Annotated in this window: 50 protein-coding genes, 1 tRNA gene and 3 pseudogenes (1 of these 54 only partly in view); 36 read left to right on the top strand and 18 right to left on the bottom strand. The window is 65.4% G+C overall.

Translation table 11 applies throughout. The features are described from left to right. Window positions 1-449, top strand: the 3' portion of a protein-coding gene (locus tag ACODRZ_RS18295; protein WP_488971905.1) for a hypothetical protein. Its footprint begins 235 nt before the window's first position; the window shows 449 of its 684 coding nt (coding positions 236-684); its start codon lies off the left edge, out of view; it ends in the stop codon at window positions 447-449. A 6-nt stretch (window positions 450-455) separates the two neighbouring features. Here ACODRZ_RS18295 and fabI read toward each other — a convergent pair whose 3' ends face one another. The 4 genes from fabI to ACODRZ_RS18275 are packed head-to-tail and all read right to left on the bottom strand — an operon-like array spanning window position 456 to window position 4,390. Continuing rightward, window positions 456-1,202 carry an enoyl-ACP reductase FabI gene (fabI, locus tag ACODRZ_RS18290; RefSeq protein ID WP_488971906.1) on the bottom strand — a complete coding sequence of 249 codons (747 nt, stop codon included), beginning with the start codon at window positions 1,200-1,202 and terminating at the stop codon, window positions 456-458. After that, window positions 1,199-2,338: an acetate/propionate family kinase gene (locus ACODRZ_RS18285; protein WP_488971907.1), complete on the bottom strand. Its 1,140-nt coding sequence runs from the start codon at window positions 2,336-2,338 to the stop codon at window positions 1,199-1,201. Before ACODRZ_RS18285 ends, fabI begins: the two co-directional genes overlap by 4 nt. After that, on the bottom strand, window positions 2,335-3,279 hold the full coding sequence (locus ACODRZ_RS18280; RefSeq protein WP_488971908.1) for a bifunctional enoyl-CoA hydratase/phosphate acetyltransferase: 945 nt from the start codon (window positions 3,277-3,279) through the stop codon (window positions 2,335-2,337). Before ACODRZ_RS18280 ends, ACODRZ_RS18285 begins: the two co-directional genes overlap by 4 nt. After that, window positions 3,272-4,390: an alpha/beta fold hydrolase gene (locus ACODRZ_RS18275; protein ID WP_488971909.1), complete on the bottom strand. Its 1,119-nt coding sequence runs from the start codon at window positions 4,388-4,390 to the stop codon at window positions 3,272-3,274. Before ACODRZ_RS18275 ends, ACODRZ_RS18280 begins: the two co-directional genes overlap by 8 nt. 246 nt (window positions 4,391-4,636) lie before the next feature. On the opposite strand from ACODRZ_RS18275, the gene ACODRZ_RS18270 reads away from it, so the two are divergent. The 3 genes from ACODRZ_RS18270 (at window position 4,637) to ACODRZ_RS18260 (ending at window position 9,371) form a co-directional block, all read left to right on the top strand. Next, window positions 4,637-5,233 (top strand): EAL domain-containing protein, encoded by a 597-nt coding sequence (locus tag ACODRZ_RS18270; protein ID WP_488971910.1) that lies wholly within the window; start codon window positions 4,637-4,639, stop codon window positions 5,231-5,233. Between the two features lie 342 nt (window positions 5,234-5,575). Beyond that, the gene (locus ACODRZ_RS18265) at window positions 5,576-7,909 is read left to right on the top strand and encodes a TonB-dependent receptor (protein WP_488971911.1); all 2,334 of its coding nucleotides are present in this window, start codon (window positions 5,576-5,578) and stop codon (window positions 7,907-7,909) included. Next, window positions 7,899-9,371 carry an esterase-like activity of phytase family protein gene (locus tag ACODRZ_RS18260; RefSeq protein WP_488986224.1) on the top strand — a complete coding sequence of 491 codons (1,473 nt, stop codon included), beginning with the start codon at window positions 7,899-7,901 and terminating at the stop codon, window positions 9,369-9,371. The genes ACODRZ_RS18265 and ACODRZ_RS18260 overlap by 11 nt, the downstream gene beginning before the upstream one ends. Before the next feature lie 39 nt (window positions 9,372-9,410). Here ACODRZ_RS18260 and ACODRZ_RS18255 read toward each other — a convergent pair. Beyond that, window positions 9,411-9,891: pseudogene (locus ACODRZ_RS18255) on the bottom strand (IS5 family transposase); the annotation flags it as partial. Window positions 9,892-10,013: 122 nt separating this feature from the next. Between ACODRZ_RS18255 and ACODRZ_RS18250 the strand changes: the two are divergent. From ACODRZ_RS18250 to ACODRZ_RS18230, 5 genes and pseudogenes are all read left to right on the top strand, one after another. Next, window positions 10,014-10,586, top strand: coding sequence for an RNA polymerase sigma factor (locus ACODRZ_RS18250; protein ID WP_488971913.1), 573 nt, complete (start codon window positions 10,014-10,016; stop codon window positions 10,584-10,586). Window positions 10,587-10,654: 68 nt separating this feature from the next. Next, window positions 10,655-11,593 (top strand): FecR family protein, encoded by a 939-nt coding sequence (locus ACODRZ_RS18245; protein WP_488971914.1) that lies wholly within the window; start codon window positions 10,655-10,657, stop codon window positions 11,591-11,593. 91 nt (window positions 11,594-11,684) lie between these two features. Continuing rightward, complete coding sequence (locus tag ACODRZ_RS18240) at window positions 11,685-14,858, top strand: TonB-dependent receptor (RefSeq protein WP_488971915.1); 3,174 nt, start codon at window positions 11,685-11,687, stop codon at window positions 14,856-14,858. A 65-nt stretch (window positions 14,859-14,923) separates the two neighbouring features. Continuing rightward, window positions 14,924-15,910: a phospholipase C/P1 nuclease family protein gene (locus ACODRZ_RS18235; RefSeq protein ID WP_488971916.1), complete on the top strand. Its 987-nt coding sequence runs from the start codon at window positions 14,924-14,926 to the stop codon at window positions 15,908-15,910. Between the two features lie 110 nt (window positions 15,911-16,020). Beyond that, window positions 16,021-16,344 (top strand): annotated as a pseudogene (locus ACODRZ_RS18230) (PhoD-like phosphatase N-terminal domain-containing protein); the annotation flags it as partial. Here ACODRZ_RS18230 and ACODRZ_RS18225 read toward each other — a convergent pair. Next, on the bottom strand, window positions 16,297-16,596 hold the full coding sequence (locus ACODRZ_RS18225; protein WP_488986226.1) for a phage integrase central domain-containing protein: 300 nt from the start codon (window positions 16,594-16,596) through the stop codon (window positions 16,297-16,299). The pseudogene ACODRZ_RS18230 and the gene ACODRZ_RS18225 sit on opposite strands and share 48 nt — an antisense overlap. A gap of 257 nt (window positions 16,597-16,853) precedes the next feature. Then, window positions 16,854-16,945, bottom strand: a tRNA-Ser gene (locus ACODRZ_RS18220). 260 nt (window positions 16,946-17,205) lie between these two features. Between ACODRZ_RS18220 and ACODRZ_RS18215 the strand changes: the two genes are divergently transcribed. From ACODRZ_RS18215 to ACODRZ_RS18200, 4 genes are all read left to right on the top strand, one after another. Next, complete coding sequence (locus tag ACODRZ_RS18215; RefSeq protein WP_488971918.1) at window positions 17,206-18,024, top strand: DUF1134 domain-containing protein; 819 nt, start codon at window positions 17,206-17,208, stop codon at window positions 18,022-18,024. Window positions 18,025-18,104: 80 nt separating this feature from the next. Beyond that, window positions 18,105-19,280, top strand: coding sequence for an amino acid aminotransferase (locus ACODRZ_RS18210; protein WP_488971919.1), 1,176 nt, complete (start codon window positions 18,105-18,107; stop codon window positions 19,278-19,280). Window positions 19,281-19,282: 2 nt separating this feature from the next. Next, window positions 19,283-19,825, top strand: coding sequence for a GNAT family N-acetyltransferase (locus tag ACODRZ_RS18205; RefSeq protein WP_488971920.1), 543 nt, complete (start codon window positions 19,283-19,285; stop codon window positions 19,823-19,825). A gap of 105 nt (window positions 19,826-19,930) precedes the next feature. Beyond that, window positions 19,931-20,932: a Gfo/Idh/MocA family protein gene (locus ACODRZ_RS18200; RefSeq protein ID WP_488971921.1), complete on the top strand. Its 1,002-nt coding sequence runs from the start codon at window positions 19,931-19,933 to the stop codon at window positions 20,930-20,932. Here the strand turns inward: ACODRZ_RS18200 and ACODRZ_RS18195 are convergent. The 7 genes from ACODRZ_RS18195 to ACODRZ_RS18165 form a co-directional block, all read right to left on the bottom strand. Further along, window positions 20,929-22,281, bottom strand: a complete 1,353-nt coding sequence (locus ACODRZ_RS18195; RefSeq protein ID WP_488971922.1) for an MFS transporter — start codon at window positions 22,279-22,281, stop codon at window positions 20,929-20,931. The genes ACODRZ_RS18200 and ACODRZ_RS18195 overlap by 4 nt on opposite strands. A gap of 116 nt (window positions 22,282-22,397) precedes the next feature. After that, on the bottom strand, window positions 22,398-23,015 hold the full coding sequence (locus ACODRZ_RS18190) for a riboflavin synthase (protein ID WP_488971923.1): 618 nt from the start codon (window positions 23,013-23,015) through the stop codon (window positions 22,398-22,400). 3 nt (window positions 23,016-23,018) lie between these two features. After that, window positions 23,019-23,993, bottom strand: a complete 975-nt coding sequence (gene ribD, locus ACODRZ_RS18185; protein WP_488971924.1) for a bifunctional diaminohydroxyphosphoribosylaminopyrimidine deaminase/5-amino-6-(5-phosphoribosylamino)uracil reductase RibD — start codon at window positions 23,991-23,993, stop codon at window positions 23,019-23,021. Then, window positions 23,990-24,484: a hypothetical protein gene (locus ACODRZ_RS18180; RefSeq protein ID WP_488986223.1), complete on the bottom strand. Its 495-nt coding sequence runs from the start codon at window positions 24,482-24,484 to the stop codon at window positions 23,990-23,992. Before ACODRZ_RS18180 ends, ribD begins: the two co-directional genes overlap by 4 nt. Before the next feature lie 23 nt (window positions 24,485-24,507). Then, entirely contained in the window at window positions 24,508-25,233 is a 726-nt protein-coding gene (locus ACODRZ_RS18175) for a M48 family metallopeptidase (protein ID WP_488971954.1), read from the bottom strand. 5 nt (window positions 25,234-25,238) lie between these two features. Then, the gene (locus tag ACODRZ_RS18170) at window positions 25,239-25,754 is read right to left on the bottom strand and encodes a YcgN family cysteine cluster protein (RefSeq protein ID WP_488971926.1); all 516 of its coding nucleotides are present in this window, start codon (window positions 25,752-25,754) and stop codon (window positions 25,239-25,241) included. After that, a complete protein-coding gene (locus ACODRZ_RS18165; protein WP_488971927.1) occupies window positions 25,742-26,359 on the bottom strand; it encodes an SCO family protein in 618 nt (205 codons plus the stop codon). Before ACODRZ_RS18165 ends, ACODRZ_RS18170 begins: the two co-directional genes overlap by 13 nt. Window positions 26,360-26,434: 75 nt before the next feature. On the opposite strand from ACODRZ_RS18165, the gene ACODRZ_RS18160 reads away from it, so the two are divergent. The 9 genes from ACODRZ_RS18160 to ACODRZ_RS18120 all read left to right on the top strand — a co-directional run bounded on the left by ACODRZ_RS18160 (window position 26,435) and on the right by ACODRZ_RS18120 (window position 35,108). Beyond that, entirely contained in the window at window positions 26,435-27,076 is a 642-nt protein-coding gene (locus tag ACODRZ_RS18160) for an ankyrin repeat domain-containing protein (protein WP_488971928.1), read from the top strand. Between the two features lie 11 nt (window positions 27,077-27,087). Further along, window positions 27,088-27,744 carry a COQ9 family protein gene (locus tag ACODRZ_RS18155; protein WP_488971929.1) on the top strand — a complete coding sequence of 219 codons (657 nt, stop codon included), beginning with the start codon at window positions 27,088-27,090 and terminating at the stop codon, window positions 27,742-27,744. A 238-nt stretch (window positions 27,745-27,982) separates the two neighbouring features. Continuing rightward, window positions 27,983-28,222, top strand: coding sequence for a FeoA family protein (locus ACODRZ_RS18150; protein WP_008829840.1), 240 nt, complete (start codon window positions 27,983-27,985; stop codon window positions 28,220-28,222). Next, on the top strand, window positions 28,219-30,063 hold the full coding sequence (feoB, locus tag ACODRZ_RS18145) for a ferrous iron transporter B (protein ID WP_488971930.1): 1,845 nt from the start codon (window positions 28,219-28,221) through the stop codon (window positions 30,061-30,063). Before ACODRZ_RS18150 ends, feoB begins: the two co-directional genes overlap by 4 nt. Before the next feature lie 87 nt (window positions 30,064-30,150). Further along, window positions 30,151-30,756 carry a single-stranded DNA-binding protein gene (gene ssb, locus ACODRZ_RS18140; protein ID WP_488971931.1) on the top strand — a complete coding sequence of 202 codons (606 nt, stop codon included), beginning with the start codon at window positions 30,151-30,153 and terminating at the stop codon, window positions 30,754-30,756. Window positions 30,757-30,966: 210 nt separating this feature from the next. Then, window positions 30,967-32,964 (top strand): TonB-dependent receptor plug domain-containing protein, encoded by a 1,998-nt coding sequence (locus tag ACODRZ_RS18135; RefSeq protein ID WP_488971932.1) that lies wholly within the window; start codon window positions 30,967-30,969, stop codon window positions 32,962-32,964. A 16-nt stretch (window positions 32,965-32,980) separates the two neighbouring features. Beyond that, on the top strand, window positions 32,981-33,793 hold the full coding sequence (locus ACODRZ_RS18130; protein WP_488971933.1) for an energy transducer TonB family protein: 813 nt from the start codon (window positions 32,981-32,983) through the stop codon (window positions 33,791-33,793). Window positions 33,794-33,810: 17 nt separating this feature from the next. After that, a complete protein-coding gene (locus ACODRZ_RS18125; RefSeq protein ID WP_488971934.1) occupies window positions 33,811-34,614 on the top strand; it encodes a DUF4198 domain-containing protein in 804 nt (267 codons plus the stop codon). 29 nt (window positions 34,615-34,643) lie between these two features. After that, a complete protein-coding gene (locus ACODRZ_RS18120) occupies window positions 34,644-35,108 on the top strand; it encodes an EF-hand domain-containing protein (RefSeq protein ID WP_488971935.1) in 465 nt (154 codons plus the stop codon). Between the two features lie 69 nt (window positions 35,109-35,177). On the opposite strand, the gene ACODRZ_RS18115 is transcribed toward ACODRZ_RS18120, so the two are convergent. Further along, complete coding sequence (locus ACODRZ_RS18115) at window positions 35,178-35,825, bottom strand: 5'-methylthioadenosine/S-adenosylhomocysteine nucleosidase (protein WP_488971936.1); 648 nt, start codon at window positions 35,823-35,825, stop codon at window positions 35,178-35,180. 76 nt (window positions 35,826-35,901) lie between these two features. On the opposite strand from ACODRZ_RS18115, the gene ACODRZ_RS18110 reads away from it, so the two are divergent. Then, window positions 35,902-36,300, top strand: a complete 399-nt coding sequence (locus ACODRZ_RS18110; protein WP_488971937.1) for a hypothetical protein — start codon at window positions 35,902-35,904, stop codon at window positions 36,298-36,300. Here the strand turns inward: ACODRZ_RS18110 and ACODRZ_RS18105 are convergent. Continuing rightward, window positions 36,297-36,521, bottom strand: a complete 225-nt coding sequence (locus ACODRZ_RS18105) for a hypothetical protein (RefSeq protein ID WP_488971938.1) — start codon at window positions 36,519-36,521, stop codon at window positions 36,297-36,299. The genes ACODRZ_RS18110 and ACODRZ_RS18105 overlap by 4 nt on opposite strands. Before the next feature lie 300 nt (window positions 36,522-36,821). Here ACODRZ_RS18105 and ACODRZ_RS18100 point away from each other — a divergent pair, with 300 nt between their 5' ends. The 6 genes from ACODRZ_RS18100 (at window position 36,822) to ACODRZ_RS18075 (ending at window position 44,805) form a co-directional block, all read left to right on the top strand. Beyond that, entirely contained in the window at window positions 36,822-36,911 is a 90-nt protein-coding gene (locus ACODRZ_RS18100; protein WP_488971939.1) for a potassium-transporting ATPase subunit F, read from the top strand. 12 nt (window positions 36,912-36,923) lie between these two features. Then, window positions 36,924-38,639: a potassium-transporting ATPase subunit KdpA gene (gene kdpA / locus ACODRZ_RS18095; protein WP_488971940.1), complete on the top strand. Its 1,716-nt coding sequence runs from the start codon at window positions 36,924-36,926 to the stop codon at window positions 38,637-38,639. A 10-nt stretch (window positions 38,640-38,649) separates the two neighbouring features. After that, window positions 38,650-40,686 carry a potassium-transporting ATPase subunit KdpB gene (gene kdpB, locus ACODRZ_RS18090; protein WP_488971941.1) on the top strand — a complete coding sequence of 679 codons (2,037 nt, stop codon included), beginning with the start codon at window positions 38,650-38,652 and terminating at the stop codon, window positions 40,684-40,686. Window positions 40,687-40,814: 128 nt separating this feature from the next. Then, complete coding sequence (gene kdpC / locus ACODRZ_RS18085) at window positions 40,815-41,405, top strand: potassium-transporting ATPase subunit KdpC (protein ID WP_488971942.1); 591 nt, start codon at window positions 40,815-40,817, stop codon at window positions 41,403-41,405. Beyond that, the gene (locus tag ACODRZ_RS18080; RefSeq protein ID WP_488971943.1) at window positions 41,402-44,113 is read left to right on the top strand and encodes a DUF4118 domain-containing protein; all 2,712 of its coding nucleotides are present in this window, start codon (window positions 41,402-41,404) and stop codon (window positions 44,111-44,113) included. The genes kdpC and ACODRZ_RS18080 overlap by 4 nt, the downstream gene beginning before the upstream one ends. Next, entirely contained in the window at window positions 44,110-44,805 is a 696-nt protein-coding gene (locus ACODRZ_RS18075; RefSeq protein WP_488971944.1) for a response regulator, read from the top strand. Before ACODRZ_RS18080 ends, ACODRZ_RS18075 begins: the two co-directional genes overlap by 4 nt. Before the next feature lie 47 nt (window positions 44,806-44,852). Here ACODRZ_RS18075 and ACODRZ_RS18070 read toward each other — a convergent pair whose 3' ends face one another. Then, window positions 44,853-46,781, bottom strand: coding sequence for a potassium transporter Kup (locus tag ACODRZ_RS18070; protein ID WP_488971945.1), 1,929 nt, complete (start codon window positions 46,779-46,781; stop codon window positions 44,853-44,855). Window positions 46,782-46,980: 199 nt separating this feature from the next. Between ACODRZ_RS18070 and ACODRZ_RS18065 the strand changes: the two genes are divergently transcribed. Together ACODRZ_RS18065 and ACODRZ_RS18060 are read left to right on the top strand one after the other, a co-directional pair. Further along, on the top strand, window positions 46,981-47,358 hold the full coding sequence (locus ACODRZ_RS18065; protein WP_488971946.1) for a hypothetical protein: 378 nt from the start codon (window positions 46,981-46,983) through the stop codon (window positions 47,356-47,358). A gap of 115 nt (window positions 47,359-47,473) precedes the next feature. Beyond that, window positions 47,474-48,310: a TorF family putative porin gene (locus ACODRZ_RS18060; protein WP_488971947.1), complete on the top strand. Its 837-nt coding sequence runs from the start codon at window positions 47,474-47,476 to the stop codon at window positions 48,308-48,310. 99 nt (window positions 48,311-48,409) lie between these two features. On the opposite strand, the gene ACODRZ_RS18055 is transcribed toward ACODRZ_RS18060, so the two are convergent. Continuing rightward, window positions 48,410-50,689: a putative bifunctional diguanylate cyclase/phosphodiesterase gene (locus ACODRZ_RS18055; RefSeq protein WP_488971948.1), complete on the bottom strand. Its 2,280-nt coding sequence runs from the start codon at window positions 50,687-50,689 to the stop codon at window positions 48,410-48,412. Window positions 50,690-51,160: 471 nt separating this feature from the next. Here ACODRZ_RS18055 and ACODRZ_RS18050 point away from each other — a divergent pair, with 471 nt between their 5' ends. The 5 genes and pseudogenes from ACODRZ_RS18050 to ACODRZ_RS18030 all read left to right on the top strand — a co-directional run bounded on the left by ACODRZ_RS18050 (window position 51,161) and on the right by ACODRZ_RS18030 (window position 56,149). Further along, on the top strand, window positions 51,161-52,867 hold the full coding sequence (locus ACODRZ_RS18050) for a ShlB/FhaC/HecB family hemolysin secretion/activation protein (protein WP_488971949.1): 1,707 nt from the start codon (window positions 51,161-51,163) through the stop codon (window positions 52,865-52,867). Window positions 52,868-53,040: 173 nt separating this feature from the next. After that, window positions 53,041-53,226 (top strand): hypothetical protein, encoded by a 186-nt coding sequence (locus ACODRZ_RS18045; protein ID WP_488986222.1) that lies wholly within the window; start codon window positions 53,041-53,043, stop codon window positions 53,224-53,226. A gap of 12 nt (window positions 53,227-53,238) precedes the next feature. Continuing rightward, window positions 53,239-53,484: pseudogene (locus ACODRZ_RS18040) on the top strand (2OG-Fe(II) oxygenase); the annotation flags it as partial. A gap of 281 nt (window positions 53,485-53,765) precedes the next feature. Then, a complete protein-coding gene (locus ACODRZ_RS18035; protein ID WP_488971951.1) occupies window positions 53,766-55,001 on the top strand; it encodes an autotransporter outer membrane beta-barrel domain-containing protein in 1,236 nt (411 codons plus the stop codon). 152 nt (window positions 55,002-55,153) lie between these two features. After that, the gene (locus ACODRZ_RS18030; RefSeq protein WP_488986221.1) at window positions 55,154-56,149 is read left to right on the top strand and encodes a ParB/RepB/Spo0J family partition protein; all 996 of its coding nucleotides are present in this window, start codon (window positions 55,154-55,156) and stop codon (window positions 56,147-56,149) included. Window positions 56,150-56,805: the final 656 nt, after the last annotated feature.

Genomic DNA, 56,805 nt, shown 5'->3' with positions numbered 1-56,805 from the left:
TGCTCCCGCCGGGGTCGCGCGATGTGGCGATCTTCACCGGATCGACAGGTGGCAATCGCTTCGTGGGTCGGCTGCCATCGACCGGCGACTATCGTCTGCGCGTCTATCTGATGCGGGGTGCGGCACGGCGCGGAGAGCGGGCGGACTTCGGCCTGTCCGTGGCGGTGACCACGCGGCCGGGGCCGGGAGCGCCGGGGCCGGGTGTCGGCGCCGGGCAGCCCGTCGCTCCGGGCAACATGGCGGCGTACTGTCGCGGCGAGGCTTCGGCGCAGTACGGTGTCAGGCCCGCCTACATCACCACCGCCCGCCTGATCCGGGGGCGCGACGGCGGCAGCACGATCGACGGCACTGCGGATCAGGGGCGCAATGGTATCAAGCGTTTCCGGTGCCGCTTCGATGCACGCGGTCGTTTCATCGACGTCATGGCGCTCACCCGCGACGGCGAATAAGGCCCGTCACCCCGTGACGTTGTATCCGGCATCGACGTAGATCGTCTGTCCGGTGATCGTCGGCGCGCGGGATGACAGCAGGAATGCGGCCATCTCGCCAACCTGCTCGATGGTGACGAGCTGGTGCATCGGTGCGGTTTCGGCGGCTTTGGCCATGAGATCGTCGAAGTGTGACAGGCCCGAGGCGGCGCGGGTGCGGACCGGGCCGGTGGAGAGCGCATTCACACGCACGCCGGAAGGGCCGAGTTCGGCGGCGAGGTAGCGCACGCTCGCCTCCAGCGCGGCCTTGACCGGCCCCATGATGCCGTAGCCGGGGATGACTTTCTCCGATCCGTAGAAGCTCATCGTCAGGATCGAGCCGCCGTTCGTCATCAGCGGTGCGGCGCGCGCGGCGAGGCGAATGAGCGAATGGCACGAGACGTCCATGGCGGTCGAGAAACCGGCGCCTGAGGAGTCCAGCACGCGGCCCTGAAGATCTTCCTTCGGCGCGAAGGCGATCGAATGGAGCAGGAAATCGAGGTTGCCCCATTCCCGCGAAACGGCGTCGAACAGGGCGTCGACCTCCTCGGGCCGTGTAACATCGAGCGGCAGGAAGATCGGCGCCTCCACTGCCTGCGCCAGCGGCTCGACATGCGGGCGCGCCTTGTCGTTGAGATAAGTGAGGGCAAGCGTCGCGCCCTGATTGTGCAGAGCCGAGGCGCAGCCCCAGGCGAGCGACTGGTCGTTGGCGAGACCGACGATGAGGCCCTTCATGGCATTAACTCCAACCGGGTTTCCAGCAATTCGCGGGCATGGATCGCCATCATGCGCTCCTCGTTGGCGGGAATGACGAGGCTCTCCACCGTGCCGAGAAAGCCGATGCGGTCGAGGATGGCGCTGCGGATCGTCGGTGCGTTCTCTCCGATGCCGCCGGTGAAGACCACCGCATCGATGCCGCCCATCGCCACTCCCATCGCGCCGACATACTGCGCAATACGGTACGTGAAGCAGTCGAGCGCGAAGGCGGCGCGCGGATCGTCGCTGGCGACGAGCGTGGCGACGTCGTTGGTCAGGCCCGACAGGCCCTTGAGGCCGGAGTCCTCGTAGAGCATGTGGTCGAGCGCGTCGGGGTCGAAGCCGAAGCGGCGCATCATGTATGTCACCGCGCCTGCATCCAGCGCGCCGCTGCGGCTGCCCATCGGCAGTCCGTCGAGCGCGCTCATGCCCATCGTGGTATCGAGGCTGCGCCCGCCGCGAAGCGCGCAGAGGCTGGCGCCGTTGCCGAGATGGGCGGCGACGACGCGGCCTGCGGCAAGGTCCGGCCGCTGCTCGGCCAGCATGCGCGCGATCCATTCGTAGGAGATGCCGTGGAAGCCGTAGCGCCGCACCCCCGCCTCGCGCATCGCTTGCGGAAGGGCGAAGCTGTGGACCACTTCGGAATGCCCGGCATGGAAGGCGGTGTCGAAGCAGGCGATGTCCTGCGCATCGGGCGCGAGGCGGCCGGAAGCGGCGATGCCGGCAAGGTTGTAGGGCTGGTGCAGCGGGGCCAGCGGGCAGAGGGTCTGCAGTTCGGCCATGACTTCGGGCGTGACGATGACGGGCGCGGTGAAGGTCGCGCCGCCGTGGACGATGCGATGGGCGAAGGCGTCGATGCGCCAGTCGTCGTCATGTGCATCGATGCAGGCGATCACGGCGGCGAGGGCGGCCTCCTGGTCGGCGCCGGGCAGTTCCTGTGTGATCTGCGGGCCGGTCCCGGTGACTTTCGCGTTCATGCGGCAGTCGGTGCCGATGCCTGTGACTTTGCCGGCCATCAGCAGGTCGAGACTGTCACGCGCGAAGATACGGAACTTGAGGCTCGACGATCCGGTGTTGAGGGTGGCGATTGCGGGAGTAACCGGCGCCGCGATCACAGGATCGCGCCCGAGGTCCGCGCCTGCGCCAGCAGCACGGCGATGGCGCAGGAGAGCAGGCGTGCCCGCTCGCTGTCGGCGCGGCTGGTCAGCATGACCGGCACCCGCGCGCCCAGCACGATCCCAGCCGCTTCCGCCCCGCCGAGGAAGCTGAGCTGCTTGGCCAGCATGTTGCCCGCCTCGATGTCCGGCACGACGAGGATGTCGGCCTCGCCCGCGACCGGGGAGACTATGCCCTTCTCCCGCGCGGCTTCGGGCGAAACGGCATTGTCGAAGGCGAGCGGCCCGTCGATCACGCAGTCGGCGATCTGCCCGCGGTCGGCCATCTTGCACAGCGCCGCGGCGTCCAGCGTCGCCTGCATGCGCGGGTTCACCGTCTCGACGGCGGCGAGCACCGCGACCCTGGGCTTCGCCTGTGCGTCGAACAGCACCCGCCACAAGTCCACCGCGCTCTGTACGATGTCGGCCTTGGCGGGAAGGTCGGGTGCGATGTTGACGGCGGCATCGGTGATGATGAACGGCTTGGGGTAACTCGCGATGCTCATGACATAGGCATGCGACAGCCGCCGTTCGGTGCGCAGGCCGGCTTCGGGTTTGAGGATCGCACCGAGCAGTTCGTCGGTGTGGAGGGAGCCTTTCATGATGGCAGCCACCTGGCCGGTTCCGGCAAGCATCGCGGCCTGTGTGGCGGCTTCGTGGCTGTGTTCGGTATCGATGATGGGCCATTGAGTGCCTTTGAGTGCCGCCTGGTGCACGGCTTCCTCGATGCGCGAACGCGGTCCGATCAGCACCGGAGCGATGAGCCCGCGCCGTGCCGCATCGGCCGCCGCCTCGATCGCGACGGCGGTGACGGGATGGACCACGGCGGTCGGAATCGGCGGAAATCCGCCACATTGGGCCAGCAACCGCTCGGTCGCCTGGGTGATGGCGGCCTCAGTCATGAGCGAGAATCCAGCGCGCGATCTCCGGCCAGGCATCGGCCAGCGTGCGGTGCCCCATGAACAGCCCGATATGCCCGCCGGGAACCAACCTGCTCTCGATCAGCCGAGGGTCGGTGCCGAACAGGTCGCGGGCGCGGAAAACCTGCTCGGAGGTGGTGATATCGTCCTCCTCGCCCGCCAAGAGGTAGGTGGGGATGGTTATGTCCTTCAGGTCCAGCATCCGCCCGAGCGCGGTAAAAGTGCCGTTCGCCAGCCGGTTTTCCTTGAACAGCTGGCTTATCGCCTGGAGGTAGTAGCGGCCCGGCAGGTCCAGCGGGTTCTCGTACCAGCTGGCGAATTTCTCGGTGCGGGCGATGTAGTTGCGATCCTCGATGTTGCGGTAGAGCGCCTCGAACTTCTCGACGTACTGCTTGTCGGGATGCATGTTCTTCCAGCCCGTCAGCATGAAATCGCCGGGCATGTTGCCGCCGCCCGCGCCGACCATTTTTTCATAGACCGACATCGGCATGGCGTGGGCAAGCTCGCGGATCGGTCCGTGTCCCGCGTCGGTATCGATGGGCGATCCGGCGAGGGTCAGGCTTTTGACTTTGCTCGGAAATCTTGCGGCCATCATCGTGCTGAGCCATCCACCCTGGCACAGCCCGACGAGATGGACCTTTCCGCCAAGATCATCGACTGCGACATTGAGCTGTTCGAGGTAGGTGTCGATGTCGAAGTAGCGCATTTCCGCCGTTGCGGGCTTCCAGTCGGTCGCGAAGACGTTGGAAATGCCGCTGGCCATCAGCGTCTGCACGAGGCTCTGGCCCTCGGCGTAGTCGGCGATGGTGGAGCTGTGCCCGGCGAAGGGCGCGTCGATCAGGACGGGCGTTCCGCTGGCGCCTTCTCCCCCGAACTCTCGCAGCCGCATTGTCGCCAGATCGAGCCGCACGGTGTTCGCCGTGGCCCATTCCGGCTCGGGCGGATGTTCGATCCGGCCCGCCTCGACCGCGAAGTCGAGGTTGCGCTGCATCGTCTCCACCGCCTGTTCGCCAAGCGTCAGCGCCGCTGCGAAGGGCCAGAAGAACGGGACGCTGTGTTCGTGATCGGCGGATGCTTCGACGGGCAGGGTCATGAATGCGTCATCCAGTCTTCACCTCAAGATGCGGGAACGGATAGCGAGCGGCAGGGTAATGGATGTGACAGTCGGTCACAAATCCTTTGCGGCCTGAGGCATCCGGGCGTCGTGAAGCCATAGTTCGCGCCGGGATCGTCGTCATTCACCTGCGCAGCGCTGCGTCCGATCTCCGTTCCGTTGCGTAGTACGACGATCCGCTGGATTCGGCCCGACCTGTTCATCCCTGCAGCGGAACACTCAGGCATGATCGGCCCTCTGACGCAACTGGCAATAGCCTGCATCGCTGCCGACATCGGGCCGCAGCTTGCGTCGGACAGTTCCGTTCACATCGCCATCAATGTCCCGCCGGAACTGCTTGCGAGCGATGCTGTATTTGACTGGCTGGACATTCTGACAAGTGGCGCTGGCGTGAACCCATGGCAGATTTGGCTGGAGGCCACCGAACGCAGCTTCGTTGATGACGGCATGGCGCACGATGCCATCGCCCGGGCGCGCGCCGCCGTTTACCGGATTGCGATGGATGATTTCGGCACGGGCTATTCAAGTCTGGGGCACTTGCAGAAACTCGCCTTTGATACGCTGAAGATCGACAAATCCTTTGTCGATACGATCGGTGTTGCTTCCACGAAAAGCGCGGTTATCTCGCACATCATTGACCTCGCGCAGGAACTGGAAATCGCCATCGTCGCCGAAGGCGTGGAGCGCGAGGCCCAGGCCGACTATCTGCGCGAACGCGGAGTTCAGTTCGCACAGGGCTGGCTTTTTGCGCGCGCCCTACCGGCACACGAGTTTTTGAAGTACCTTGCTGACCATTCCCATGCAGGTTCTGGCCCACGATAATACACGGGCCGTTGTTCGCGATGTTCGTCCGAAAGCCGTCAGTCTCCTTGCCGGCCATCTGGGGCATCCGAAATGGAAAAGCGGACGGGCTGCACCTGACAGAGAGAAATTGGCGGCTGAGAGTCTGCACTGGGTCGGTGTTGCTGGAGCAGGCCGGAATTCCGCATCATTTTCCTTGGGTGCCGTTGAAGTGCTGTCCCCGGCGTCGGCTGCCTATAATGTTGCAAATGTTGTCCATTATGTGTCTCAATTGTAGCAAAATCGTCATCATGCCATGGAATAGGCCCGTCCAGGAAAATGCAGTCGGCGCCGATCTCCGGCGCGGACACCGGGGGTTATGGAGTGCTTCAGAAATCCGTTGTCACGCTGGCCATGGTCGCCAGCGTTGCAGTGTCTGCGCAGGCAAACGCGCAGGATGTCACACCGGTCGAGGAGGGGGAGAGCGGCGATATCGTCGTCATCGGTAGCGGCGAGACCCGCTCGGTCTCCACGCTGTTGCCGTCTAACCTCGAAGTCCTGCCGCCTGGCACCAGCGTGCAGAAGGCGCTGAACTTCCTGCCAGGCGTGAGCGCACAGTCGATCGACGCGCTGGGCGTGAACGAACAGTCGCTCTCGCTGCAGGTCCGCGGTTTCAGCACTACGCACCTGGGCTACACGCTGGACGGCATGCCGCTGGGCGATGGCGCGTACAACAACTACAACGGCCTGACGATCAGTCGCGCGCTGATCTCCGAGAACCTCGGCCGCGCCGATCTGGCCACCGGCATCGCGGGCCTCGGCATTCCGTCGACCAGCAATCTGGGCGGCGCGCTGACCTACTTCAGCAGCGACCCGAAGCAGCAGTTCGGCCTCACCGCCAGCCAGACCGTGGGCAGCGAAGACAGCCTGCGTTCGTTCGTGCGCGTCGACACCGGCGAGCATGGCGGCTTCTCGGCGTACCTGTCGGGCCAGTACAGCGAACAGGACCTGTTCGTGAACCAGAAGGCCTACAACCGCTCCACCGGCAAGCAGTTCAACGGCAAGGCGAAGTACGCCTTCACCGGCGGCACGATCACCGCCTTCGCCGACATTTCGCGCACCAATCAGGCCGACGACGCTTATCTGTCGAAGGACATGCTCAATCGTCTGGGCTGGGACTGGGCCGGTTATGCGCCGGACTGGAATTCGTACCTTGGCCGCGCGTACTGCTCCGTCACCGGTCCGACCGCCCCGACCAAGTGCGTCGATTCCACCGCGCCTGAGAAGCGCGGCGACGTGACCTTCACCAACGGCCAGATCCTGCGCAACGACAACCTGTTCTACGTTGCCGGCGACTTTGACGTGACCAGGTCGCTCAAGGTCCATCTGCAGGGTTACCACCACACCGACAAGGGGGCGGGCAACAACTGGATCGTCGGTTGGTCCAAGCAGGGCACGGCGACCACCGCCGACGATATCCCGGTGCAGATCCGCGATACCCGCTACACGATCAACCGCACGGGCGGCCTCGGCAGCCTGACGTGGGACGTCGGTTTCAACCAGTTCCAGGCCGGTTTCTGGCTTGAGGAGAACACCAGCAGCGCCGCGCGCTACATCTGGACCAACGTGACCGGCCCGTTCGACATCGGCCAGTTCCTGAAGGGCCAGCCCGACACCGCGCAGTGGGTGCAGGAAACCAAGTGGAAGACGCGCCAGTTCTACGTTCAGGACACCGTGAAGCTGTTCGAGGACGCGCTGACGATCGACTTCGGCTTCAAGGGCACGTACTCGCGTTCGGACGCCGAAGCGCAGAACGGCATCGCCAAGGCCGCCCCGCCGGCGTCCAGCCAGTTCGCAACCGGTTCGCTGGTGGCGAAGGACTACTTCCTCCCGGAAGTGGGCATTCACTGGCAGGTCGCGCCGCAGCATGAACTCTACGCCAGCTATGCCGAAAACATGGCCATGTTCCAGGGCGGCTTCAAGCTGGGCCCGCAGTCGGTCTCGCAGACCGTGTGGAACGCGCAGGGCAAGACGCTGAAGCCGGAAACCTCGCGCAGCTTCGAAGGCGGCTATCGTTATGTCAGCGGTCCGCTCCAGGTCGCGCTGAGCGCCTACTGGGTCGATTTCAACAACCGTCTGCTGCAGTACAATCCCTGCCCGACGAACCAGCAGCAGAACCCGGGCTGCGGCAATTCCTTCCACAACGCCGGCAGCGTCACCAGCAAGGGCGTGGAACTGGGCGTGCTGTGGAAGCCGCTGCCGTGGCTGAACTGGTACAACTCGGCTTCGTACAACAAGTCGACCTATGACGATGATCTGAACTGGTGCACCACCACCTGCGTCATCAAGAAGACCGCAGGCAAGCAGCAGGTCGATACGCCGAAGGAAATGCTGGCCAGCGTCCTGACGCTGAAGCAGGGCGGTTTCTCGGCATCGGTGCAGGGCAAGTACACGGGCCGCCGTTACTACACCTACACCAACGACCAGAGCTTCGCCGGCTACTTCACCATGGACCTTGGCCTTGGGTATGACTTCGGCGATTTCGGCCCGCTCAAGGGTGCGAAGCTGTCGCTCAACGTCACCAACCTGACCGACAAGCGCTATGCGTCGAACTTCGACAACAGCGTGTTCGCGCCGGACGATGCCGCCGGTACGGTTCAGGTGTTCCACTCCTCCGCACCGCGCCAGTTCTTCGGGACGCTCAGCGTTGCATTCTAAGGCTCTGGGCGCCGTTCTGGCTTCACTGGCGCTGGTCACGGCCTTCCCCGTCCTTGCCGACGGGGAGGAGCCGGTGGCCCGGCCCCATCTGGATCGGACAGCGGGCGCCCGGAGCATTACCCTGCACGATCGGACCTTCGTGGACGAAGGTCTGGTCGGCAGTGGCCAGCTTCCCGCCGGAACCACGGACTTTCTCGGCGACACGCTCGGCTCGTTTTCCTCCTTGCAGGTTGCGCCCGGCACCTGGAAGCGGATTGGCGATCATTACGAAGGCGTCCTCTGGACGCTGCCGGACCGAGGCCGCAACGACCCCGCCGCCAATCTCTTCTTCGATTATCCGGCCCGGCTGGAGCGGTTCCGCATCCGGTTCACCCCGGGGGATGGTCACTTCGACATGCAGGTCGACGGCGGGCTGGAACTGAAGGATTATCGCGGTCGTCCCTTCACCGGAGCCGATCCCGCCGATGGCATGCTGAAGGAACGGGGCCTGCAACTGCCCGCACCGAAGCAGGGCACCGGGGCCGGCAAGGTTTCGTTCGATGCGGAATCGCTGCAGTTCACGCGCGACGGCCATTTCTACATCGGCGACGAATATACCGCCAACGTCTACTATTTCACGCCCGATGGACGACTGAGTGGCATCATCGTACCGCCCGCATCGGTTGCGCCGCGCCGCAAGGGGAAGCCTTTCTTCGGCTCTCTCAGCGCGCCCGATACCGGCCGTCGCAACAACCAGGGCGTAGAGGGCATGTCCCTTTCACCCGATGGTCGCACCCTGTTCGTCGTCTTGCAGAGCGCGCTGATCCAGGACACCGCCAAGGGCAATGCCGCCGGGCGCAGGAACACGCGCGTGCTCGTCTACGACGTCAGCCATTCGCCGACGCCATCGAAGCCGATTGCCCATCATGTCGTGCAACTGCCGGTCTATGACGAGGCCGGTAAAGGCGGGCCGCCCAACCGAACCGCCGCCCAGAGCGAGGTGCGCGCGCTTGACGATCACAGTTTCCTGATGCTTGCCCGAGACGGTGCAGGCTTCGGAGCCGAGGGAGGCGCGCCCATCGTCTACAAGAGCGTCCTGCTGGTTGATCTTGCAGGCGCGACGAATCTGGCCGGGACCGTTTACGAGAAGGGCGCCGCGTCTGTACTGGAGGATGGAACGAAACCCGCGTTGCGATCGGATATCGTTCCAGCGCAGACCGCCGAACTGGTCAACATGTTGAACCCGGTGCAGCTTGCACGGGTCGGTCTGACAATGGAGCACCTGTCCGAGAAATGGGAAGCCATGGATCTGGTTCCGGTCCTGGAGCCGGAACACCCTTTGGATTACTTCCTGCTCGTGGCCAACGACAACGATTTCATTGCCCGGCACTGCCGGATGTCCGGCCAGTCCTGCAATTCCGACATCGACAACGACAGTCGAGTGCTGGTTTATCGTCTGAGGTTGCCAGCGCCGTTGAAGTGAAACGAACTGGGTTTATTTGCTAAGCTCAGGACTCGTTGATTACAGCCAGAAGAACACGGTTGGGCAGCGGTCGTAGCGGGTTACCACGCGGCGCCAGTCTTTCAAACGGCCAAACATGATCTCAATGCGGTTGCGGGGCTTGCACCGGCGCTTGTCGTATTTGATGGGCAGAGAGCGGGAATTTCGTCCGGGAATGCAGGGCTTGATCCCCTTTTGCTCGCGCGCGTCCCGAAACCATTCGGCGTCATAACCCCGATCGGCCAGCATCCACCGCGCCCTGGGCAGATCATCGAGCAGGCCGCCGCATCGGTGTAATCGCTGATTTGCCCCACCGTGATGAAGAAGCTCAAAGGGCGGCCATTGGCATCGGTGACGGCGTGCAGCTTGGTGTTCATGCCGTCTTTGGGCCGCTAGATCAGGCGTCCGAGATTCCCTTTTTTACCTCAAGGCTCGATGCCGTGCGGTGCGCCTTGAGATAGGTCGCGTCGATCATAACGGTCTGGGGCTCGACCTCGCTGGCGCCCATCAATTTACAGCGGCGTCTTGACAGATCGGATGGGAAAACACGGCGTTGTGTAGCAAAATGGACATTTTACTCCCGTAGTCGCGGCGCACCTTTCCTTCACCGCCGAGCATTTTGCCGTGACCGCCCTGCATATTCGCCCGATTGACCGCTGGTTCATGGACGAAGTTCTGCCGCATGAGCGAGGCTTTCTCGACTACGCGCGCAAGATCATGCGTAACGACGAGGGGGCCGGTGACATCGTGCAGGAAGTCTATGTGAAGTTGTTCGCATTGGACGGCTGGAGCGCGATCGCCAATCCGCCAGGATATGTGACGCGGATGATCCGCAATCAGGCGATCGAGCGTATTCGTCAGGCCCGCGTGGTGACTATGCAGCAGTTGCCTGCTCCGGTGTTGATGGAATTCGCTGACGACATGCCTGACAGTTTCCGTATCGTCGCCGCGCGCAAGCAGATGGAGAAAGTTCAGCAAGCCATAGCCGGCTTGCCGGAACGTTGCCGCGTCGCTCTCGTGCGGCGCCGTTTTGCCGAGGAAACCCCACGGGAAATCGCCAGCGATCTGGGCATTAGCGTCTCCACTTTCGAGAAACGCCTTGCTCGTGCAGTCGAATTGCTGACTCATGCGGTGACCCCGCAGGATCGCGCCTGTGAAGATAGATCGAACGAAGTGCATGAGAAGCTGCTTCTCTGATCCCTCCCAGCTTGATAGACGCGGGTGGATACTACCGATCATCCGATGGATCGGATAAGACTTTGCAGATGCTGCACGATATGACGACTTCGAAAGATCCTCTCGGGCAGGACGCCCTTCTGGCCGAAGCGTCGCGCTGGTTCGCGGCTCTGGACGCCGGGACGGCGCGCGCCGAGGATTTTGAAGCGTGGCGCACCAGGAATTCTGCCCATGCCGTTGCTTACGCCCGCATCGTGGCAAACTGGGAAAGCGTAGCCGAAACGCCGATTGTTGAGGAAGTGCCGCTGCGCTCCAGTCGGCGTCAGTGGCTGAAGGTTGCCGCTGCCGGGGTACCAGTGGCGGTGCTGGGGTCGGGCTTCTGGGCGCAGCGTGCTTATGCCTGGGACAGCGCCAGTACCGGGATCGGTGAAACGCGCAGGGTGGGCCTGCCTGACGGCAGCGTGGCTTATCTCAATACCGACAGCGCGCTGTCGTGGCGATACCGCAATGGGGAACGGTTGCTGCGTCTCGATCGCGGCGAAGTGGCGCTGGACCTTCGGCGCGGCGGCCTGACGGAGTTGCGGACCAATGCCGCATCGCTTCCACTGACGTCGGGACTATTCGATGCGCGCTTGTCGGATGGGCAGACGGAGCTCACCATGGTGGATGGCGCCGCCATGGCATTGCCCGGTGCGGGCAGCAGCCTTACGCTGCGGCCCAACGTATCGATCATCGTGGACGCGGACAGCCGGCCCAGACTGGAAGCCCGCAGTTCCGAACAGATAGCGTCGCTGATGGCTTGGCGAACGGGCGAGATCGTGTTTCTGGATCAGTCAGTGGCTGAGGCCACGGCGGATTTCAACCGCCACCTGACGCGCAAGATCACAATTGGCGATGCTACACTTGCCCAGGAAAAGATCGGCGGGCGGTTCGATCTCGACCGGCCGGACCAGTTCCTGAAAGCCCTGTCGCTCAGCCTTAACGCCCGCGTGGTGAACAAGGCGGAAGGGTTCGAACTGACGCGCTGATTTTTTTGACGCGCACTTGGAGGCAAGTCGCTTCCATCCCGTCATCCCCGCGAATGGTGCAGGCGTTGTACCATGTCAGGGGTAAGATTTCATGTCCGTGCGTACATTCCATTCGCTCGTCGCCGCGCTTGCCGCATCCACTGCCGTCATTGCCGCGCCGGTTCAGGCGGCCACGATCTATTTCGATGTTCCGGCGCAATCGCTTGGGCAGGCTCTGATCGCCTTCTCCAAGCAGGCGAAAGTCAAGATCGTCTATCCGGCCTCGGATATCCGGGGTATGACCGCGCCTGCGGTGCGCGGCACGATGAGCCGGCAAGAAGCGCTTGGCCGCCTGATCGCCGGTTCGGGCTTGCGTGTGGTGGGCGATGACGGGCAGGTCGTTGCGCTGGCGCAGGACACGGCGGGAAACGTCCCTGTTGCGGCGAATGAACCGCCTGCCGATCCCGACATCGTGGTCACCGGCTATCGCGAATCCCTCAAGGAAAGCGTGAAGCAGAAGCGCGAGGCCAACGCCTTCGTCGATGTGATCACCGCCGAGGACGTCGGGAAGTTCCCGGACAAGAACGTCGCCGACGCGCTGCAGCGCATGCCCGGCGTCGTCATCACCCGTGACGGTGGCGAGGGATCGCGCGTCAGCATTCGCGGCCTGCAGCCGGGCCTGACGCAGACCCTGCTCAACGGCAACTTCCTTGCGGGCGCCGACAGCGGCGATCCGCAGCGCTCGTTCAACTACGTGATGCTGCCCGCCAACTTCATCGCCAGCACCGAAGTCTACAAATCTTCCGAAGCGCGGCTTGAGGAAGGCGGCATCGGCGGCACCATCATCCTCAACACCCGCCGTCCGTTCGACGTGCCCTCGGGCTCGGGCTTCATCTCGGCGGAGGGTACGTACTCCGACAATAGCGAGAAGTTCGAACCGCAGATCGGTGCGCAGTATTCGTGGAAGAACGAGGACGAGACGATCGGCTTCCTTATCGGCGGCGTCTATCAGAAGCGCACCAACCGCGAGATGCGCTCCACGGCGGGGACCTGGCGCTGGTGGAGCGATCGAGGCGCGGACGGGCAGGTGCTCGAACGCGCGACCGACGTGAACGGCAACCCGATCGCCAACGACGCGGCGGTGTCCTACTGGACCGGCGGCGGCCAGAGCACGATCGGCGGCGACCACTATACCGGCTACTGGGCGCCCCAGTCTGTCCGCGCCGAAATCTTCGACCAGGATCGCGAGCGCTTCGGCATCCAGGCCACCGCACAGTTCCGCCCGACCGACACGCTGACGCTGACCGCGAACTACTTCCGCTTCGAATACAGCAGCGACTACGTGATGAACCAGCTGACCATTCCCGAATGGGGCTACGGCAAGTTCTTCAGCGACGCGGTGTTCGACCAGAGCGGCACCGTTATGAAGTCCGCGACGTTCTCGGTCGATGGCGCGCCCTGCCTTGAATCGACGCCGATGTGCACGATGGAGACGCCGCGCCTGACCGGCTACTACTCCAAGGAAAAGCAGCACTCGCAGACCTTCGAGGGCGAGGCGCACTACAAGCTCGACCGTTTCGACGCAGTGCTCAAGGCGGGCAAGACGGCGTCGCGCGGCGGTCCCTCGATGCGCTTTCAGGTGGCGGCCAAGCCGCGCATCACGGTGACCGGGCAGGAGCAGAACGGCAACTTCCTCAGCGCCTGGGACCTCTCCAGCAAGGGCGTGGCGATGGAATTCTCGCCCGAACTGCAGCAGAATCTGATGAACGGTATCGCCCAGATCGACATCGGCGGCACCAATTCCAGCTTCACCAACAGCGCGATCGACCAGCCTTACGTCCAGCTCGACATGACGCGCGAGTTCGGCGACGGCTTCCTGCGCTCGATCCAGCTGGGTGGCAAGTGGCGCAAGCTGGAAGTCCATCGCGAAACCGGCCGCAACGAATGGTATGCCGATGCGGAGAACAAGATCCGCTACCAGAACACGCCCGAAGGCGCCCTCGCGCAGCCTGAGTATTTCTACTCGACGCCGATGGGCAACATCAACGGCGGCTTCAGCGCCAACCTCTATCCGGGCGTGGACTTCAAGCGCTACCTCGAGATCATCAACGAGCGCTACGGCCCCTCGGTGCGCGAGCCGGAGCCGAACAACGTCTACAACCTGTCGGAAGAAGCGCTGGGCGGCTATGCGCAGGCGAACTTCGCGAGCGGGGGCCTGCGTGGCAATATCGGCGTGCGCGTGGTCAAGACCATCCAGCGCGACGAGACTTCGGACCGCCTGCAGTACCTCGTCGACTACTGCATCGACGGCCCGAACGGCCCGTTCGATCCGAACCGTCCGATCGGTGCGGACGGCAACTGCCAGGTCCTGCCGCTCGCGGACCGAGAGGTCATCGAGAATGTGCGCCTGCATGAGCGCAAGAGCTACACCGACGTCCTGCCCAGCCTCAACGTGTCATACGACGTGACGCCCGACCTGCTGGTGCGCGGCGCGGTGGCGAAGGTGGTGGCGCGTCCGTCGATCTCGGACCTCGCCGGTGCCCGCTCGCTGACCTACAAGTCGGAAGCCTATGCCTTCGACCGCGATCAGTTCGGCGAGTTCGCGGGCTGGTCGGGCAGCGGCGGCAACTCGCAGCTCAAGGCGTTCAAGGCGTGGCAGTACGACCTTGGCATCGAGTGGTACTTCCGCCCCGGCTCGGTGATCGGCGCCACCGCGTTCCGCAAGGACGTGTCGAACTTCATCGTGCCCCTCGTCATGGACGTGACCCGCGATGTTGCGGGCGAGCAGGTGGTGATCGAATCCTACTCCACGGTGGCCAACGGTTCGAGCGCGGTGTCGGAAGGCGTCGAACTCTACGCCCAGCACACCCTGCCGATGGGTCTGGGCGCGCAGGTGAACTTCACCTACAACCACACCTCGACGGCCGATGTGACGCTGGACGGCGAGAAGGTCGGCACCTCGCCGCTCGTGGGCAGTGCCAAGACGCAGTTCAACGCCTCGGTCTTCTATGAGAGCCGCCGCCTGCTGCTGCGCGCCTCGTACAACCGGCGCGGCACGGTGGTGGGCGGCCTGTCCTCTGGTCTTAACACCTACACCGCGCCTTATGAGCAGGTGGACCTCAACGCCTCCTACGAAATCCGCGACGGGCTGATGCTGACCGCCTCGGTGATCAACCTGACCAAGTCGCACGAGTGGCAGTATCTGGGCAGCGACACCAAGGACCGCCTGACCAGCTCGATCTATTCGGGCCGCCGCGCTTACGTCGGCATTTCGTACAACTTCTGATCCTTCCCGAGCGGCCGGGCGCGACCAGCGCGCTCGGCCGTTTCGCATCCACGGGAACATACCGCATGACCAGACTCCTTCTCGTTGCCATGTCGCTGTTGGCGGCGGCTTATGCTCCTACGGCCCTAGCGTGGGGCGGCCGCGGCCATGCGGTGATAGACCGGGCCGCGCTCGATACCCTGCCTGCCGACGGCCCGGTGTTCCTGCGCGACTATGCCGAATACATCGGCGAGGAAGCCGGCGCGCCCGACACCTGGCGCTCCTCCTCCGAGCCGTTCTCCAAGATCGACGAGGACCCCAACCACACCTGGTTCGTCGAGCGGGTGCGCTTCCTCGATTCCGTGCCGCGTTCGCGCTATGCCTTCGTGCTGGCGCTCTACCGCGAGCACGAGCGGGTCGCGAAGACCGACCCCAAGGCCGCCGAACGCCTCAACGTGCGCTGGACTGGGACGATGCCTTACGCGATCATGGAAGGCTACGGCCGGATCGTCGCGGGAATGCGCGCGCTGCGCTCCAAGCGCTCGAAGGGAGAGCCGACCGCGAATATCGAACGGACGCTGGCGTTCTACACCGCTTGGATGTCGCACTACATCGCCGACGGCACCAACCCGCACCACGTCAGCATTCACTGCGAGGGCTGGTTCGGCGACAATCCCAAGGGCTACAACCGCAGCGGCGGCATCCATGGCGGCTTCGAAATCGGCTATGCCGACGCGATCGACCTCCAGCCCGCCGACTTCGTAAAGCGCATCGGCGCCCCGCAGCGGCAGGAGGGTGACCTGTTTTCGCAAGTCATCGCTTTCCTCAATGACAGCAATGCAGAGGTCGAGACGATCTTCGCCCTCGACAAGCGCAGGCTGCTGGCGGACCCGAAGAACCGCGAGGCGCGCGACTTCGTCTATCATCGCAGCGCGGCGGGCGCGGCGATGCTGCGCGACCTGCTCACCCGCGCATGGACGGAAAGTGCGGAGCCCGGCACCGGCGATCCGCGCCCGCAGGACCCGAGCAATCCGAACTACGATCCCGAAACCGGCACCGCGCCAGCGCACTGATTATCATACCTGCGTCAGCTTTCAGGCGAAAGGGGGGGGCGACGAACCAGCACTCCATGACCGGACACCGCCAGCCATGACAATCGACCGCCGAACGCTTGTGAAATCGGGTGCGGGGCTTTGCCCGCGTGGTCCGCCAGGGAGAGGCCCTCGCACGGCCGGAACTGGGCCACTCGGTCCATGTCGAGGTGAGCGGACTGCGACCGCATCGCCACTACTGGTATCGCTTCTCGGTCGCGGGGAGCGACGTGAGCCCGACCGGCCTTGCCCGCAGCGCGCCTGCAGCCGATGCCGCGATCGACCGCCTGCGTATCGGCGTCGCCGGTTGCCAGCACTGGGAAGCGGGCTTCTACGACGCCTGGGGCGCACTGGCGCGTGAGCCGGACCTAGACCTCGTGTTCCACTACGGCGACTACATCTACGAAGGCGCGGGCAAGCCGGTCCAGAGGCGTGCCCTCATTCTTCGGCTGCTTCGGCAGACCTTTGGTCACCGCACGCATCGGTGCCTTTGATTCTCGGAAGCCGGAGGCAAAGGCCCAGTCGAGCACTGCTTCAATACGCTGTCGGACCCGCCGTGCGGTCTCAGGCTTGGATAGCCAGATTTCGGCCAGGACATTGGGGATCGTCGGACCGGTGATTTCCGAGACCTGGACATTTCTTAGTTTGGGGAAGACATATGTCTCCAGCGTACGAAGCCACTGCCCTTCATGCTTCTCATTGCGTCAGGTCTTGCGCTGAGCTGCTAGGACCTTGGCAGTGGCCTCCTTGAAGGTAGGCACGCCTGCGGCCTTGCGCCGTTCGAAAACGGGGCCGAGGCCCAGCTCCACACACGGCGAATCGCTTGCGGGTGAACAACGATGAATCGGGGTGGACGCGAATCACCGAAAAACCCTGATTTCTCGGGGTCTTATCGGATGGTCGCGAATGTGGCTGGATAAGCCGGTGGCGGAGACGCCGGGATTCGAACCCGGGGTGCCCCCTTAAGGGCACGACGGTTTAGCAAACCGCTGGTTTCAGCCACTCACCCACGTCTCCGAGTGCGGCTTGGAGCGGTGCCTATAACGGGACCTCCAAGGGGCGGCAAGGGGGCAAGCGTGCGCGAATGAAGATTTATTCGAGGGACATCGCAAGTCTCGGTTTCGACCCGCCGCAAAACCGACTCGGGTCGTCGCCCGTTCATTGCTAGGTCATGCGCGGTGGATTCTTGTAGGGTGACACCAGTTTTGACCGTGCATGGTGCGCGGGGGACGTGGGAAGCGCCGGGAGCGGCGTGGAGAACGCAAGGTAATCACGCCATGAAGGGTCATTCTATGCAGGATCGCACGCACACTGTTCGGTGGGCACGTCGCCGATCGGTCGTCGGACTGGCTGCGGCGCTGCTGGCACTCGCCGCTCCCTTGGCGCCGGCATTCGCACAAGTCACGACGGTCGACCCGGATGCGGCGATCGATGGGGACCTTAATCAGGGAACCACTTATTCGCCGGTCCCGCCCGCGACCGACCCGGGCAACGGCACGCCCGTCGAGGGGCCGCCGGCAACGGATTGGAACGGCGGGCAGCCATCTTACCCGGCGCCGACGCAAGCCCCGACCGCTCCGGCAACTCCGGCAGTCGCACCCCAGAACAACGGCTCGACTTATCGCGAGGATGATCTGATCGGCGCAGCCGAGGGCGTGTTCGGAAAGGGTGCCAAGGGTCTTGCCGATATCATCAAGGATTTGCTCGCCAAGCAAGGCGAGCCAAACGGCTACATCGTCGGGCGCGAGGCAGGCGGGGCGCTCGCGGTGGGACTGCGGTATGGTTCAGGCACGCTCCACCACAAGGTTGAAGGAGAGCGCCCCGTCTACTGGACCGGCCCGTCGATCGGCTTCGACGCGGGTGCGAATGCAGGCAATGCCTTCGTCCTCGTCTACAACCTCTACGATAGCCAGGACCTTTTCCATCGATTCGGCGCGGGTGAGGGGCAGGCCTATCTCGTGGGCGGTTTCACGGTCAGTTACCTGCGTCGCGGCAACACCGTATTGATTCCCGTGCGTGCGGGCGCGGGACTGCGTCTGGGGGCCAACATCGGCTATATGAAGTTCTCCGAAAAGCAGAGCTGGTTGCCCTTCTGACGTAACGATATTGCGCATTGACGCGGCCGCTCAACTAGGTGGTTGCGTCAGGCGGCGGGCGGGGTTAAGGGCCGCCCGCCATGCTCAACGATCTCAAGCAACAGCCCGCTGACGCGCTTCTTGCGCTGATCAAGCTCCACAACAACGATCCGCGCGCGGACAAGATCGACCTCGGTGTCGGCGTCTACAAGACCGCCGACGGCGACACGCCGGTCTTCGCCGCGATCAAGGCGGCCGAGCAGAAGCTGGTCGAGGAGCAGGACTCCAAGGCCTACCTCGGCCCCGAGGGCGACATGGGCTTCGTCGAGCAGCTGATGCCCTACGTGTTCGGCAAGGCCAAGCCGACGATGGATGGCCGGATCGAGGGCATGCAGACCCCCGGCGGCACCGGCTCGCTGCGCCTCGCGCTCGCGATGGTGAAGCGTGCGGGTTACAAGCGCGTTATCGTCGGCAAGCCCAGCTGGCCGAACCACAACCAGATCTGCGCCGACCTCGGCCTCGAAGTCCTCGAATTCAATCATGCCACCGCCGCCGGCGCCGACATGGACGCGCTGCGCGGCGTGATCGCTGCGGCGCAGGAAGGCGATGCCATCCTGCTGCACGGCTGCTGCCACAACCCGACCGGCATCGATTACACCAACGCCGAGTGGGACGAGATCGCCGGTCTGCTGGCCGCTTCGACCATTCTGCCGGTGCTCGACCTCGCCTATCAGGGCCTCGGTCAGGGTATGGAAGAGGACGCCTACGGCCTGCGCCGCGTCTTGGCGGCCGTGCCGGAAGCGTTGATCTGCTATTCGTGCGACAAGAACTTCGGTCTCTATCGCGACCGCGTCGGCGCGCTCTACGCAATGGTCGCCGATCCGGCCGATCTCGCCAAGGTCATGTCGAACGGTCACTCGCTGGCGCGTGCCAACTGGTCGCAGCCGCCAGATCACGGCGGCGCGGCGGTTCGCATGATCCTCGAGGACGAGGCCCTGACCGCGCAGTGGCTGGCCGAACTCGATGAAATGCGCGAGCGTATGCGCGGCGTGCGCGCCAGGCTGCAGGCTGCCGGCAAGACCGGCGGCGTCGACCTAACCCCGGTGGGCTCGCAGAACGGCCTGTTCTCGATCATCCCCTTCACCCCTGAGCAGGTGCAGGCGATGCGTTCGGAATACGGCATCTACTTTGCCGCTTCGGGCCGCATCAACGTCGCGGGTCTGACCGATGGCAACATCGACCAGTTCATCGCCGCCGTCGCGGCCGTGACGGCCTGAACATGAACCGTCAGCCGGTTCTCGAAGGGGATCGGCTGACGCTCCGGCCTCTGGTCGAGGCGGATCGGGACGCCCTGTTCGCAGTGGCGTCCGATCCCGAAATCTGGGCCGTGCATCCCTCGCACGATCGCTGGCAGGAGCCCGTGTTCCGCGCCTTCTTCGATGAGGCGCTGGCGGGTGGCGGCGCCCTTGCGATCGTCGAGCGCGATAGCGGCGCTATCATCGGTTCCTCGCGCTACGGAGCGCCCGAGGTCGAGCAACCCGGCGAAATCGAGATCGGCTGGTCGTTCCTTTCGCGCAGCTACTGGGGCGACGGCTACAACGCCGAGTTCAAGCGCCTGATGCTCGCACACGCGCTTGGCGATTTCGAGCGCGTCATTTTCCAGGTCGGTGCGGACAACGTCATCTCGCGCAAGGCGATGGCGAACATTGGTGGCCGTCTGGTTGAGGGCCGTTCGCGCAGCCACGAGCGCTGCGGCGTTATGGTCGAGCACGTCATTTTCGAGATCACGCGCGAGAGTTTCGCGACAGGCCCGCTGGCCTGACCGGGTATCGTCCGCCTGTCGATCAACGGTACAAGCGGTGATGGACGGCGCGCAAAGATAGGGGCCTCGTCACGTCTTTCCTGACCGACGTTACGTGGAGCCTGCATGACAATCGATCGCCCCATCGGGATTGCCCTTGTCGGCTGCGGCCGCATTGCGCCGCTACATCTCAAGGCGATCGCCCGCAGTCCGGAGCATGCCCGTCTCGTCGCGGTGGTCGATCCCGATCCCGCCCGTGCTGCCGAGTTCGCGAGTGAGTATGGCGCTCCGCATGCCTGCACCTCGCTGGAGGAGGCCCTGGCGCTGGATGCGGTGGAGGCCGTGGTCCTGTGCACGCCTAATGCGCTCCACGCCGATCAGGTGGAGCAGGTCTTGCGCGCCGGGCGCAACGTGCTGGTCGAGAAGCCGTTCTCCGAAACCGTCGCCGATGCCGAGCGCATCGCTGCCCTCGCCGACGAAACCGGGCTGGTGCTTGCCGCCGGGCACACCTTCCGTCACGTCGAGGCGGTGCGCACGCTGCAGGATCGCCGGGCCGAATTCGGCCGCCTGCGCGCGGTCAGCATCTCGATGTGCGTATTCTGGGACGGGCCGCAGGCGCCCTGGTGGGCCACCCGCACGCGCGATGAGGGGCTGGTCCTCACCCTGTTCGCGCCCCATGCCATCGACTTCCTGCAACTCGTCGTCGGTGAGGTCGATCCTTTACGCATCCACGTCGAGGCGGCGCGCTTCCAACCTGATTGGGTGGCGGAGGACGAGGCGATGATCCTGCTGCGCTACCCTGACGACGTGCTGGCTTCGATCCACGTCTCGTATAACCAGAAGCGCACCATGAACCGCAAGGTCGCGCACTTCGAGAACGCCACCGTGCGTGTCGAGAACGGGGACGAACTGTGGATCGACGACGAACCCGTGGTCATGCCCGAGCGCGCGCCGGTGGACGACGACGCGCTTTTCAACGACGGGATCACGCATTACTTCGCGACGCAGATTCGCGAGTTCGCGCTGGCGGTGCGGGGCCTGCCCAGCCGCAGCGTGCTGCACCCCTCAGCTCTGCGCCAGACCCGCCTCAATCGCGCCATCGTGGCGGCGGCGCAGCACGACGGTTAATGCGCCAGCGCTGCGCCTCCGCGTGCGGGGACGCAGCGCCAGATGATCAGCGCGGCTATGAACATCAGCGCCGCCGGAACGATCCCGAAGGCATAGCGGATCGCGTCGATGGCTTCGGCACTCTGGGCGATGCCGCGCTTGGCGGCGGCTGAATCGAAGCCGCCGACCGCAAGGATCGAACTGGCGACAAGCGTGCCGCCGAGCGCGATCCCGGCCTTCTCGATGATCGACCAGATCGCGGCGAAGGAGCCGGCGGTATCGCGCCCGGTCTCGGCGCGGGCCTGCGCCATGGCGTCGGTGAGGAGCGAGAGCGCGATCAGGCCCCAGCCCGAGTTGAACAGCCCGACGCAGCCCGAGCACACATAGGTAACCCAGATCGGCCCTGTCCCGGCATTGGACCATACGATCAGCGTGATCACATGGCCCAGCGCCCCGACGAGGTAGGCGTTGCGCTTGCCCAGCACCCTGGCCACCGCCACCCAGAGCGGCGAGACGACCATCACCACGCAGCCCGCGATGGCGACGAGGATGCCGAGTTGGACCAGCGCGTCGCTGCGGCCCATGTTGTAGGTGATGAAGAACGCCATCGCCGCCGAGCAGGTGCCCGCCGCGACCGTCATCGCCGCGGCCGAGAGGCACAGGACGCGGAACGGGCGGAAGGTCAGCGTCGCCAGCAGGCTGCGCAGCGACAGGTCGCGCTCGAGCGGCACGATCACCTGCACCTTGCGCACCGCGTTCCAGGCGGTGACGAGGCTGATCGCGGTGATCCCGCCCAACAGCGCCGCGCCGGTGACGTAGGCACCGCGATCGGCGCCGAGTTCGTGGATGAGCCAGGGCACCAGCGCCGAGCCGAGCAGCAGTCCCGCGCCGGTCCAGGCATGCTTCCACGCCATCAGTACCGTGCGCTCCTGCGGATCGCTGCTGATTTCCGAGAAATGCGCGAGGAACGGCACAGAGAAACTGGCGAACGTCACCATGTAGAAGCTGAAGGCGACGACGACGTAGCCGACTTGGGTGCTCGTGGCGGCGTTGGGCACGAAGAACGTCGCGATCATCGCGAAGGGCGCCAGCACCGCGCCGACGAGCAGCCAGTTGCGCCGGGCGAAGCGGTGGAGGTTGCGGTCGGAGACGACGCCGACGGTAAAGTCGCTGAGGGCGCCGACGATGACCTTGGGCACGAAGATCGCCGCACCCGCGATCGCGGGCGGAATCCCGACGATGCTGGTCAGATAGTAGAGCAGCAGGATCATCGGCGCGTCGCGGAACAACTGGTTCCCGACGTTGCCAAAGCTGTAGAGCGCCTTGGTCTCGGTCCGAAGCAAGCCGCCTTGCGGCGCGGCTCCATGCATGCCGTTGTCTCCAAATGATCCTGTAGCCGCCAGCCTAGGGGCAGGGCGGCGGTTCATCGGGAGAAACCCGCAAAGTCACCGACACGCGGTGACTTTGCCATGCCTTTTCGGGCCGATCAGCTGCGCAGCGACTGCATGCGCTGGAGATAGCGGGCGAGCACGTCGATTTCCAGATTGACGCCGTCGCCTGCGCGCATCGTGCCGATGGTCGTCACTTCCGCAGTGTGCGGGATGATGTTCAGGGTGAAGTGGCAGGTGCCGTCCGGCTCGTCGCTCACTTCGTTGACGGTGAGGGAGATACCATCGACGGTGATCGAACCCTTGGGCGCGAGGTAGGGGGCGAGTTCCTTCGGCGCGGAGATGACGAAGCTGCGCGAATCGCCGACCGGCTCGATGCTGACCACGGTGCCGACGCCGTCGACGTGGCCGGTGACGATGTGGCCGCCCAGTTCGTCGCCCAGCTTCAGCGCCGCCTCGAGGTTCAGGTGACGGCCTTCCTGCCAGCGGTCGGGCACGGTGCGGGCCACGGATTCGGCCGAGATGTCCACCGCGAACCAGGCGTCGCCCGCCGTGCCGCCCTTGTCCACCACCGTCAGGCACACGCCCGAGCAGGCGATCGAGGCGCCCATCGCGATTCCGGCGGGGTCGAAGGGGCAGGCGATGACGGCGCGCAGGTCACCGGTCTTGCGGGCTTCGCGGATGGTGCCGACGGCGGTGACGATTCCGGTGAACATGAGCTAGCCTTCGTGAGAATTTCGCGCGTCGTAGACTTCGAGCGTGTCGCTGCCAAGCTGTCGTCGCTCGATCATCCGCCAGCGGCCATGGGCCTGCGCGAGCGAGGACAAGCCGAAATCGCCGAGGCCCGGCTTGCCGCCGAGCAGCACCGGCGCGCGGTAGATGAGCAGGCGATCGACGAGCCCTGCCGCAAGGAATGCCGTGGCCGCATGGGCGCCGCCCTCGACGAAAAGGTGCAGGACGCCCTCCATCCCGGCGATGGCCTCGGGTGAGGGCAGCGCGCGCCAGCCTTCGGGTGCCTCGCCGCGTGTCAGCACCCACCGCTCGGGGCTACGGTCCTCCAGTCCCGGCAGACGCACGTCGAGGCGGGGGTTGTCCGCCCTCAGCGTGCCGCCGCCGACGAGGATGGCGTCGGCCTGCGCGCGCATGGCGTGGGTATGGGCGCGGGCCTCGGCCCCGGTGATCCACTGGCTCTCGCCGCTCGCCAGCGCGATGCAGCCGTCGAGCGACATCGCGAGCTTGAGCGTCACTTCCGGGCGGCCGAGGCGTTTGGTGGTGAGATAGCCGGAAAGGCTCTGCTCGCAGGCGGCGCAAGGCAGGTATTCGGCCTCGATCCCGGCGGCGCGGATGCGGGCGATGCCGGCGCCCGAGGTGCGCGGATCGGGGTCCATGCAGCCGATCACCACGCGGGCGAGGCCGGATTGCGAGACGAGATCGGCGCAGGCCGGGCCGCGCTGCGACTGGTGGGCGCAGGGTTCGAGGGTGACGTAGATCGTGGCCCCGCGCGCGGCCTCTCCGGCAGCTTCGAGCGCTACGGCCTCGGCATGAGGGCGGCCGCCGGGCCGGGTCCATCCGCGTGCGATCACGCGCCCGGCCTTGACGACGATCGCGCCGACGCCCGGATTCGGCCTGCTCAGCGGGCGTGCGCGCGCGGCGAGAGCTGCGGCGGCGGCGAGCCAGCGCGCGTCGTTGCTCACTGCTGGGCGGCGTCCGGTGCCAGCTTGGGGTTGGCGATGCCGCCTGCCTTCAGGGTCTGCTCGACGCGCTCGCGGTCGGCCTTGGCCTTGGCGGCTTCCTCGGCTTCAGCTTCGCGGGCGATCTTGTCGACGTCCATGCCGGAATAGCGGCCGATCGCCTTGTAGAGATCGCGTACGTCCTTGTCTCTGCGGGCTATTTCGCGGGCGTAGGCTTCCTTGGCCTTCTGGTTGGCGACGTTCTCCGCCTCGATCTCCGCATCGGTGCGGTGTTCCTTGAGGACGGAGATCCAGGTGACCTTCGGCGGCGGGTGCGGGGCGCTGCCTTCCTGCGTAAACATCAGATAAAACACGCCAAAAGTGCACGCCGCAGACACCGCCGCGATGCGCCAGCGGTTGTGTCCAGCCTGCTTCCAGACCAGTTTGAAATCCGCGACCATGCCGGTCGGGTTTGCGTCTTTCCAGATTCCGCTGCGCTTCAACATGGTACCCATGTAGGCCCTAACGGCACCCAACGCTACCCAAACGGCACATAGAGCGACCGGCCATGCGCCTTGAGCCATCGATTGGCCTCATGAATCGACCCTTCGAAGATCGTCTTGAGGACATGATGAAACGCGGGCGAGTGATCGAAGTGGACGAGGTGGGCAACTTCGTGCGCGACCACCGAGCGGCGCACCGGATCTGGCGCCATGATCAGCCGCCAGTTGATCCGGATCGTCCCGTCATGCGCGCACGAGCCCCAGCGCCGCTGCGCGCTCGACAGGCCGAGGGCGGGGCAGGGCTGGGCGGCGCGCTCGCAATATTCGGCGAGGTCGGCGGCGAGAAGGTCCTTCGCCTCTGCCTGCAGCCAGCGCAGCACGCGCGGGGTGAGCGAACTTGCCGGGCCGCCGAGGCGCAGTTCGCCGTCGTCGACCACGGGGCGGCGCGGCGCCGTCTGGTCATGGACCACCGTGAGCGAGTCGCCCCGGAAGGTGATCGTCGTGCCGTCCCCCATCGGCGCGGCGGCGGGGAGGGCGGCTAGCTGCTTTGCCAGCCAGTCGCGACGGCTTTGGGCGAAAGCGATGGCTTCGGCGGTGCGGGTCCAGCGCGGGACCGAGATGCGCACTTCGCTGCCGTCGGGCGCGAGGCGCATGGTCATGCGGCGGGCGCGTTCGAGATGGCGGATCACGATCGGCAGGGCGCGGTCGCCCACTTCGACGACCGGCTCTTCGCGCGGGTCGCGCCGCAGCCAGTCGAGCATCGCGTTCAGCGCTTGGGCTCCGGCAGGACGTCCCACGGCGCGCTGCCGTCCTCGACCTCCCACTCTTCCTCATCGTCGCCGTAGGGCCAGACGATGTGCTGTTCGAGCGGCCCTGCCACCGTCTCGGAGATCACCTTGCCCGCCACCGACATGCCCGCTTCGTGGATCGTGTCGCGGCTGCCGCTGATCAGATAGTGCCATTCGGGCAGCGGGTCGCCGTCGGCGCGCAGGCGGTAGGCGCAGCTGGGCGGCAGCCAAGCGTAGCGGCCCGCGCTATCGGGCGTCAGCTTCAGGCAGTCGGGCACGAAGCTGCGGCGGTTGGCATAGTCGCTGCACTGCGCGGTCTTGAGGTTGAGCAGCTTGCAGGCGACGTTGGTGTGGTAGATCTCGCCGGTATCCTCGTCCTCGACCTTGTGCAGACAGCACTGGCCGCAGCCGTCGCACAGCGCTTCCCACTCATCGCGGGTCAGGCGGTCGAGGGGCAGTTCCCAGAAAGGTTTCTGGCCGCTCACTTCACCCACTTTTCAAGCTCGGCCTCGACCGCCTTGCGGCCCTGGTCGGAGGGCAGCATGGCGATCGGCTTGCCGTTGGGGTCGAACAGATAGGTGATGCGAACGTGATCCATCAGGTAGCCGCCGGGGGTGTCGGAGCCCTTCTTGTAATAGATCGCGAAGGCCTTTGCAGCACTGTCGATCTGCTGCGGTGTACCCGTGAGGCCGAGCAGCTTCGGGCCGAATGCCGAGGTCCACTGGCCGATGATCTCGGGCGTGTCGCGCTTGGGATCGACGGTGATGAAGATCGGCTGCACTTTCGCCGCCTTCGCGGGCTCTCGCTTCGCGAAAGCGTCGAAGCCGCGCATCGTTTCCTGCATGTCGAGCGGGCAGACGTCGGGGCAGAAGGTGTAGCCGAAGTAGACGATTCGCCAGCGGCCCTTGAAGCTGTCCCAGGTGACCGGCTTGTTGTCCTTGTCCACCAAGGTGAACGGCCCGCCGATGGCCGCGCCTTCAAGCGGCGGACGCTCTCCTGAAGGCTGCTGCGAGCAGGCGGACAGCGACAGCCCCGCCAGCAATACGAGTGCAAGGGGAGCGAGACGACGTGCAAGGTATGTCATGGCGCCCACGCTCATGACCTGCTAGACGCCTCCATGCAAGGCGCGGATGGCGGGGCGCGCGTAAAGACCTGTGGTGGAAGGACGTTAGAAGTGCTGAAGATGACGATACGCCGCGTTGTGGGCCTTTCTCGCATGGTCCTCAAGGTGGCTGTTCCCGTGTTCGCGATGAGCCTGCTGATGACCTCGCCCGCCCGCGCCGACTTCTCGGAAGGGTACAAGTTCCTCGAAGCGGTGAAGAAGAAGGAAGGCGACAAGGTCGAGGAGGCGATCATGAAGTCCTCCCAGATCATCAACGCCAAGGACGTCACCACCGGCGAGGGCGCGTTGCACATCGTCACCGCGCGCCGCGACCTGACCTGGCTGAACTACCTCATTGCCAAGGGCGCCAACGTCAACACCACCGACGATCGCGGCCGCAGCCCGCTGGAGCTGGCGGTGAACCTCGGCTGGCGTGAAGGCGCGCAGCTGCTGCTCGACCAGAAGGCCAGCCCCGATACCTCCAACGATGCGGGCGAGACGCCGCTGATCTTCGCGGTCCACCGCAAGGACCTGCAACTGACCAAGGCGCTGCTCGAAGCGGGCGCCAATCCCGATCGTTCCGACAATTCCGGCCGCAGCGCGCGTGACTATGCCAAGATCGAAGGCGGCAGCGCGCAGTTGATGTCGGTGATCGAGACTTATGGCAAGAAGGGCGCGAAGACCGCCAAGCCGGTCTACGGCCCGACCTTCTGAGGACGTTGGAAATGACGCAAGAAGCCGCCTCGCTCGACGAACTGCGCCTGCAACTGGCCCCGCTGGTGGCCGATGCCGCGGTGTTCGACGGCTGGACTGCAGACGCGGTCGCCTCGGCTGCCGCGTCGGCCGGTGTCGATCCGGCGCTGGCGGCTTATGCCTTCCGCGACGGGGCGATGGCGATGATCTCGGCGTGGATCGGGCATGTCGACGCGACGATGACGGCTTCGGTCGGCGGGGGTGCGCTGTCCAACCTTTCGATCCGCGAGCGTATCCGCCGCCTTGTCTGGGCGCGACTGGAGGCCGTGGCGGGGCGCGAGGAAGCGCTGCTGCGGGCTCTGACGATCATGGCGATGCCGCAGAACATCGCCGCTTCGACCCGGCTGGGCTGGCGCAGCGCCGATGCCATGTGGCGGCTCGCGGGTGATACCGCGACGGACTACAACCACTACACCAAGCGCGCGATCCTGAGCGGTATTTATGCGGCCACGCTCCATGCCTTCGCGCGCGACACCAGCGAGGACAAGGCCGAGACGCGCGCCTTTCTCGACCGCCGCATCGCCGGGATCATGCGCTTCGAGAAGGCCAAGTCGCAGCTGCTGCGCAAGCCCGATGAGCGATTCAGCATGACCCGCCTGCTCGGCCGGATGCGGTATCCGGCGCGCTGACCGTGGAATCCTCCCTGTCGCGCAGCGATGGGGAGGGGGACCGCCCGCGCAGCGGGTGGTGGAGGGGTAAGGGCAGGCAAGCCCCCTCCGTCACCGACTTCGTCGGCGCCACCTCCCCATCGCTGCGCGACAGGGAGGATTTGCAGGTATCGTTTCAAATCCTTGCCCCCGCCAAAACCCCTACTTTCGCTATTGCGATCCGGTTGCAATTAAGGGTGTTATCTGGCACCGCGCCAGCATGACTCTCGATATGCTTCCTATCGGCCGGTCCGCGCGCATAGTCGCCGTGCACTGGCCCGCGCTCGTCCAGGAAGAGGCGCGCAGGCTCCGCGCCCTGGGCTTGGAGGAGGGCGCCAGGATCGCGGTGTCGCATCGCGGCATCCTGGGCGGGCGCGACCCCATCGCCATTACCGTTGGCCGCATGACCGTGGCCGTGCGCCGCGCCCATGCCGCCGCGATGGAGGTCGAGGAACTGTGAGCCGTCAACGCAAGGTCGCGCTCGTCGGCAACCCCAATGCGGGCAAGAGCGCGCTGTTCAACGCGCTGACCGGCGCGCGCCAGAAGATCGCCAATTATCCCGGCGTCACCGTCGAGCGCAAGTCGGGCCGCTTCGTGCTGCCCACCGGGGAGCCGGTGGAGATGACCGACCTTCCCGGCGCCTACGGCCTCGACCCGACCAGCCCGGACGAGGAAGTGACCGCCAAGGTCATCGCCGGGCACTTCCCCGGCGAGGCCGCGCCCGACGTGCTGGTGGTGGTGCTAGACGCCTCGAACCTCGAACAGCATCTCGTCTTCGCGCAGGAACTGCTGGCGCTGGGCAAGCCCACCGTCGTCGCGCTCAACATGGTCGATCTGGCGGAGCGTGACGGGCTGGTGCTCGACGCCGCCGTGCTGGCCGAGGAACTGGGCGTCCCCGTCATCCCGACCGTCGCCGTGCGCCGCCGCGGCCTTGCCGAACTGGGCGAGGCGATCGCGAACGCCGGCGAGCGGCATCCGGGGCCGGGCCTGACCGCCCTCGGACAGACCGAACGCCGCGTCGCCGCGCATGCCATGGCGGATGCGGCGATCCTCTCGGAATCGAAGCGTCATCGCCTGCATGCGAAGCTGGACCAGCTGCTGCTGAACCCGTGGGTCGGCCCGGTGATCCTGCTGGCGATCCTCTTCGTGGTGTTCCAGGCGGTCTTCGCCTGGGCGACGCCGTTCGCCGATGCGCTCGATGCGGGCGTCAGTGCGCTGCACGACGGCGTCAAGGCCGCGCTTCCGCCAAGCCTGCTGCGCGATCTGCTGACGGACGGCGTGATCGCGGGCGTGGGCTCGGTGATCGTGTTCCTGCCGCAGATCGTCATCCTCTTCGCCTTCATCCTCGCCATGGAGGCATCGGGCTACATGGCCCGCGCCGCGTTCCTGATGGACCGCATGATGGCGAGCGTCGGCCTTTCGGGGCGCAGCTTCATCCCGCTGCTCTCCAGCTTTGCCTGCGCCATTCCGGGCATCATGGCGACGCGCTCGATCACCGACCCCAAGGACCGGCTGACGACGATCCTGATCGCGCCGCTGATGACCTGCTCGGCGCGCCTGCCGGTCTATGCGGTGATCATCGCCGCGTTTATCCCGCATACCAGCGTGTGGGGCGGGATCGGCCTGCAGGGGCTGGTGCTGTTCACGCTCTATGTCGTGGGCGTGGTCGGGGCCATGGTCGTGGCGCTGCTGCTGCGCAGTTCGATGACCAAGGGCGCCGCTTCGGGCTTCATCATGGAGCTGCCCAAGTACCAGATGCCGCGCCTCAAGGACATGGCGATCGGCCTGTGGCAGCGCGCGTGGATATTCCTGCGCCGTGCGGGCACGATCATCTTCATGGTCACGGTCGTGCTGTGGGTCATGCTCAACTTCCCGAAGGCCGGGCCGGGCGAGAGCCAGGTCGACGCCTCGATCGCGGGCAAGGTGGCGAACGGGCTGGCCTACGTGGTGGAGCCGATCGGCTTCAACCGCGATATGGCGCTGGCGTTGATCCCGGCGATGGCCGCACGTGAAGTGGCGGTGTCCTCGCTGGCGACGACCTACGCGGTGGACGCGGGTGACGATGAGGACGAGCAGGCTCTGGAACTCGGCGACCAGCTCAAGCGGCGCTGGACCCTGCCGATGGCGCTGGCGTTCCTGGCGTGGTTCGTGTTCGCGCCGCAGTGCATGTCGACGATCGCAGTGACCCGGCGCGAGACCAACGGCTGGAAGTGGCCGACGTTCATGCTCGCGTACCTGTTCGGGCTGGCCTATATTTCGGCAGGTGCGACGTACTGGATCGCGGTGGCGGCGGGGCTCTAGCTGGGGAAATCGCCTCGGTTTAACTGGCCCCGGCCCCTGTCGATGGGCTAACCCGTCCGCCAGATTCGAAACGAAAGCGATTCCCGCATGGCAGGCAGCGTCAACAAGGTCATCATCGTCGGCAACCTGGGGGCCGACCCCGAGGTAAAGTCGTTCCAGAACGGCGGCCGCATCGCCAACCTGCGCATTGCGACCTCCGAAAGCTGGAAGGACCGCGCCACCGGCGAGCGCAAGGAACGTACCGAGTGGCACTCGGTCGTGCTCCAGAGCGACGGCCTCGTCGGCGTCGCCGAGCGCTTCCTGCGCAAGGGCTCGAAGGTCTACATCGAAGGCCAGCTGCGCACCCGCAAGTGGCAGGACCAGAACGGCAACGACCGCTACACCACCGAAGTATCGGTCGGCGGCGTCGGCGGCGTGCTGACCATGCTTGACGGTGCGCCGGGCGGCGGCGGTGGCCAGCGCGGCGGCGGCGGTGGCGGCGGCTGGGGCGAGGGTGGTTCCTCGGGCGGCGGCTTCGGCGGCGGCCAGCGCTCGGGCGGAGCATCGCGCGGCGGTGACGAATGGGGCGGCGGTTCCTCCGGTGGCTCTGCGGGCGGCAGCGAATGGGGCCGCACCGGCGGTTCCTCGGGCGGCTCGTCCGGCGGTTCCGGCGGCGGCTTCGGCGACGACCTCGACGACGACATCCCGTTCTGACCGTCTTTCGCCGCACGCGGCGAGAAGCTGACAGTTCTTACAGACCGCCTCGGAAGCACGCCGCTTCCGGGGCGGTTTCGTCATGCCCTTCGCGATCTTTCCAGGGCCACCGGACGAAATCCGCAAAAAGTCCTTTACGTAACAGTCAAGCTGCGCAATTGGCCTTTCTGCTAATGCATACGATTCGCATTAGCGTAAGGGGAACCGATTATGCTTCGTAGTTTTGCCGCCCGCGCGCTTGGCGGCGTGTCCGCTGTCGCCTTCTTCGTCGCCGCTCCGGCCGATGCGCAGGACGCTGCCGCCAGCGGCACCGACAAGGACACGCAGGCCGGCGAATTCCTCGGCACGATCGACATCGGCGAGAGCACCCGCGCCATCCAGACCGATACCGCGACGCCGATCACCGTGATCGACCGCGAGGAAATCGAGGACCGCCAGGCCTCCACCATCGCCGAACTGCTGGACTCGGTGCCGGGCGTCACGCTCATCAACGGCTCGACCCCGATCGGCTCGGGCATCAACATCCGCGGTTTCGGCGCCAACGGCACCTATGGCACCGACCAGAAGGTCGCCTTCGTAGTCGACGGCGCCACCACCGGTTCGGAAGAGATCTACCGCGTGGGTACGCAGCTGTTCACCGATCCGCTGCTCTACAAGAGCGCGCAGGTGATCCGCGGCACCGTGGGCAGTTTCGAATGGGGTTCGGGCATCATCGGCGGCGTCGTGCTGCTGGAGACCAACGACGCCTCCAGCGTCCTGCACGGCAAGACCGGGATCACCGTCAGCCAGACTGTCTCGGGCCAGACCAACGGCAACGGCTTCGCGACCTCCACCACCGTCGCGGCGATGCCGACCGAGCAGTTCGAGTTCCTTGCCAACTACACCTGGCGCACCCAGAGCACGCAGCAGGACGGCCACGGCGACGACATCGGTAACAGCAGCTTTGATCTGCCCAGCTTCCTCGTGAAGGGCGCGTTCCATTTCGGCGCCGACAACGCCCACACCATCGCCGCCAGTTTCAATCAGACGACCACCAGCGACCGTGACGTGCCATATGACAGCTTCGGCACTACCGCGGGCGTGTTCGGCAACGTCGATCGTGACACCAAGAGCCAGGTGCTGACGGGGTCCTACGGCTACAAGCCGGTCGACAACGATGCGGTCAACCTGCAGCTGCTCTACACTTATGCCAATCAGGAGATCGACCAGAGCGCCGTTGGCGTGCCGATCTCGGGTGTGCTCGATGCCGATCACCGCTACGAGACCTCGAAGATCACGCTGAAGAACGCCGCGCTGTTCTCGACCGGGCCGATCCGCCACAACCTGCACTTCGGCGTCGAGTACATCCACAAGAAGCGCGCCGACGCCAGCAGCGCGCCGGGCGGCATCGACAACCGCATGGCCGCCTTCGCGGTGGACGAGATCGGCCTGTTCAAGGGCTTCACGCTGAGCCCGGCGATCCGCTGGGAAACCTCGAACATCAAGTCCAACCGCACCGGCACGCCGGTATCGTACAACAATCAGGCATGGATGGGCGGCGTCTCGGCCCGCTATGAACTGCCGTTCGGTCTGGCCGTGTTCGGCAGCTGGGCGCGCACGCGCAACCTGCCGATCATCGACGACCTCGACAACGCCACGTACATGAACCAGCCCGAAAAGAGCCGGACCTGGGAAGCGGGCGGCTCGTTCGACCGCACCGACCTGCTCGGCAAGGGCGATCACCTTGCGGTCAAGGTCAACTACTACGACACCGAACTGACCGACAACACCGCCTACTCCGGCGTGCGCGAGGTCTACCTCGACGGCTTCGAGATCGAGGCGTCCTATGCCACCGCAAGCGGCATCTACTTCGACTTCAACGCCACCATCCCGGACGGCCAGCGCCTGCGCACCACCGGCGTCATCGACGACTGGACCAACCTGCCGCAGAAGACCTACATGCTTTCGGCGGGCAAGCGCTTCGGCACGCTGTTCGACATGCGCTGGGAGACCACCCTCGCCGAAGACCTCGACATCAACGGCACCGAGCACAAGGGCTTCGACGTCCACAACATGCGCGCCACGATCACGCCCAGCGGCGGCATCTTCGAAAACGTCGCGCTGCGCCTGAGCGTCGAGAACATCTTCGACACCTATTACCAATCGGCGCTCTCCACGCGCCCGGCGGTGGGGCGCAATTTCAAGGCCGCCCTCTCGAAGATGTTCTGAGGGGGGCGAGGCGACCATGGCTTACTGGATGGGCAGATCCGAGTTCGGGACAGGTTCGTTCGCGCGGATCGACCTGAACGCCATGGCCGCCTCGGTCACCGCGCATGCCGTGGTGGCGGCGCTTCTGATCTTCACCTGGGGCGAGACGGTGCTGGCGGAGGGGGGAACCCGCTCCCGCCTCGTCAGCATCGACCTCTCCATGCGCGAGGGCGGACCCGGCCCGAAGATGCAGCCACTCGCCGAGGCGCAAAAGCCGCAGGCAGTGGCGCCGCCTGAAGAGGTTCCCTCGCAGGCCATCGCTGCCGAGCCGAAGGCTGCCGCGAAGGCTCTGCCGGAACCGGCGGAGCAGGCAGGCGGCGGCGGACAGGGCCGCACGGGCGAGGGCACCGCCGCAACGACGACCCGCCAAATGCCGGTGGCCAAGCTGATCCCCGCAGCTGCGCTCGTCACTCCGGTCGTTGCCGCACCCGGCCCGCAGGCGCGCCCGGCGGCGACCGGGGCGCAAAGCGCCGCGGAGGCTCAGGGAAAGGGTGGCAGCGGCGGCGGTAATACCGATCAGGCGGGCAATTCCGCCGTCAGCAATTTCAGCGGCCGCGTCTACCAGCACCTCAAGCGCTACCAGCGCGGCAACACCATCGGCGCGGGTGAAGTGCTGATCGCCTTCACCGTCGAGGCGAACGGCGCCGCGCGCGGGGTCCGCGTGGCGCGCACTTCGGGTTCCTCGCGCTTCGATCACGAGGCGATGGCGCTTGTGCGCCGCGCCTCGCCGTTCCCGCGTCCGCCGGACGGCGAGGCGCACAGTTTCACTTTCGAGATCACCGGACAATGATGAGGACCGCTTCGACCATGACCAGATTTACCCCAGGCATCGCCGCGCTGCTGTGTGCGGCCAGCATCGCGCCCTGTATTGCTCCGGGCGCCGCGCTCGCCCATACCTCGTACCTTCTGCCCAAGGTCTTCGCGGCCAATACCGAGCGGATGGTGACGGTGGAATCGGCCTTCGCCGAGCAGTTCTTCCACCCCGAAGTGCCAGTGGATTCCAGCGACTACCACGTCGTCCTGCCGGACGGATCGCGCGGCAACTTCCAGTCGATCACCCCGCTCAAGCAGATGGTGGTGCTGGAAAGCGCGCTCGATGCCGAGGGGACCTATCGCTTCACCACCGGCGTGCGCCTCGGCCGGGTGGGCAAGAGCGCGCTGGTCGGCGGCAAGTGGCAGCCGGTCCACGGCGAAGTGCCCAAGGACGCCGCTCAAGTCCGCACCAGCCAGACCGAGACCGTCGCCGACGCCTATGTCTCCAAGAAGCAGCCGACCCGCGCGCCCGTCGATGTGGCCATCGGCCGCCTGCGCATCCAGCCGGTGACGCACCCGAGCGAGCTTTATGTCGACACTCCATTCACGCTCAATGTATTGTTCGACGGCAAGCCGATGGCCGCGCAGGACCTGGAGTTGGACCGGGGCGGCGCGGACTATGAAGAGGCGGTCAGCCACCGTCAGGTCAGGACCGACGCGCAGGGCAAGGCCGTCATCAAGTTCGACCGCCCTGGCACTTACGTCCTGATGACCCGCCACCGCGCAGAGGCGCCCGCAGGCTCGGGTACGGACGAGCGCAGCTACACGACCTCGCTCACGTTCCAGGTCGAAGAGTGATCCCGATTTCCAGTTCAACGGAGAAGACCATGACCAAGACACACCTTATTGCGGGCTTCGTGCTCGCCCTCACGGCCAGTCAGGGCGCTTTCGCCCAGTCGGCAGAGGAGCGCCGCGCCGCTCCCGGCCACGGCAAGGAAGCGTTCCTGCGCGAGAATGACGCCGACCACGACGGCCGCGTCACCGCCGCCGAATTCGCGGCCGCCCGCGCCGCCAAGTACCGCACCTTCGACCTCGATGGCGACGGCAAGGTGAGCGAGGCGGACTACGTCGGCGAGTTCACCGGCCGCTTCAGCAAGGACAAGCCGGCGCCTGCCAAAGTACCGGAAGGCCAGGTCAAGCAGGCGCATGTGCGCTTTGGCGTGCTCGACACCGACAAGGACGGCAACCTGACGCTGGAAGAGTTCAACGCCTCGGGCGAGCGGATGTTCGAGCGGCTCGACACCAATGGCGACGGCGTCGTCGATGCGGCGGACACTTCGGGTTCGTATTGATCCTGAGCGTTTAAAACACTTCCGTCATCCCCGCCTTCGCGAGGATGACGGAGGCAGGTTCGGCGACGGTCAGGCGTTGGCGGTAAGGCTCTCTGCCAATCCGCGCTCAAGCGCCTCCGTCAGCTTATCAAGCGTCACCGCCAGCCGTTCGTCCAGCAGGGCGAGCAGTTCGGTCCAGCCCGACAGGCCCTCCAGTTCGCCCGCGCCGTCGGATACGCCGCGCAGGCCGATCATCGGCACGCCGAACCGCTGGCACGCGCGCAGTACCGCGTAAGTCTCCATATCGACGAGGTCGGCTTCGATCGCCTCGTAGTCATCGCCGCCGACGACATCGCCACCGGTGGAAAGCGAGGCGCACGGCACGTCCGGCAGGGGCGTGGGCAGGGGCAGCACGGCGGGATGGTCGGCGAACGGGGTGATGCCCTTGGCGAAGCCGAGGCGCGATGCGTCGATGTCGCGCCACGATACGCTTTCGATCTGGTAGATCTCCCCAAGCCGGCAACGCCGCGATCCGGCCGAGCCCAGCGTCACCACGAGGTCCGGCAGCTCTCCTGCGGCCTCCAGTTGCTGAAGGCATGCGGTTGCGACGATGGCCGCCTCTACCGGCCCAACGCCGGTCATCAGCGGTGTTATCCGCGCCCGGAGATGCGGGCCGTACTCATGGTCGAGCGCCATGACGAACAGCACCTGCATTCCCGCTATCGATGTCGGCTTCACACTTTGCTCCCGCGCATTGGGAATCACCGTTCATGAACGGCTTGATTTCCGGACCGGTGCCGTGTCAGGTCGTGCGATGCAAGCCCACACCCGTTCGATCATCGCCGCAGCCGCCTTCGCCGTCCTGACCGGCAAGAAAGCGGCAGGGATCTACGACCACTCCGTGCGCCGTGACCTCCAGATCGCCGCCGAGTTCCGCGAAGGTCGCCTGCAGGGCTTCGACGGCACGCGCGGCGTCAAGTTCGGCGGAACCCTGCCCGAGATCTATGACGAGGGGGATAAGACTTTCGTCTCCATGGAACTCGACGATGCGCAGGTCAAAGGCTACGACCGCGCCTCATCGACCTTCTTCGCCGCGCGGGTAGAGGATGGGCTGGTGCAGGTCTACGACTACGGGCAGGGCGCGTGGTTCGCCTACGATGTGCAGGATCCGCAGGCGCCCGGCGCCTATCACCGCGCCGCCGATCCGGCCTAGACCTTCCCGGGCGCTGGGGGCGCCTTCGCGGCCTCGCGCTTTTCCAGGTGCTTCTTGAGCGCATAGCCGCCCACAGCCGCCGCGACGAGGCCGACCGGCCCCAGCCGCCGCAGCACGCTCGTTGCGGCGACGCCGAGGACCGCACCGCCGGTGCCGTCGATACCACGCACGTGCTGCGCCACCTGACTGCCTGCGACCGCACCCAAAATCTTGCCGAGCATTTCCTGTCTCCTTTGCAGAAGGAAGGAACGGCACGGGTCTTTGTTCCGCTCCCGGATCGCGCAAAAATCGGCGTTTCATACGCAAATACTATGCGGCTGCGGGGTTGCCCGTCTCGAATTCCAACGCCGCTCCATCCTAATGGCTCTGCTGCATTCGACTCGTTTCGCACTTGTCGCGACATGAGCTTGCAGGAGCATTACCCATGCAGGACATCCTCTGGATCGGCCTGACCCTCGCGTTGCTGGCGGCTAGCCTCGGCTATGTCCGCCTGTGCGACAAGGCATGAGGGGCAGACGGACATGACCATCGATCTGTGGCTGGCAGGTTTCACCGCCATCGCCCTTCTCGTCTACCTCGTCGCCGTGCTCGCACGGCCCGAGCGGTTCTGAGGGGGCGCCGACATGACCTTTCAGGGATGGCTGTTCATCGCAGCCTTCGTCGGCATCCTGCTGACGCTCGCCAAGCCGATGGGGCTCTGGCTCCATGCGCTGTACGAAGGCCGCCGCACGCCGCTTCATGCCGTGCTCGGCCCGGTCGAGCGCGGCTTCTACAGGCTTTCGGGCATCGATCCGGACGAGGACCAGCCGTGGCATCGCTATGCGGTGCACATGCTGGTTTTCAACGCGGCGCTGCTGCTGCTGACTTACGCGGTGCTGCGCCTGCAGGGCGTGCTGCCGCTCAATGGCCTCGGCTATGCTGGCGTCGGCGCGGACGGGGCGTTCAACACCGCCGTCAGCTTCACCACCAACACCAACTGGCAGTGGTACGTGGGCGAGGCGGTAATGAGCAATCTGTCGCAGATGTTCGGGCTGACGATCCACAACTTCCTCTCCGCCGCGACCGGCATCGCGCTCGCCTTCGCGTTCTTCCGCGGCTTCGCGCGTCGCAGTGCAGAAGGTATCGGCAACTTCTGGGCCGACATGACGCGCGTGACCCTCTACCTGCTGCTGCCGATCTGCGTGGTCTATACCGTGTACCTGATCGCCAGCGGCGTGCCGCAGACGCTGGCCGCATCGGTCGACGTTGCAACGCTCGAAGGCGTGAAGCAGACCCTCGCGCTTGGCCCTGTCGCCTCGCAGGAGGCGATCAAGATGCTGGGCACCAATGGTGGCGGCTTCTTCAACGCCAATTCGGCGCATCCGTTCGAGAACCCGAGCGCGATGACCAATCTCGTCCAGATGCTGTCGATCTTCGTGATCGGCACCGGCCTGACCTGGTGCTTCGGCAAGGCGGTGGGCAACACCCGGCAGGGCTGGGCGATCCTTGCGGCGATGATGACGATCTTCCTGATCGGCACTGCCGTCGTCTACTGGCAGGAAGCGAGCGGCAACCCGATCCTCCATCACCTCGGCGTCGGCGCCAATGGCATGGAGGGCAACATGGAGGGCAAGGAAGTCCGTTTCGGCGTGGTGGCGTCGGCGCTGTTCTCCGTGGTCACCACGGCGGCGAGCTGCGGTGCGGTCAATGCCATGCATGACAGCTTCACCGCGCTGGGCGGCATGATCCCGCTGTTCAACATCCAGCTGGGCGAGGTCGTGATCGGCGGCGTCGGCGCGGGCATTTACGGGTTCCTGCTGTTCGCCATCCTCGCCGTCTTCGTGGCGGGCCTGATGGTGGGCCGCACGCCCGAATACGTCGGCAAGAAGATCGAGAGCCGTGAGGTCAAGCTGGCCGTTCTTGCGATCGCGGTGCTGCCGCTCATCATTCTGGGCATGACGGCGATCGCCTCGGTGCTGCCTGCCGGCCTTGCCGGGCCGCTCAACAAGGGGCCGCACGGGTTCTCCGAGATACTCTATGCCTTCACCAGCGCGGTGGGCAACAACGGCTCGGCCTTCGCGGGCCTGAGCGCGGGCACGCCGTTCTACAACGGCATGCTGGGCGTCGCCATGTGGCTCGGCCGGTTCTTCGTGATCATTCCGATGCTGGCGATCGCGGGTAGCCTCGCCGCCAAGAAGTACACCCCTGAGACCGCAGGCAGCTTCCCGACCACGGGCCTGCTGTGGACGGGGCTGCTGATCGGCATCGTGCTGATTGTCGGCGGCCTGACCTTCCTGCCCAGCCTCGCCCTTGGCCCCATCGCCGATCATCTCGCGATGATCCGTGGCCAGCTTTTCTGAGGACTTTCCCATGTCCAGATCCGAAACCAGATCGCTGTTCACGGCGGACCTGATCGTCCCCGCCATCGGCGATGCCTTCCGCAAGCTCGACCCGCGCGAGCTGATCCGCAATCCGGTGATGTTCACCACCGCTGTCGTCGCGGTGCTGCTGACCGTGTTGTTGATCGTCGGCCACGACGGGCTCGACGCAGGCTTCAAGATCCAGCTCGTGCTGTGGCTGTGGCTGACGGTGCTGTTCGGCACTTTCGCCGAGGCGCTGGCCGAAGGGCGCGGCAAGGCGCAGGCCGCCAGCTTGCGCGCGACCAAGGCCGAAGTCACCGCCAAGCGGTTGAAGGGAGACGGTTCGCGCTTCGACACCGTCGCCGCCAGCCTGCTGAAGAAGGACGATGTCGTCCTCGTCCAGACCGGAGACCTGATCCCCTCGGACGGCGAAGTCGTTGCCGGTGTCGCCTCGGTCAACGAGGCCGCAATCACCGGCGAGAGCGCTCCCGTCATCCGCGAGGCGGGCGGGGACCGCTCGGCGGTGACCGCGGGCACCCGCGTCATCTCGGACGAGATCCGCATGCGCGTCACGGTGAACCCGGGACAGGGCTTCCTCGACCGGATGATCGCGCTGGTTGAAGGCGCCGAGCGACAGAAGACCCCCAACGAGATCGCGCTGACCTTGCTGCTGGTGGGCCTGACGATCATCTTCCTGATCGCCGTCGCCACAATCCCCGGCTTTGCCAGCTATGCGGGCGGCTCGGTGCCGGTCTCGATCCTCGCCGCGCTGCTCATCACCCTGATCCCGACGACGATCGCGGCGCTGCTCTCGGCTATCGGCATCGCGGGCATGGACCGGCTGGTGCGTTTCAACGTGCTGGCCAAGTCCGGCCGCGCGGTGGAGGCGGCGGGCGACATCGACGTGCTGCTGCTCGACAAAACCGGTACCATCACCGTTGGCGACCGCCAGGCCAGCGAGTTCCGCACGGTGGGCGGCGTGAGCATGAGCGAACTCGCTGAAGCCGCGCTGATCGCCAGCCTCGCCGACGAGACGCCGGAAGGCCGCTCAATCGTGGTGCTGGCGCGAGAGAAGTTCGGCCAGACCGCATCCGTGCTTCCCGAGGGCGCCGAAGTGATCCCCTTCACCGCGCAAACCCGTATCTCCGGCGTCAACACCGGCGGGCGCGTGATCCAGAAGGGCGCGGTGCAGGCGATCCTTGCCGCCAACCCCGGTGCGGGCGCGACGGCTGCCGCCACCGAACTGCGCCGCATCGCCGACGAGATCGGCCGCGCGGGCGGTACGCCGCTGGCAGTCGCCGTGGACGGCAGGCTGCTGGGCGCGATCTTCCTCAAGGACATCGTCAAGGCCGGCATCCGCGAGCGCTTCGGCGAACTGCGCGCGATGGGCATCCGCACCGTCATGATCACCGGCGACAACCCGCTGACGGCGGCCTCGATCGCGGCGGAATCGGGGGTGGACGACTTCCTCGCCGAAGCCACGCCGGAGGACAAGCTGGCGCTGATCCGCAAGGAGCAGCAGGGCGGCCGCCTCGTCGCCATGTGCGGCGACGGCACCAACGACGCCCCCGCGCTGGCGCAGGCGGACGTCGGCGTCGCCATGAACACCGGCACCCAGGCCGCGCGCGAGGCGGGCAACATGGTCGACCTCGACAGCGACCCGACCAAGCTGATCGAGGTAGTGGGCCTGGGCAAGCAGCTGCTGATGACGCGCGGCGCGCTCACCACGTTCTCGGTGGCGAACGACGTGGCGAAATACTTCGCGATCATTCCCGCGATGTTCGTGGCGCTCTATCCGGGCCTTGGCGTGCTCAACGTGATGGGGCTGTCCAGCCCGCAGAGCGCGATCCTGTCCGCGATCATCTTCAACGCACTGATCATCCCCTGCCTCGTGCCGCTGGCGCTCAGGGGTGTGACCTACAAGCCGATGGGCGCGGGTCCGCTGCTCGCGCGCAACCTCGCGGTCTACGGACTTGGCGGCCTGATCGCGCCGTTCATCGGCATCAAGCTCATCGACCTTGCCGTGGGCGGGCTGGGTCTGGCGTGAGGCAGGTTCCGGGGCTTCGACAGGCTCAGCCTGAGCGAAGTCCCCGGAAACAAGAAACTCCCTGATTCCGCTCAGGCTGAGCCTGTCGAAGCCCCCGAGGCGGGGCGCAGGCTTACAGGAGACAGACAATGACCAACGACATCACATCCTCCCTGCGCCCGGCGATCGTCATGACCGGCCTTTTCGCGGCCCTGCTCGGCGTGGCCTACCCTCTGGCGATGACCGGGATCGGTCAAACGATTTTCCCCCATCAGGCGAACGGTAGCCTCGTTACCGAAAGCGGCAGGGTGATCGGCTCCACCGTGGTCGGCCAGGCCTTCACTTCGGAGCGCTACTTCGACACCCGGCCTTCGGCGGCGGGGGATGGCTATGACGGCCTTGCCTCCTCGGGCTCCAACCTCGGCCCCACTTCGCAAGCGCTGCACGATCGTGTCGAGGGGCAGGTCGGCAAGATGAGGGCGGCTGAGCCCGGCAAGGCGATTCCCTCAGACATGGTGACCACCTCGGGATCGGGCCTGGATCCCGACATCACGCCAGAGGCCGCCCTGTATCAAGTGGACCGCATTGCCCGCGTCCGCCATCTCGAACCCGAGGCGCTGAGGCGTCTCGTCGGCGGGAGCATCGAGGAGCCTGTACTGGGTTTCATCGGGGAACGCCGGGTCAATGTGTTCGAACTCAATCGACGACTGGATGCACTTGGCGCTAAGCCCAATCCGTGAACGATCGCGTCAACGACTCTGGCCGCCCTTCGCCCGAAGCCCTCCTGCGTGCCGCCGCGCAGGAGGGTCGTGGCCGTCTCAAGATATTCCTCGGCGCCGCGCCGGGCGTCGGCAAGACCTGGGAGATGCTGACCGAAGCGCATCAGCGGCGGGACGGCGGCGCGGACGTGGTCGTCGGTGTCGTGGAAACACACGGGCGGCGCGAGACCGAGGCGCTGGTCCATGGGCACGAGGTGATCGCCCGCCGCGAGGTCGACCATGCCGGGCACAGCCTTGGCGAGATGGACATCGACGCCATCCTCGCCCGCCATCCCCAACTGGTCCTCGTGGACGAACTGGCGCACACCAATGCCCCCGGGAGCCGCCATCCCAAACGCTATCAGGACGTGGAGGAACTGCTTGATGCCGGGATCGACGTCTATTCGACGCTCAACATCCAGCACGTCGAGAGCCTGAACGACGTCGTCGCCTCCTTCACCCGTGTCCGCGTGCGCGAGACGGTGCCGGACTCGATCCTCGAACAGGCGGAGATCGAGGTCGTCGACATCCCGCCCGACGAACTGATCGAGCGCCTGAAGGACGGCAAGGTCTATATCCCGCACGAGGCGACGCGCGCGCTCGGGCACTTCTTTTCCAAGTCCAACCTCACCGCGCTGCGCGAACTGGCGCTGCGCCGCGCCGCGCAGGCGGTGGACGCGCAGATGCTGGAACACTTGCGCGCCAATGCTCTGGCAGGCAGCTTCGCGGTGGGCGAACGGATCGTCGTGGCGGTCAGCGAGCATCCCCAGGCCGCCGGCCTCGTCCGCGCGGGTAAGCGCATGGCCGATGCGCTGCGCGCGCCCTGGACTGCCGTTCACATCGAGACCCGGCGCGACCGCCATTTCACCGATGGCGAGCGCCGGCAACTGGCCGACACGCTGGCGCTCGCCTCGCGTCTCGGCGCTTCCACCGCCAGCATTCCCGCCGCCAGCGTGATCGAGGGGCTGGCCGGCTACGCCCGGGAAGCGCGCGCGACACAGATCGTGATCGGCAAGTCGAGCCGCTCATGGTGGTTCGAGGCGCGGCACGGCTCGGTGGTGGACCGCCTGGTGAGGACCATCGGCGAAGTCGCCGTCCACGTCCTGCCCTCCGGTGAGGCTGCTCCTGCTTCCGGGCCTCCCCCTGCCGCCCGCAGCCGCGAGAAGCCCGGCGGCGGCCGGTGGGGGGCGCCCGCGCATTACCTGTGGTCGCTGCTGATGGTCGCGGTGATGACTGTGCTCGGCCGCCTGCTGGTGGAGGTGATCGACCTCGGCAACATCGCGCTGCTCTATCTTATCCCGGTAATGTTCGCGGCCGCCTCCTTCTCGTTGCGCGCGGGACTTTTCGCGGGGCTGGCGTCCAGCTTGGCCTACAACTTCTTCTTCCTGCCGCCGACGGGCACGCTGACCGTCGCCAATCCCGAGAACGTAATCTCGATCCTGGTCCTGCTCGGCGTGGCGGTGGTGACCAGCCAGTTCGCCGCGGGGGTGCGGGCGCAGGCCGATCTCGCGGGCGCCAGCGCGCGGCAGAACGCAGCGCTGGCCAGTTTCTCGCGTCAGTTGACGGCGGCTGCGACGCAGGGCGAGCTGATGCAGGCGATCTGCGCCGAAGTCGCGCGCCTGCTCGATGTGCGCGCGGTGTTGTTGCTGCCTTCGCTGGGAGGGCCGGACCTCGCCGCCGCCTGGCCGCCCGAGGACCGCCTCGACCAGATCGAACTCGCCGCCGCGCAATGGGCGTTCGACAACGAGCAGCCGGCCGGGCGCGGCTCGGTGACGCTCACCGCCTCCGACTGGCTGTTCCACCCTCTGCGCGCTTCCGCAGCATCCGGGCGGGGCGTTATGGCCGTCCTCGGCATCGCACGAGAGGATGCGGGCGATCCGGTGCGCTCCGACGGCGTTCCGCTGTTGATGAGCCTTATCGACCAGGCCTCGATCGCTTTTGACCGGATGGCGCTGGAGGAGGAGAACCTCAAGGCGCAGGCCGTGGGCGAGCGCGACCGGCTACGCGCGGCGCTGCTGTCCTCCGTCAGCCACGACTTGCGCACGCCCCTCACCACGATCCTCTCGGCGGCGCAGGAGCTGAAGAAGCACCCTTCGCCCGAACTGGCCGAAACCATCGATGCCGAGGCGCAGCGGCTGAACCGCTTCGTCGCCAACCTGCTCGACATGGCGCGGGTCGAGGCGGGGGCGCTGCCGATGAAGCCGGAAGCGACCGACCTGTTCGATGCGGTGGCGAGTGCGGTTCATGATACGCGGGGTGCGCTGCAAGGGCGGCAGATCGACCTCGACATCGCGCCCGACACCCCGCTGGTGCGGCTCGATCCTGTACTGCTGCACCACTGCCTCATCAATCTGCTCGACAACGCCGGGCGCTATGGCGAACCCGGGACGCCGATCCTGGTGCGTTGCCGCCGCTCTCCCGAGGCTCTGCGATTGTCAGTGATCGACCAGGGGCCGGGCATTGCGCCGGGTCAGGAAAAGCGCGTGTTCGAGACGTTCACACGCCTTGAAGGTTCCGACCGCGTGCGCCACGGTACCGGGCTCGGCCTTGCGATCGTCAAGGGTTTCGCCGAGGCCATGGGGCTGTCGGTCGAGGCCGCCAACGCCGGGGAGCCGCTGGGCGCCTGCTTTACCATCCGTATTCCCGAGGCGCTTATCATCCGGCACCTCGCCAATGAGGACATGCCATGAAGACCCGCCACAAGGTGCTCATCGTCGATGACGAGCCGCATATCCGCCGCCTGATCCAGACGGCGCTCGGCCGTGCGGACTATGCGACGGTCGAGGCGGGCAACGCGCGAGAGACGATGGAGCGGCTGCGCGAGGAGCGCCCAGACCTCGTGCTGTTGGACCTCGGCCTGCCCGACCGCGACGGGCTGGAACTGGTGCCGCTGATCAAGAAGGAGACGGATGCGACGCTGATCATCGTCTCCGCGCGCGACGCCACGGACGAGAAGGTCGCGGCACTGGACCTCGGCGCGGACGACTACCTCACCAAGCCCTTCGACACCGATGAACTGCTGGCGCGCCTGCGCGTGGCGCTTCGGCATCGGATGGCGCGGGGCGGGGGCGTTTCGGCTGTGATTGCGGGTGACGTGTCGATCGACCTGATGGAACGGCGCATCACCAAGGCGGGCAGGGAGGTCCACCTCACGCCCAAGGAATATGCCGTGGTCGCGCAACTGGCGCAGCATCCGGGGCGCGTCATCACGCACCACCAGATCATGATGCAGGTCTGGCCATCCGAGAACGAGCGCCACGTCGAATATCTGCGCGTGCTGGTGCGGACCTTGCGGCAGAAACTGGAGGACGATCCGCAGCGCCCCCGGATCATCGGCAACGAGATCGGGGTGGGCTATCGTCTGCACGTATCGCCGGAGTAAGGAGGCTGTGGCCCCGAACCACGCTCGCAATGACGAACGAGGGGTCGTCAGATTTCCACTTGCGAGCCGAGTTCCACGACCCGGTTGGTGGGCAGGTTGAAGAATTCCATGGGCGTGGCCGCATTGCGGATCATCCATGCGAACAGCTTCTCGCGCCAGATCGCCATTCCCGGCTTGTCCGACGCGATCAGCGTCTGTCGGCTGAGGAAGTAGCTGGTGTCCATCGATCCGAACGGTGCGCCGCAGGTGGTGACCGTCTTGAGCGAGGCGGGAATGTCGACGTCTTCCAGGAAGCCGTGGCGCAGGCGCATGCGATAGAAGTTCGCGCCGTGATCGGTGATGGTGATGCGGCCATCCTCCGGCATCAGCGGGACCGCCTCGGTTACCACGGTGAGGATGACGATGCGCTCGTGCAGCACCTTGTTGTGCTTGACGTTGTGGAGCAGGGCGGGTGGCACCCCCTCGCTGGTCGAGGAAAGGAACACCGCCGTTCCCGCGACGCGGCGCACCGATCCGGCAGTGGACTTGATGAACAGGTCGAGGTCGATGGCGCCGACGGCGAGATAATGGCGCATGATCCTGCGCCCGCTCGACCAGGTGGTGAGCATCACGAAGACGATCGCGGCGACCAGCAGCGGGAACCAGCCGCCGTCGGGGATCTTCGTCGCGTTGGACAGGAAGTAGGCGCCGTCGATGATCAGGAACAGCCCGGTGACCGCGCCCGCCACCATGGGCGGCCAGCGCCAGACGCTGAAGGTGAGGACGCCCAGCATGCAGGCGGTGATCACCATCGTACCCGTCACCGCGATGCCGTAGGCCGCCGCCAGACTGCTCGACGAGCGGAATGAAAGAACCAGCAGAACGACACAGACCAGCAGCGCCCAGTTGACGATCGGGACGTAGACCTGCCCTTCCGCCGCCGCGCTCGTGTGCAGGATGCGTAGCCTCGGCAGGAAGCCGAGCTGGACCGCCTGCCGGGTGATCGAGAACGCGCCCGAGATCACCGCCTGGCTGGCGATGACGGTGGCCATCGTCGCCAGGATCACCAGCGGTAGCCGCGCCCATTCTGGGGCGAGCAGGAAGAAGGGGTTGCTCGCCGCCTCGGGACGGTCGAGCAGCAACGCGCCTTGTCCCATGTAATTGAGCATGAGACACGGCAGGGCGGCGTAGAGCCAGGCGATGCTGATGGCCTTGCGCCCGAAGTGCCCCATGTCGGCATAGAGCGCCTCCGCGCCCGTCACCGCCAGCACGACCGAGCCCAGCGCGAGGAAGGCGAGCCTGGGGTCGAGCGCGAAGAAGTGCCAGGCCCACCAGGGGTTGAGGATGCCGACGATCTCCGGATGGACGACGATGTTCGTCACCCCCAGCACCGCCAGAACCACGAAGTAGACCGCCATGACCGGCCCGAAGAACGTTCCGACCCGCTCCGTCCCGTGCTTCTGGATCAGGAACAGGCCAAGGAGGATCACGATCGCGATCGGCAGTACCAGTTCGCCCAGCGACGTCTCGACGACCGTGAGGCCCTCCACCGCTGAAAGCACCGATATGGCCGGGGTGATGATCGCGTCGCCGTAGAACAGCGCCGTCGCGATCACGCCCAGCATCGCGATCACCGGCGTCCAGCGCGTTTCGCCCAGGCTCCGGCCGATCAGCGCGAGCAGGGCCATCGAGCCGCCCTCGCCCTGGTTGTCGGCGCGCATGACGATGAAGACGTACTTGGCCGTCACGATCAACGTCATCGTCCAGAAGATCAAGGAGAGCACGCCGAAGATATGGGCATGGTCCACGACCAGCGGATGGTGTCCGACGAAGCTCTCCTTGAGCGCGTAGAGCGGCGATGTGCCGATGTCGCCGAAGACCACGCCGAGTGCTCCCAGCGCAAGCGTCGGCAGCTTGCCGTGCGGGCCGCCGCCGTGTCCGTCGGCCGGGCCGGTCTGATCGCTGCTCAAGTCATGTCCCTCGGGTTGCTTCGTCATATGCCCATGCCACACAAGCGCGTTTGATCTCCATATGGGCAAAGTACCCAAGGCATATGATCGGCATATGATTTGCGCTTTTTCCGCATGAGTGCCCCCTTTTCGATCCTATGCAATCTCAACGCCGTGCGTCGGGTTCCACTCTCGAATTACTATGCGGAGATGCGTAGTTGAGACGCCTCCTGAAGGGAGGTGACGTATGGTCCGTTGGCATGAAACTCTGGCGGCACAGATCGGGTTGCGCGTCGGCGGTCTTGCCATCCTGTCGCTGGCATGGATGGTAGGGCATGCCCTCTACGATCGGGTGCATGCGCACCCGCCGTCACCGGCAAGCGCGGCCGAACTTGGCCTGTGCGCGATCTTCGTCGTGCTGCTCGTCATCGGCAATGCGCTAATGGTCGTGGGGCCTGGCCTGTGGAAGCAGGTGTCGGTGCCGGGATGCTGGTCCGCCGCCCTTGTCGAGGCGAGGCAATTCGACGTACTACTGTATCGCGATACCCCTTCTGCGGGCACGGGCATGTTGCCGTGCAGGGGTGGGGCATCTCCCGATGGGTTTTCGGGAAATAGATTGGCATAATGATATTACTATGCATCTCCGCTTTTTCCGATCTCGATATAAAACGTAGATACAGTCTACTTGACCGTCCTCGAATCGCTCCGCCCGGTAGGGGTGGAACACTCAAGAGGACAGAATGAAAACTATTGCCAAGATCGCCTTCATGCTTGCAGGCCTTGCTCTGCCGGGCGCTGCCCGGGCGCAGCAGGTTGAAGCTGCGAACCCGGCGACCTCGCCGCTCACCCTGTCCGGGTCGGCGACGGTCACCTCCGACTACCGCTTTCGGGGCGTCTCGCAGTCCGACAGGGAGATGGCCGTGCAAGGCGGCTTCACCCTAAGCCACGAGAGTGGCCTTTACGTCGGCACATGGGCGTCCAACCTGGCGGGCTGGGGCACCTTCGGAGGCTCCAACATGGAGCTCGACCTGATCGCCGGCTACAAGGCGCGAGTTGCCGGCAATGCCACGCTGGACGTCGGCCTGACCTGGTACATGTACCCTGGTGGTTCCGACGATACCGACTTTGCCGAACCCTATGTCAAACTCTCGGGTACGACGGGTCCGGCCACGCTGACGGCCGGCGTCGCCTATGCGCCCGGACAGTATGCGCTGGCCAACGTCTCCAACGCTCCGGACAGTCGTGGCCAGAAGGAGGACAATCTCTATCTGTGGGGCGACGGTGCCCTTGCCATCGGGGGCACGCCGATAACTGCGAAGGCGCACCTCGGCTATTCGGACGGCAATCCCGGCCTCGGCCCCAACGGCACCAGCGTGGCGCCGACCGGTACGTACTGGGATTGGTCGCTCGGCCTCGATGCGACCTGGCGCAATGTCACTTTCAACATTTCCTATGTCGATACCGACATCGCCGCGTCCGAGGCCGCACGCCTGCAGCCCAACTTCAGCAAAGGGGAGGACGGGCGGGGCTCCATCGCCGGTGCCGCCGCCATCGCGTCGCTGACGGCAGCATTCTGACACCTGCATCATGACCCCGGTGAAGGGTGCGGCCGTCCCGGGCGGCCGAGCCCTTCCCGGCCTCGCGCCGTGGCGCCCGCAAATTGTATCGTGCGCCCTTCATGTCATTTCGAACAAGGCCCGCGCTGCGTGTGCGTCCCGAGGCTTGCCGAAGTAATATCCCTGGATCTTCCGGCAGCCGAGAGTGCGCACGAAGTCGACCTCCTTCCGGGTTTCCACCCCTTCGGCAGTAGTGGCCATGCCGAGACTGTCGGCCATGGTGACCACCGCCTGCAGGATAGCGAGGCATTCCCTGCTTCCGCCCGCCGCACCCTGAACGAATGATCGGTCCAGTTTGATGGCCGAAAACCGTATCCTGCGCAGGTAGCCGAGCGACGAATAGCCGGTTCCGAAGTCGTCGAGCGCCACGGTACAGCCAAGCGACATGACGTGTTCCAGCGCCGCACAGGCTCGTGTGGCATCGCTCAGGAAGATGCTTTCGGTGACCTCGATCTCGAGGCGTTCTGCGGCAAGGCCGCTCGCTGCCAGGGCACTGCCGACACTGGCGACGAAGTTTGCATCCAGCAATTGTTCTCCCGATACGTTGACGGCGATGCGCACGTCGCCGCGCCAGTTCGCCGCCTCCTTGCAGGCTTCGTGCAGCACCCACTCGCCGATCGGCACGATGAGGCGCGTCTCCTCCGCCAGGGGGATGAACCTTTCCGGACTGACGGCGCCATGCTCGGTACTCTGCCAGCGCAGCAGGGCTTCGAAGCCGACGATCGCTTCAGACCTTGCATCGACGACCGGCTGGAAGGCGAGGTGAAGTTCGCCGCGCTTCATGGCGCGTCTCAGAGCGATCTCCAGCTTGCGACGTTCCTCCGCCTGCGCATGCAAGCCGCGTTCGTAGCGGCAGTGGGAATTGTCGCGGGCCTCCTTGGCGCGGTAAAGGGCGAGACCGGCATTGCGCATGATCGTCTCGGCGGTGGAGCCGTCCTGGGGGCCGATCGACCAGCCGATCGACGCCCCCACGAACACCGTATGCTGATTGATCTCGTAAGGCTGGATGAGGCGGTCCGTGATCCGTCGAACGAGGAGCCTCACTCGGTCGAGGTCGGATGCCCCGGGAATTATCACCGCGAAGGCATTGCCGCTGAAGCGGCCGCACAGATCGGTGTCCGCGATCTGCTCCCGCAGCCTTTCGGCGATGCGCACGAGCAAGGCGTCTCCAACATCGTGGCCGAGCGTGTCGTTCACGGCCTTGAAGCGATCGACATCGATCATCAGGAACGCGCAGGTGTTGCGCGGCTCTTGCGCGGCGCGATTGAGCGCCGATACCAGCACCTCGGTGAGCCTGGCTCGATTGGGTAACCCCGTGAGCGCGTCGTAGTGCGCCATCCGGGTCATCCGTTCGAGGCTTTCGCGACTTTCGGTTACGTCGCGCCCGGTGCCGCGATAGCCGACGAAGCTGTCCTCGCGATGGTACGGTCGGCCTGACAGTTCCCACCATCGTGCCTGGCCGTCGACGACCACCCGAACCGCGAAATTGCAAAGGTCCTCACGGCGTTTCATGCGCTCGGTGAGTTCGCAGGGTGCGTCTCCGGAACTTGTTCCCCCGATCAGCCGACGGAGCGAGACGCCCTCGATTTGGGAAGATCGGCGGCCGGCAGCGAGAGCGAAGGGGGCGGATACCCGATGCAGATGCAGCGCTGCATCGGTTTGCCAGTGCCAGTGCGCGGCACTCGGCCCCAACTCGCACGGCGATTCCAAGGCCGTGCCGGTATCGGGCATCGTTGGCGCATCGCCCTCTCTGGCGGATCCGGATGAGCGCTTTCGCTCGACGATCGCGGCGGACGTGATCGCGACAAACAGCAGTGCATTCGTCGCCATGCCCGGATCGGCCGCGAACAGGAACCAGCCCCCGCCGGAGATGCCCAGAAGGACGGAGAAGACGAGGGCAGTTCCCGGCATGCCGCTCGCACGAAAGACCGATCCGGCCATCAGGAGGGCGAGTACGGCCCACAATCGTATCGCCGTTTCCGCGCCGACCTGGGAGCCGAACGCCCACAAGGGAAATGCCCAAGCCAAAGCCGACAGCGCAGCACCGACGTACAGCGGCAGTAAGCTTGGAGGTGTTCGATCATGCGTGCTCTGCTCCGTGCGGCAGCAGTAGAACTGAGTCAGCGCGATCGTGGCCAGCCATGCGATGATGGTTGTCGGCGCGACTTTTCCTGATAGCAGAATAGCCGTGGCTGCCGCTGCGAAAACATGGACGGTCGCGTGCCGGATGATCGGTGCCGAGCCTGTCGAACGGCGTGGGGGTGCAGACCAGGCCGATCCTTCGACGAGGGGGGACGACAAGCTTGCCGTAATCATCAGGGGTGAATCCTTGGGCAGCATCTTGCTTGCGTCAGGCCTCTCTCTCTTCCCTTCCAGGCGATAAGGCTGTAAAAGTTAGCGGTCCGTAAATGTCTGTGGGCATGATGAAATCGCATGTACTGCGGGTATGGGTCTCAAAGGGCTGCGGAGGGATGATCGGCGGTTTTTCAGTCTTCGTAACCTGACGCGGCGGGCATTCGGGTCCTGTATTGCAACCGATCCGACGCTACCGTTTTGATGGCCTCGTAATACTTCTTCATGCTCTCGCCTGCATCGTTTGCGTAACAATCGGGCCAGTTTTCCCGGTGTCCGGCCCGCATTGCGCAGATGGCGGGCGGCATCCCGCCGAGCGACGGTTGCCCGCCAACTCGCCTTGCGTGGCCGATACCCTCGGAGCGGCTGCGATTGGACGTGAACGATCGGGATGGCTTCGTAACCTGCTTGCGCGGCAACTTGCTCCGTGCAGCAAGCTAAATCAGGCAACCGAGGATCATGAGGGCAATTCCCGAGAACGCGCGCGGCGGCGCGACGCGCAGGTCCCGATGCTCCGGAGCAATCCGGGGTGCGCTGCTTGTCGTCGGTGCGGCCCTGACACTCGCGGCTCCGTCTGCCCTGGCGCAGGGTTCGACGGTACTCAACCAGTCCCCGACCATCGACCGCGACAGGCTGGACCGACAGGACCCCGCGATCCCGCGCGCCGCGCTGCCGGCGGAACTACCCTCCGCAGCCGTGAGCGTGGACACTGCCGCTCCCTCCGTCGCGTTGAAGGAGGTCCGCTACGTCGGAGCTACTCTCGATCGCAGGATACTCGACGCGGCGACTGGCCCCTTCATCGGCGGCCCGCTTGATCGGGGTACGCTGCAGAAACTGGCGAACGCGGTCAGTGCCGCTTACGCGACCAGCGACATAGCGTTCTATGCGGTGAGCGTTCCCGCGCAGTCGGCGGCCGATGGCGTGCTCACGGTGCGCGTGCTTGAAGGGCGCATCGTGCAATATGCCCTGGCGGGCGAAACCAGCAGCACGCCGAAGCGGCTCATCGATGCCCATATAAAGCGCCTCATGCGGGACACGCCGACGCACAAGTCCACGATCGAGCGCACGCTGTCCCTGTTGCGGGATATTCCCGGCCAGACTGTGCAGGCCAAACTGCGCGGTACGGCGACGCCGGGCGAACTCGCGCTGGATCTGGATGTGCATCGCAAGCAGGTCGAGATTACCGTCAATCTCAACAACCGTGGCGTCTTCAACGTGACCACCGGTGCCCAGGCGCAGGTCGGGGTGGCATTCAACGGGCTGCTCCGGGAAGGGGATAGCACGCGCTTGTCGGGCTACGTTCCCCTTCAGCCACACCGCTACCAATTCTATTCGGCAAGCCACCAGACCCCGATCGGATCGAGCGGCACGACAGTGGGCCTGACCGGGGCTTACGTGCGCACCCGGACACGTGACCTCGACATATTGGGAGAGGCCAAGCAGCTGGGCATCGTCGTCAGTCATCCACTGATCCGCAGCTATCGGCGCAACCTGACGCTTACGGCTTCGCTGGATGGGACGAACAGCGACAACTATTACTTGGACACGGCCTTCGGCGGTTTTCGCACTCGTGCCGCGCGTCTCGGTGCAAGCTGGTCGGCGATCAGGGCGACGAGCGGCTACGGGGTCTCGATTTCTCTCAGTCACGGTCTCGGCGGACTGGGGGCGCAGCCGATCGAAGGGTATTCGCGGGCGGCGTTTCGCAAGGCGAACCTTCAGGCGACTTTCGTGAAGGAACTCGATCCCAGACTGGCCGCCAAGGTCAGCCTGCGAGGGCAATACAGTCCCGATCGCCTGCCGACGACCGAACGTGTCGTCCTGGGCGGCGAAGGAGCGGGCCTTGCCTATCGTGACGGGTTCCTGACTGCCGACAAGGCCCTGTCGGGAGGCGCCGAACTGTCGTGGCGCGTGTTGGGCGGCAAGTCGAGCGTGAGAGCGCTAACAATTTTCGTATATGCCGATGGTGCCCTCGCGCACACGCGGGCACGTGCGGCCTATGGGCTGGCTGGTCAGGACTACTCGCTTGCGTCTGCAGGTGGGGGGGTGCGAGTCACGCCCCTCAAGGGTTGGACGGCGACCGGGCAAATCGCAGTCCCCGTCAAGAAGCCGTTCGACGGGATGAGCAACAAGGCGCGGTTCTTCTTCAGCGTCTCGCGCACGCTCTGATTTCCCGGCTTTGCGTATACGCAAAAATTGCGAACAATCGGAAGATAGGGTGCTTCATGCAGAATGTTTGGGAGGCTTGGCCGGGCGCATTGTCGCCTGCCGAGTGCGACAAAATCCTGTCGCGCGCGAGAAAGTATTCCGAGGCCAACGCAACAATTGGATTTTCCGACACCTTGCGGAGTGACCTGGGCTATCGCAGTTCGACGATCCGATGGCTGGATGTCGTGCAAGAGCGTGACATCGTGGCGCGGCTCATGAATTTCGTGCGCTCGTCCAACCGCACCAATTTCGGTGCCGACATAGACGCGCCTTACGAAATCCAATTCACCGAGTATCGCGCTACCAACAACGGGCACTAAGACTGGCATCAGGATGTCTGGTTGGAATCGCCGCGTCCTTACGCGCGCAAGCTGTCGGTGGTGGTACAGCTGTCGGCGCCGGACGAATACAAGGGCGGCGAGTTCGAATTCTTCGGCATACAGAGCCCCGGCGACACATTCGCGGGCCGGGGGAGCGTCCTGATCTTCCCCTCCTTCCTGCAGCACCGGGTTCTGCCCGTGACTGAAGGGCTCCGCCGGAGCCTTGTAACCTGGGTCGAAGGCCCGAACTGGCGTTGATGGACCGGGCGGCACGACTGGCGCCGATTTGGTCCCTTTCCCGACTGGCTGCGGCAAAGCCTCGTAAAAAGACCTTCGGGCAGGAAGCCGGAAGTCGGATGGTATGGGCGATGCCGTAAATACCCCGCAAAGTCCGGTGCAGAATGTGGGACAGGCGATGTCAGGGCGCACTTTGGGATGGCCCCGCAGCGAAGGCAGTTCGGCTGGCCATGATACCCCACCAACCTAAAATCATGTGGAAAGCGCAAGGCAGTCAGGGTCTTGCGGCAAAGGCGGAGGAAATGAACTTGCGGCATCCCAACCCCGAATGGACGAAGCGCCTTGCAACCGGCCTCGTAGCCTGTGTCGTCGTGATCGGCACGTATTCCGCTCCTGCTGTCGCGCAGACTTACGAGGCCGACGGCGCCACGCCTGGCCAGGTGGCCGTGGGCCGGGCGCTCGATGCGGTCGCGCCTTCGGCGGCGAGCGGTTACGCGGACATTCTCAATGCGATCGATGCATTGCCCGACGCCGCCGCGCGGGCCGGGGCACTTGGGCAGCTTGGAGCAGCGCCCTATCGTTTAATGCCACGGCTTTCGATCCAGTCTATGGACGCGACCGACCGTGAGATTCGCGGCTATCTGGCACAGCGCCGTGAACTGGCGCTGGATGCATCGCCGGGCGTACCGGCAAGCGGTGACCGAACGATCAATGTGATGGTGAGCTATGGGCTCAAGCAAGGGGACTATCACGCAAGGCCGGATCGGCCCCGCGCCAACTTCGACAGTCGCTCGATCCGGGCGGGCTTCGATATTTCGCCGGTGCCGGGCCTGATCCTGGGAACGTCGATCGGCATCGATGGCATCGACGCGAACCTGGATCGCAGTCAGCGGCCGCGCAGCACGCTGTTCAACGCCGGCGTCACGCCTTACGCCAGTTATACCAATGGGCGCTATTACGTGGATGCCACGGCGGGATATACGCGCAGCTGGTATCAGCTGAAGCGGCAGGTCAGTTTCACGGGTTTCAATGACCGGCTGCAGTCCGGGCCGAATGGTGATAACGCCGCGGCTTCGGTAGAAGCTGGTGGTATCGTCAAGCTCGGCGTCCTTCGGGCGCAACCTTTCGCCGGGCTTCATTACCGTTATGCCGATCTCGGCGGGTTCGTCGAAAGTGGCGGGGCGGCAGCGCTGGCCGTGGCCAAATTCAAGACGGAATCGGTGCGCAGCAGCCTGGGCCTGCGCGCGTCCGCGTCGCTACGCCAGGGGGCGTGGACCTTGCGGCCCAGTGTCGAGGCGCAATGGCAACGCGAACTGCGGTCGCGTCCGGAGAGCCGGATCGAGGCGATCTTCCTGCAGGGCGGTACGCCGATCTTCACGCTGCCTTCCACCCGCTACGATCGCGATGGTGCGATCATCGGCGCCGGAATCAGCGCGGTGCATAGCGAGCGGACGGCGCTGCGCCTGTCCTATTCCGGTGAATTCGCCAATGACCGGCGCATTCACGGCTTCGCGGTTACGGCCAGTCATCGTTTTTGAAACTACGCTCTTTTCGCAAGGAAATAGAGCCGATCCGAACCTAGTTCGCTGGGCGGCGGAGCCATTCCTTTCGCTATGTTCGGCCCGGGTTCGGTCCAGACGGATCATGGCAGAGAAGGGGACGCACTGTGGGGAGCTTTGTTCGCGATATATTGGCCACGCTGTCCTATGAACCGGAGCCGGCGGAAGCGCTGCGTTTCGAGAGCGAAGAGATTGCGCGCCTCGACCAGCGGCTGGCCGGTGTGGCGCAGGGGGGCTCCAGAGGGCGGACGGCGATTTCGATCCGTCCATCCGACTGTTCTGTATGGGACGGAAACCCGCGTGATGTGCCCGGTCTCTCCGCAGAGAGTTGCCGATCGCTCATAGAATCGATCGCGCAGGAGGACGGGAACCGCATTCCGGTACTGGTACGTCATAACGCTCCGGGCTCGGACTGTCCTTACGAACTGCTGGTCGGCAGTCGGCGCCGGTTCTGCGTAGACTGGCTGAATCACAACGGCCGTCCGGAAATCCGCCTCAATGCGATGATCGTCGACCTGAGCGACGAGGAGGCCTTCCGCCTTGCTGACATCGAGAATCGCGAGCGGCAGGACATCACCGAACTCGATCGTGCGCGCAGTTATCAAAGTGCTGTCGATCGCTTCTACGGCGGTGTCCAGTCGCGCATGGCGGAGGCGCTGAATCTCTCCAACAGCCAGCTCAGCCGCCTGCTGTCTCTGGCGCAGATGCCAGACGAGGTGGTCGATGCCTTCGCCACGCGCGAGGAGCTGCGCGTGCGTCATTCCGAAGTGCTCACCCCACTGCTGCGTCGTGGCGAGCAGCGCGAGCGTGTACTGGTCGCCGCTCGGGTCATCGGTCAGGAGCAACAGCGTTTCGCTGCAGCAGGCGAGAAAATGATCACCGCCGCTACGGTGCTGTCCCGCCTGAAGCATGCAGCTGGAGAGGGTGGGGCTTCGCAGGGCAACGAGACCGTTTTGCTGATGGGCGACGCACGGGTCGGGCGCGTCCGTTCCGTCAGGGAAGGGCTTTCGGTGGAGCTGACGCTGACGGCCGAAACCGATCTCGAGCAACTGCTTGCGGTTGTTCGCGAGGCCGTTCTGGATAGCCGCGCGCGAATCGCTCTTGAGGTCGACGCCGCCGCGGATTGAATTATGGCGGCATCGCATCTGCGCTGAGGCAGATGCGGATATAAATAACCTTCATTCCGGTTGCTTCTTTCGGCCCGCGCGCAGACGAGGTTTTGCACGCGGGCCTTTGCTTTTCCTGGGTTCTTTCCAGATCCGGGCACTGGCTGAAGCGTTGGTGCGGACCTTGCAGGTCGTTTTCCGCGCCATCCCGTATGGTTTGCGAAACGCCCCGAATGATTTGCTGGCTACTGCTTCCCTCCTCGTGCCGGGGCGGCTTCTTCTGGACGCGATGTCTTTCCCGACAGTGCCTTAGCCTTTTCGGACTGGGCATTTTATGGAGGACAACAGGATGCCGCGTAGCAAGCAGCGCACATCGACGCGCAAATCGACTAGGCACATATTGCTGTGTGCCAGCGCCATTCCCCTTCTTCTGCTCGGAGCCTGCGCCGATGGCGTCGGGTTCCGCGTCGGTGCCGGCGGCGGTGGTACGCCTTCCGGCCCTAGCGGACCTACCGGTCCGAGTGATCCGTCTGGTCCGACTGGCCCTGGCGGTCCGACTGGCCCTGGTGGTCCGACTGGCCCTGGCGGTCCGACTGGCCCTGGCGGTCCGACTGGCCCTGGTGGTCCGACTGGCCCTGGTGGTCCGACTGGCCCTGGTGGTCCGACTGGCCCTGGTG

The sequence above is a fragment of the Novosphingobium sp. FG90 genome, assembly GCF_057808725.1.
This window is presented reverse-complemented; position numbering and strand designations above follow the sequence as displayed.

What these genes read in the sequence shown, in the direction of transcription:
- ACODRZ_RS18280 (WP_488971908.1), bottom strand. Translation starts at nt 3,279, where the DNA reads ATGACTGAGGCCGCCATCACCCAGGCGACCGAGCGGTTGCTGGCCCAA.
- ACODRZ_RS18135 (WP_488971932.1), top strand. Translation starts at nt 30,967, where the DNA reads ATGCTTCGTAGTTTTGCCGCCCGCGCGCTTGGCGGCGTGTCCGCTGTC.
- ACODRZ_RS18110 (WP_488971937.1), top strand. Translation starts at nt 35,902, where the DNA reads ATGCAAGCCCACACCCGTTCGATCATCGCCGCAGCCGCCTTCGCCGTC.
- ACODRZ_RS18165 (WP_488971927.1), bottom strand. Translation starts at nt 26,359, where the DNA reads ATGAGCGTGGGCGCCATGACATACCTTGCACGTCGTCTCGCTCCCCTT.
- ACODRZ_RS18120 (WP_488971935.1), top strand. Translation starts at nt 34,644, where the DNA reads ATGACCAAGACACACCTTATTGCGGGCTTCGTGCTCGCCCTCACGGCC.
- ACODRZ_RS18205 (WP_488971920.1), top strand. Translation starts at nt 19,283, where the DNA reads ATGAACCGTCAGCCGGTTCTCGAAGGGGATCGGCTGACGCTCCGGCCT.
- ACODRZ_RS18190 (WP_488971923.1), bottom strand. Translation starts at nt 23,015, where the DNA reads ATGTTCACCGGAATCGTCACCGCCGTCGGCACCATCCGCGAAGCCCGC.
- ACODRZ_RS18130 (WP_488971933.1), top strand. Translation starts at nt 32,981, where the DNA reads ATGGCTTACTGGATGGGCAGATCCGAGTTCGGGACAGGTTCGTTCGCG.
- ACODRZ_RS18215 (WP_488971918.1), top strand. Translation starts at nt 17,206, where the DNA reads ATGAAGGGTCATTCTATGCAGGATCGCACGCACACTGTTCGGTGGGCA.
- fabI (WP_488971906.1), bottom strand. Translation starts at nt 1,202, where the DNA reads ATGAAGGGCCTCATCGTCGGTCTCGCCAACGACCAGTCGCTCGCCTGG.
- ACODRZ_RS18050 (WP_488971949.1), top strand. Translation starts at nt 51,161, where the DNA reads ATGAGGGCAATTCCCGAGAACGCGCGCGGCGGCGCGACGCGCAGGTCC.
- ACODRZ_RS18195 (WP_488971922.1), bottom strand. Translation starts at nt 22,281, where the DNA reads ATGCATGGAGCCGCGCCGCAAGGCGGCTTGCTTCGGACCGAGACCAAG.
- ACODRZ_RS18035 (WP_488971951.1), top strand. Translation starts at nt 53,766, where the DNA reads ATGAACTTGCGGCATCCCAACCCCGAATGGACGAAGCGCCTTGCAACC.
- ACODRZ_RS18235 (WP_488971916.1), top strand. Translation starts at nt 14,924, where the DNA reads ATGACCAGACTCCTTCTCGTTGCCATGTCGCTGTTGGCGGCGGCTTAT.
- ACODRZ_RS18210 (WP_488971919.1), top strand. Translation starts at nt 18,105, where the DNA reads ATGCTCAACGATCTCAAGCAACAGCCCGCTGACGCGCTTCTTGCGCTG.
- ACODRZ_RS18245 (WP_488971914.1), top strand. Translation starts at nt 10,655, where the DNA reads ATGCTGCACGATATGACGACTTCGAAAGATCCTCTCGGGCAGGACGCC.
- ACODRZ_RS18150 (WP_008829840.1), top strand. Translation starts at nt 27,983, where the DNA reads ATGACTCTCGATATGCTTCCTATCGGCCGGTCCGCGCGCATAGTCGCC.
- ACODRZ_RS18105 (WP_488971938.1), bottom strand. Translation starts at nt 36,521, where the DNA reads ATGCTCGGCAAGATTTTGGGTGCGGTCGCAGGCAGTCAGGTGGCGCAG.
- ACODRZ_RS18125 (WP_488971934.1), top strand. Translation starts at nt 33,811, where the DNA reads ATGACCAGATTTACCCCAGGCATCGCCGCGCTGCTGTGTGCGGCCAGC.
- ACODRZ_RS18075 (WP_488971944.1), top strand. Translation starts at nt 44,110, where the DNA reads ATGAAGACCCGCCACAAGGTGCTCATCGTCGATGACGAGCCGCATATC.
- ACODRZ_RS18155 (WP_488971929.1), top strand. Translation starts at nt 27,088, where the DNA reads ATGACGCAAGAAGCCGCCTCGCTCGACGAACTGCGCCTGCAACTGGCC.
- ACODRZ_RS18060 (WP_488971947.1), top strand. Translation starts at nt 47,474, where the DNA reads ATGAAAACTATTGCCAAGATCGCCTTCATGCTTGCAGGCCTTGCTCTG.
- ACODRZ_RS18240 (WP_488971915.1), top strand. Translation starts at nt 11,685, where the DNA reads ATGTCCGTGCGTACATTCCATTCGCTCGTCGCCGCGCTTGCCGCATCC.
- ACODRZ_RS18100 (WP_488971939.1), top strand. Translation starts at nt 36,822, where the DNA reads ATGACCATCGATCTGTGGCTGGCAGGTTTCACCGCCATCGCCCTTCTC.
- kdpA (WP_488971940.1), top strand. Translation starts at nt 36,924, where the DNA reads ATGACCTTTCAGGGATGGCTGTTCATCGCAGCCTTCGTCGGCATCCTG.
- ACODRZ_RS18180 (WP_488986223.1), bottom strand. Translation starts at nt 24,484, where the DNA reads ATGGGTACCATGTTGAAGCGCAGCGGAATCTGGAAAGACGCAAACCCG.
- ACODRZ_RS18055 (WP_488971948.1), bottom strand. Translation starts at nt 50,689, where the DNA reads ATGCTGCCCAAGGATTCACCCCTGATGATTACGGCAAGCTTGTCGTCC.
- ACODRZ_RS18200 (WP_488971921.1), top strand. Translation starts at nt 19,931, where the DNA reads ATGACAATCGATCGCCCCATCGGGATTGCCCTTGTCGGCTGCGGCCGC.
- ssb (WP_488971931.1), top strand. Translation starts at nt 30,151, where the DNA reads ATGGCAGGCAGCGTCAACAAGGTCATCATCGTCGGCAACCTGGGGGCC.
- ACODRZ_RS18270 (WP_488971910.1), top strand. Translation starts at nt 4,637, where the DNA reads ATGATCGGCCCTCTGACGCAACTGGCAATAGCCTGCATCGCTGCCGAC.
- kdpC (WP_488971942.1), top strand. Translation starts at nt 40,815, where the DNA reads ATGACCAACGACATCACATCCTCCCTGCGCCCGGCGATCGTCATGACC.
- ACODRZ_RS18275 (WP_488971909.1), bottom strand. Translation starts at nt 4,390, where the DNA reads ATGACCCTGCCCGTCGAAGCATCCGCCGATCACGAACACAGCGTCCCG.
- kdpB (WP_488971941.1), top strand. Translation starts at nt 38,650, where the DNA reads ATGTCCAGATCCGAAACCAGATCGCTGTTCACGGCGGACCTGATCGTC.
- ACODRZ_RS18070 (WP_488971945.1), bottom strand. Translation starts at nt 46,781, where the DNA reads ATGACGAAGCAACCCGAGGGACATGACTTGAGCAGCGATCAGACCGGC.
- ACODRZ_RS18065 (WP_488971946.1), top strand. Translation starts at nt 46,981, where the DNA reads ATGGTCCGTTGGCATGAAACTCTGGCGGCACAGATCGGGTTGCGCGTC.
- ACODRZ_RS18175 (WP_488971954.1), bottom strand. Translation starts at nt 25,233, where the DNA reads ATGCTCGACTGGCTGCGGCGCGACCCGCGCGAAGAGCCGGTCGTCGAA.